This window comes from Neopusillimonas maritima, assembly GCF_003576595.1.
GTDB lineage: Bacteria > Pseudomonadota > Gammaproteobacteria > Burkholderiales > Burkholderiaceae_B > Neopusillimonas > Neopusillimonas maritima.
Map to the genome: position 1 here is coordinate 173,014 of NZ_NQOU01000003.1, position 57,671 is coordinate 230,684.

At 52.4% G+C, this 57,671-nt stretch carries 50 protein-coding genes and 1 pseudogene (2 of these 51 only partly in view); 18 read left to right on the forward strand and 33 right to left on the reverse strand.

Features of this window, described 5'->3' with window-relative positions:
- Together CJO09_RS09365 and CJO09_RS09370 are read left to right on the forward strand one after the other, a co-directional pair.
- Positions 1 to 338: the 3' portion of a peptidylprolyl isomerase gene (locus CJO09_RS09365; RefSeq protein WP_179950531.1), read on the forward strand. It extends 172 nt beyond the left edge of the window; the window shows 338 of its 510 coding nt (coding positions 173-510); the start codon falls outside the window, past its left edge; the stop codon is at positions 336 to 338.
- The gene (locus CJO09_RS09370) at positions 304 to 1,131 is read left to right on the forward strand and encodes a UDP-2,3-diacylglucosamine diphosphatase (RefSeq protein ID WP_119442126.1); all 828 of its coding nucleotides are present in this window, start codon (positions 304 to 306) and stop codon (positions 1,129 to 1,131) included. Before CJO09_RS09365 ends, CJO09_RS09370 begins: the two co-directional genes overlap by 35 nt.
- A gap of 27 nt (positions 1,132 to 1,158) precedes the next feature.
- Here CJO09_RS09370 and CJO09_RS09375 read toward each other — a convergent pair whose 3' ends face one another.
- Genes CJO09_RS09375 through CJO09_RS09385 form a run of 3 tightly spaced genes read right to left on the reverse strand, consistent with a single transcriptional unit; the run spans position 1,159 to position 4,464 of the window.
- Complete coding sequence (locus tag CJO09_RS09375; RefSeq protein ID WP_119442127.1) at positions 1,159 to 2,025, reverse strand: undecaprenyl-diphosphate phosphatase; 867 nt, start codon at positions 2,023 to 2,025, stop codon at positions 1,159 to 1,161.
- Between the two features lie 27 nt (positions 2,026 to 2,052).
- Positions 2,053 to 3,651, reverse strand: coding sequence for a TerC family protein (locus CJO09_RS09380; protein WP_119442128.1), 1,599 nt, complete (start codon positions 3,649 to 3,651; stop codon positions 2,053 to 2,055).
- 21 nt (positions 3,652 to 3,672) lie between these two features.
- Entirely contained in the window at positions 3,673 to 4,464 is a 792-nt protein-coding gene (locus tag CJO09_RS09385) for an inositol monophosphatase family protein (RefSeq protein ID WP_119442129.1), read from the reverse strand.
- Positions 4,465 to 4,550: 86 nt separating this feature from the next.
- Between CJO09_RS09385 and CJO09_RS09390 the strand changes: the two genes are divergently transcribed.
- Entirely contained in the window at positions 4,551 to 5,381 is an 831-nt protein-coding gene (locus CJO09_RS09390; RefSeq protein WP_114420999.1) for an RNA methyltransferase, read from the forward strand.
- 26 nt (positions 5,382 to 5,407) lie between these two features.
- Here the strand turns inward: CJO09_RS09390 and CJO09_RS09395 are convergent, their stop codons facing one another.
- From CJO09_RS09395 to CJO09_RS09435, 9 genes are all read right to left on the reverse strand, one after another.
- Positions 5,408 to 6,214 carry a mechanosensitive ion channel family protein gene (locus CJO09_RS09395; RefSeq protein ID WP_114421000.1) on the reverse strand — a complete coding sequence of 269 codons (807 nt, stop codon included), beginning with the start codon at positions 6,212 to 6,214 and terminating at the stop codon, positions 5,408 to 5,410.
- A 184-nt stretch (positions 6,215 to 6,398) separates the two neighbouring features.
- Positions 6,399 to 7,112: an ABC transporter ATP-binding protein gene (locus CJO09_RS09400; protein WP_114421001.1), complete on the reverse strand. Its 714-nt coding sequence runs from the start codon at positions 7,110 to 7,112 to the stop codon at positions 6,399 to 6,401.
- Positions 7,105 to 7,863 carry an ABC transporter ATP-binding protein gene (locus tag CJO09_RS09405; RefSeq protein ID WP_114421002.1) on the reverse strand — a complete coding sequence of 253 codons (759 nt, stop codon included), beginning with the start codon at positions 7,861 to 7,863 and terminating at the stop codon, positions 7,105 to 7,107. The genes CJO09_RS09400 and CJO09_RS09405 overlap by 8 nt, the downstream gene beginning before the upstream one ends.
- Positions 7,860 to 8,876: a branched-chain amino acid ABC transporter permease gene (locus CJO09_RS09410; protein WP_114421003.1), complete on the reverse strand. Its 1,017-nt coding sequence runs from the start codon at positions 8,874 to 8,876 to the stop codon at positions 7,860 to 7,862. Before CJO09_RS09410 ends, CJO09_RS09405 begins: the two co-directional genes overlap by 4 nt.
- Positions 8,873 to 9,739, reverse strand: a complete 867-nt coding sequence (locus tag CJO09_RS09415; RefSeq protein WP_119442130.1) for a branched-chain amino acid ABC transporter permease — start codon at positions 9,737 to 9,739, stop codon at positions 8,873 to 8,875. The genes CJO09_RS09410 and CJO09_RS09415 overlap by 4 nt, the downstream gene beginning before the upstream one ends.
- Before the next feature lie 180 nt (positions 9,740 to 9,919).
- A complete protein-coding gene (locus tag CJO09_RS09420) occupies positions 9,920 to 10,876 on the reverse strand; it encodes a PDR/VanB family oxidoreductase (RefSeq protein ID WP_114421005.1) in 957 nt (318 codons plus the stop codon).
- Between the two features lie 76 nt (positions 10,877 to 10,952).
- A complete protein-coding gene (locus CJO09_RS09425; protein WP_114421006.1) occupies positions 10,953 to 12,002 on the reverse strand; it encodes an aromatic ring-hydroxylating dioxygenase subunit alpha in 1,050 nt (349 codons plus the stop codon).
- Between the two features lie 112 nt (positions 12,003 to 12,114).
- Positions 12,115 to 12,642, reverse strand: coding sequence for a MarR family winged helix-turn-helix transcriptional regulator (locus CJO09_RS09430; protein ID WP_119442131.1), 528 nt, complete (start codon positions 12,640 to 12,642; stop codon positions 12,115 to 12,117).
- Between the two features lie 91 nt (positions 12,643 to 12,733).
- Complete coding sequence (locus CJO09_RS09435) at positions 12,734 to 13,636, reverse strand: LysR substrate-binding domain-containing protein (protein ID WP_119442132.1); 903 nt, start codon at positions 13,634 to 13,636, stop codon at positions 12,734 to 12,736.
- 235 nt (positions 13,637 to 13,871) lie between these two features.
- Here CJO09_RS09435 and CJO09_RS09440 point away from each other — a divergent pair, with 235 nt between their 5' ends.
- The 5 genes from CJO09_RS09440 (at position 13,872) to CJO09_RS09460 (ending at position 18,475) form a co-directional block, all read left to right on the forward strand.
- Positions 13,872 to 15,143: an amino acid ABC transporter substrate-binding protein gene (locus CJO09_RS09440; RefSeq protein WP_119442133.1), complete on the forward strand. Its 1,272-nt coding sequence runs from the start codon at positions 13,872 to 13,874 to the stop codon at positions 15,141 to 15,143.
- A 75-nt stretch (positions 15,144 to 15,218) separates the two neighbouring features.
- Complete coding sequence (locus CJO09_RS09445) at positions 15,219 to 16,100, forward strand: branched-chain amino acid ABC transporter permease (RefSeq protein ID WP_119442134.1); 882 nt, start codon at positions 15,219 to 15,221, stop codon at positions 16,098 to 16,100.
- Positions 16,097 to 17,047, forward strand: a complete 951-nt coding sequence (locus tag CJO09_RS09450; RefSeq protein ID WP_119442135.1) for a branched-chain amino acid ABC transporter permease — start codon at positions 16,097 to 16,099, stop codon at positions 17,045 to 17,047. Before CJO09_RS09445 ends, CJO09_RS09450 begins: the two co-directional genes overlap by 4 nt.
- Positions 17,044 to 17,766, forward strand: a complete 723-nt coding sequence (locus CJO09_RS09455) for an ABC transporter ATP-binding protein (RefSeq protein ID WP_119442136.1) — start codon at positions 17,044 to 17,046, stop codon at positions 17,764 to 17,766. The genes CJO09_RS09450 and CJO09_RS09455 overlap by 4 nt, the downstream gene beginning before the upstream one ends.
- Positions 17,747 to 18,475 (forward strand): ABC transporter ATP-binding protein, encoded by a 729-nt coding sequence (locus tag CJO09_RS09460; RefSeq protein ID WP_119442137.1) that lies wholly within the window; start codon positions 17,747 to 17,749, stop codon positions 18,473 to 18,475. Before CJO09_RS09455 ends, CJO09_RS09460 begins: the two co-directional genes overlap by 20 nt.
- On the opposite strand, the gene CJO09_RS09465 is transcribed toward CJO09_RS09460, so the two are convergent.
- The 3 genes from CJO09_RS09465 to CJO09_RS09475 form a co-directional block, all read right to left on the reverse strand.
- The gene (locus CJO09_RS09465) at positions 18,476 to 19,636 is read right to left on the reverse strand and encodes a CaiB/BaiF CoA transferase family protein (protein WP_119442138.1); all 1,161 of its coding nucleotides are present in this window, start codon (positions 19,634 to 19,636) and stop codon (positions 18,476 to 18,478) included.
- Between the two features lie 90 nt (positions 19,637 to 19,726).
- Positions 19,727 to 20,533, reverse strand: a complete 807-nt coding sequence (locus CJO09_RS09470) for a citryl-CoA lyase (RefSeq protein ID WP_119442139.1) — start codon at positions 20,531 to 20,533, stop codon at positions 19,727 to 19,729.
- 36 nt (positions 20,534 to 20,569) lie between these two features.
- The gene (locus tag CJO09_RS09475; protein ID WP_119442140.1) at positions 20,570 to 21,436 is read right to left on the reverse strand and encodes an intradiol ring-cleavage dioxygenase; all 867 of its coding nucleotides are present in this window, start codon (positions 21,434 to 21,436) and stop codon (positions 20,570 to 20,572) included.
- 216 nt (positions 21,437 to 21,652) lie between these two features.
- On the opposite strand from CJO09_RS09475, the gene mutS reads away from it, so the two are divergent.
- Positions 21,653 to 24,274 carry a DNA mismatch repair protein MutS gene (gene mutS, locus CJO09_RS09480; RefSeq protein WP_425454088.1) on the forward strand — a complete coding sequence of 874 codons (2,622 nt, stop codon included), beginning with the start codon at positions 21,653 to 21,655 and terminating at the stop codon, positions 24,272 to 24,274.
- Positions 24,275 to 24,284: 10 nt separating this feature from the next.
- Entirely contained in the window at positions 24,285 to 25,466 is a 1,182-nt protein-coding gene (locus CJO09_RS09485; RefSeq protein ID WP_391523658.1) for a JmjC domain-containing protein, read from the forward strand.
- 13 nt (positions 25,467 to 25,479) lie between these two features.
- Here CJO09_RS09485 and bamC read toward each other — a convergent pair whose 3' ends face one another.
- The 5 genes from bamC to CJO09_RS09510 all read right to left on the reverse strand — a co-directional run bounded on the left by bamC (position 25,480) and on the right by CJO09_RS09510 (position 30,525).
- Positions 25,480 to 26,607 carry an outer membrane protein assembly factor BamC gene (bamC, locus tag CJO09_RS09490; RefSeq protein ID WP_114421009.1) on the reverse strand — a complete coding sequence of 376 codons (1,128 nt, stop codon included), beginning with the start codon at positions 26,605 to 26,607 and terminating at the stop codon, positions 25,480 to 25,482.
- Entirely contained in the window at positions 26,608 to 27,510 is a 903-nt protein-coding gene (gene dapA, locus CJO09_RS09495; protein ID WP_114421010.1) for a 4-hydroxy-tetrahydrodipicolinate synthase, read from the reverse strand.
- Between the two features lie 112 nt (positions 27,511 to 27,622).
- Complete coding sequence (locus CJO09_RS09500; RefSeq protein ID WP_114421011.1) at positions 27,623 to 28,273, reverse strand: site-2 protease family protein; 651 nt, start codon at positions 28,271 to 28,273, stop codon at positions 27,623 to 27,625.
- Positions 28,274 to 28,309: 36 nt separating this feature from the next.
- Complete coding sequence (locus CJO09_RS09505) at positions 28,310 to 28,936, reverse strand: L-threonylcarbamoyladenylate synthase (RefSeq protein ID WP_119442141.1); 627 nt, start codon at positions 28,934 to 28,936, stop codon at positions 28,310 to 28,312.
- Between the two features lie 50 nt (positions 28,937 to 28,986).
- The gene (locus tag CJO09_RS09510; protein ID WP_245961280.1) at positions 28,987 to 30,525 is read right to left on the reverse strand and encodes a phospholipase D family protein; all 1,539 of its coding nucleotides are present in this window, start codon (positions 30,523 to 30,525) and stop codon (positions 28,987 to 28,989) included.
- 160 nt (positions 30,526 to 30,685) lie between these two features.
- On the opposite strand from CJO09_RS09510, the gene CJO09_RS09515 reads away from it, so the two are divergent.
- The 3 genes from CJO09_RS09515 to CJO09_RS09525 are packed head-to-tail and all read left to right on the forward strand — an operon-like array spanning position 30,686 to position 35,443.
- Positions 30,686 to 32,155 (forward strand): type IV secretion system DNA-binding domain-containing protein, encoded by a 1,470-nt coding sequence (locus tag CJO09_RS09515; protein WP_245961281.1) that lies wholly within the window; start codon positions 30,686 to 30,688, stop codon positions 32,153 to 32,155.
- A complete protein-coding gene (gene mobF / locus CJO09_RS09520; RefSeq protein ID WP_119442144.1) occupies positions 32,115 to 35,090 on the forward strand; it encodes a MobF family relaxase in 2,976 nt (991 codons plus the stop codon). The genes CJO09_RS09515 and mobF overlap by 41 nt, the downstream gene beginning before the upstream one ends.
- Positions 35,091 to 35,137: 47 nt before the next feature.
- Entirely contained in the window at positions 35,138 to 35,443 is a 306-nt protein-coding gene (locus CJO09_RS09525) for a hypothetical protein (protein WP_119442145.1), read from the forward strand.
- Here the strand turns inward: CJO09_RS09525 and CJO09_RS09530 are convergent, their stop codons facing one another.
- From CJO09_RS09530 to CJO09_RS09565, 8 genes are all read right to left on the reverse strand, one after another.
- On the reverse strand, positions 35,444 to 36,388 hold the full coding sequence (locus CJO09_RS09530; protein ID WP_119442146.1) for a bile acid:sodium symporter family protein: 945 nt from the start codon (positions 36,386 to 36,388) through the stop codon (positions 35,444 to 35,446).
- 87 nt (positions 36,389 to 36,475) lie between these two features.
- Complete coding sequence (locus CJO09_RS09535) at positions 36,476 to 39,673, reverse strand: efflux RND transporter permease subunit (RefSeq protein WP_119442147.1); 3,198 nt, start codon at positions 39,671 to 39,673, stop codon at positions 36,476 to 36,478.
- A gap of 15 nt (positions 39,674 to 39,688) precedes the next feature.
- Positions 39,689 to 41,011, reverse strand: coding sequence for an efflux RND transporter periplasmic adaptor subunit (locus CJO09_RS09540; protein WP_179950532.1), 1,323 nt, complete (start codon positions 41,009 to 41,011; stop codon positions 39,689 to 39,691).
- Between the two features lie 16 nt (positions 41,012 to 41,027).
- A complete protein-coding gene (locus CJO09_RS09545; protein WP_119442148.1) occupies positions 41,028 to 42,254 on the reverse strand; it encodes a TolC family protein in 1,227 nt (408 codons plus the stop codon).
- Positions 42,255 to 42,449: 195 nt separating this feature from the next.
- Positions 42,450 to 42,779, reverse strand: a complete 330-nt coding sequence (locus CJO09_RS09550) for a hypothetical protein (protein ID WP_119442272.1) — start codon at positions 42,777 to 42,779, stop codon at positions 42,450 to 42,452.
- 275 nt (positions 42,780 to 43,054) lie between these two features.
- The gene (locus tag CJO09_RS09555) at positions 43,055 to 46,162 is read right to left on the reverse strand and encodes an efflux RND transporter permease subunit (RefSeq protein WP_119442149.1); all 3,108 of its coding nucleotides are present in this window, start codon (positions 46,160 to 46,162) and stop codon (positions 43,055 to 43,057) included.
- A gap of 13 nt (positions 46,163 to 46,175) precedes the next feature.
- The gene (locus CJO09_RS09560) at positions 46,176 to 47,408 is read right to left on the reverse strand and encodes an efflux RND transporter periplasmic adaptor subunit (RefSeq protein WP_119442150.1); all 1,233 of its coding nucleotides are present in this window, start codon (positions 47,406 to 47,408) and stop codon (positions 46,176 to 46,178) included.
- A 40-nt stretch (positions 47,409 to 47,448) separates the two neighbouring features.
- On the reverse strand, positions 47,449 to 48,525 hold the full coding sequence (locus CJO09_RS09565) for a TolC family protein (RefSeq protein ID WP_425454089.1): 1,077 nt from the start codon (positions 48,523 to 48,525) through the stop codon (positions 47,449 to 47,451).
- Positions 48,526 to 49,337: 812 nt separating this feature from the next.
- On the opposite strand from CJO09_RS09565, the gene CJO09_RS15565 reads away from it, so the two are divergent.
- The 3 genes from CJO09_RS15565 to CJO09_RS09580 all read left to right on the forward strand — a co-directional run bounded on the left by CJO09_RS15565 (position 49,338) and on the right by CJO09_RS09580 (position 51,578).
- Positions 49,338 to 49,646 (forward strand): hypothetical protein, encoded by a 309-nt coding sequence (locus tag CJO09_RS15565; RefSeq protein WP_147404916.1) that lies wholly within the window; start codon positions 49,338 to 49,340, stop codon positions 49,644 to 49,646.
- A gap of 327 nt (positions 49,647 to 49,973) precedes the next feature.
- A complete protein-coding gene (locus CJO09_RS09575) occupies positions 49,974 to 50,963 on the forward strand; it encodes a glycosyltransferase family 2 protein (RefSeq protein ID WP_119442153.1) in 990 nt (329 codons plus the stop codon).
- Positions 50,964 to 51,578, forward strand: a complete 615-nt coding sequence (locus CJO09_RS09580) for a class I SAM-dependent methyltransferase (RefSeq protein WP_119442154.1) — start codon at positions 50,964 to 50,966, stop codon at positions 51,576 to 51,578.
- 503 nt (positions 51,579 to 52,081) lie between these two features.
- Here the strand turns inward: CJO09_RS09580 and CJO09_RS09590 are convergent.
- A complete protein-coding gene (locus CJO09_RS09590; RefSeq protein ID WP_119442155.1) occupies positions 52,082 to 52,711 on the reverse strand; it encodes a M23 family metallopeptidase in 630 nt (209 codons plus the stop codon).
- Between the two features lie 21 nt (positions 52,712 to 52,732).
- The gene (locus tag CJO09_RS09595; RefSeq protein ID WP_119442156.1) at positions 52,733 to 54,856 is read right to left on the reverse strand and encodes a heavy metal translocating P-type ATPase; all 2,124 of its coding nucleotides are present in this window, start codon (positions 54,854 to 54,856) and stop codon (positions 52,733 to 52,735) included.
- A 116-nt stretch (positions 54,857 to 54,972) separates the two neighbouring features.
- On the opposite strand from CJO09_RS09595, the gene cadR reads away from it, so the two are divergent.
- Positions 54,973 to 55,386 (forward strand): Cd(II)/Pb(II)-responsive transcriptional regulator, encoded by a 414-nt coding sequence (gene cadR / locus CJO09_RS09600; RefSeq protein ID WP_119442157.1) that lies wholly within the window; start codon positions 54,973 to 54,975, stop codon positions 55,384 to 55,386.
- Between the two features lie 66 nt (positions 55,387 to 55,452).
- Here cadR and CJO09_RS09605 read toward each other — a convergent pair whose 3' ends face one another.
- A complete protein-coding gene (locus tag CJO09_RS09605; RefSeq protein WP_119442158.1) occupies positions 55,453 to 55,848 on the reverse strand; it encodes a hypothetical protein in 396 nt (131 codons plus the stop codon).
- A 170-nt stretch (positions 55,849 to 56,018) separates the two neighbouring features.
- On the opposite strand from CJO09_RS09605, the pseudogene CJO09_RS09610 reads away from it, so the two are divergent.
- Positions 56,019 to 57,290 (forward strand): annotated as a pseudogene (locus tag CJO09_RS09610) (HAD-IC family P-type ATPase); the annotation flags it as partial.
- A gap of 41 nt (positions 57,291 to 57,331) precedes the next feature.
- Here CJO09_RS09610 and CJO09_RS09615 read toward each other — a convergent pair.
- The gene (locus CJO09_RS09615; protein WP_147404918.1) at positions 57,332 to 57,625 is read right to left on the reverse strand and encodes a hypothetical protein; all 294 of its coding nucleotides are present in this window, start codon (positions 57,623 to 57,625) and stop codon (positions 57,332 to 57,334) included.
- Positions 57,580 to 57,671: the end of an IS66 family transposase gene (tnpC, locus tag CJO09_RS09620; protein WP_119442160.1), read on the reverse strand. The gene runs 1,444 nt beyond the window's last position; the window shows 92 of its 1,536 coding nt (coding positions 1,445-1,536); its start codon lies off the right edge, out of view — the gene reads right to left on this strand; the stop codon is at positions 57,580 to 57,582. Before tnpC ends, CJO09_RS09615 begins: the two co-directional genes overlap by 46 nt.

Here is a 57,671-nt window from a genome sequence, read left to right on the forward strand (position 1 = left end):
GTGGGTTCGAAGCCGGAATGAAACAAAAAGACACTCACGCACCTATTGAAAACGAGGCTGATAATGGCCTGAAAAATAATCGCTACACGCTGGCAATGGCGCGTACCAGCGACCCACATTCAGCCACAGCGCAGTTTTTCATCAATGTTTCAGACAACGACTTCCTGAACTTTACCGCCCCTACCAGCAACGGCTGGGGCTACGCCGTGTTTGGCGAAGTCATCGAAGGTACGGAAGTCGTCGACAAGATTAAAAACGTCAGCACTGGGAACAAAGGCTTCCATCAAGACGTACCCGTCGAAGATGTCATCATTGAAAAAGCCGTTGTTGTCGAATAAGCTTGAACTAACCGGCACTGTCTGGTTGGCCTCAGATATTCATCTGGGGCCGGACACACCCAAAACCTGGGCGCAATTTTCCGCCTTTCTTCAGCGCGCCGGCAACGAGGCCGACGCCTTGATTATCGGCGGTGATTTATTCGATGCCTGGGTCGGTGACGATGTCGCCCTGAACACCCCTTCCGAGTGGCTAGCCAACGTATTGAATCAGTTGGCCGACACCGGCAGAAAAACGCAGTTGTATATTGCACGGGGTAACCGCGACTTCCTGATCGGCCGGCAATTGTGTAACCGCATTCACGCAACACTATTGCCTGAGCCGGCCTTTATTCAAACCGATTTTGGACCCATTCTTTTCACGCACGGCGATGAGCTTTGCACAGACGACAAGTCTTATCAACGCTTTCGAAGCGTCGTGCGCAACCACACCGTTCAGAAATTATTCTTTTCGTTGGGTATGCCGTTGCGTGAACGTATCGCGCGCATGGCACGTCAACGCAGCATGCAGGCCAATAAAACGAAACGCGCCGAAATTATGGACGTTAACGCGGTCGCAGTGAAAGATATGTTCATGAACTACGATATAAAAACATTGGTTCACGGCCACACACACCGCCCGGCTGTTCGCGTATTCGACCTGGGTCAAAGTGGTGTCCTGCGACATGTGGTTTTACCCGACTGGGACTACGACCACAGCGAAAGCCCCCGAGGAGGCTGGTTGCACATTACAGCCGATACATTGAAGCTGGTTAGTACAACCAATCACGACTTTCCGATATTCGAGCGCCCCTGATATTTATTGGGCGATCAGTTTTATTGATCAGCCACCCAGGCTTAACCAGATCAGAACCACAATGCCCAAGGCGATGCGATACCAGGCAAACGGGCGATAGGTGTGTTTGGCGATAAATAACAGCAGCGCTTTAACCAACACCAGCGCGCTAAAGAACGCGGCTACGAACCCAATTAAAATTGCACTGGTTTGTTCGCCCGACAACGCCGAACCGTGTCGGTATAAATCGTAAACTGTGGCGCCCAACATGGTTGGAACTGCCAGAAAGAACGAAAATTCGGTGGCTGTTTTACGCTCGATACCTGCCAGCATCCCACCGATAATGGTCGCCCCCGAACGCGATGTTCCCGGAACCATTGCAATACATTGGGCGCACCCCACCGCCAGCGCCTGCTTCCACGAAATCTCTTCCAGCGCCTGGGTTGAACGACGCTTGTCCGTGCCGCCGTCAGACCGCGACCCTGAATCAGCAAATTTTGCAAACTGCGGCTTGCGCTCAACCCACAACATAATCAGCCCACCCAGTATCAGGGTGACAACAAAAATACCGGGGTGATGAAACAGCATTTTGATGTATTGAATCGCCAGCGCCCCAATAATCGCCGCCGGCAAAAATGCAATGATCAGATTCCGGGCAAACGCTACTTCAGTACGTTCACGTCGGTAAGTACCCCAGATCAATTGCCAAATACGATGACGAAAAATCCACACGACCGCCAAAATCGAGCCAAACTGGATCACGACTTCGAACACTTTTGCATCACCTGAATCGAAACCGATCCATTCACCAATTAATAACAAATGCGCCGTGCTGGAAACCGGTATGAATTCGGTAAACCCTTCCACCACCCCCAGAATCAAAGCCTTCAGCAGATACCACGTGTGTTCCGTCATATGTACGACCTATCTTCCTTCACTACACTACGAAGCCTCGGATACGGCATCGCTATCGGGCATAACAGGAGATCGCTCGACCAGAACCGTCGCAATCCGCCGCCCCTCAAGACGCAATACTTTAAAAGTAAACCTGGCATGCGGTCGCTCAAGCTCGCACGCATCGCCCGGTGCCGGCAAATGGCCAAAGCGCCCCAATAAGTAACCGGCCAATGTTGAATAACCCTCTTCATCGTTAACCAAACCATCGGTTGCCAGTACTTGTTCCAGATGGTGAATATCGGCGGCACCATCAACCTTCCAGCGATTCTCATCTTCCTGAATAATATCGGGCGATTCGTCTTCGTCGGGAAATTCACCGGCAATTGCCTCAAATACATCGATAGGCGTCACCACCCCTTCAATCGTGCCGAACTCGTCGGTAACCAAAACCAATTGCCCCCGCGAACGTTTAAGCGTTTCCATGAGTCGCAATGCACCAATGGACTCATGCACAATCAGCGGATCACGCAGGCGCGACAACTTTACATTGCCCGACGTCAGAATATCGGTAAGCAATTCTTTCGCCCGCCCGATACCGATTACCTCATCGAGAGAACCCCGACACACAGGGAAAAAGCTATGCGGCGTTTTAATAATTTGCTGCCGGATATCGTCGGGGGAATCATCAAGATTGATCCACGACACATCGTTGCGCGGCGTCATGATGGAATGGATATTGCGATCAGCCAGTGTTAATACGCCACTGACCATGTTGCGCTCTTCCTCACCAAAAACCTGGGCGGCCGCCGGCGCAGCCTTGTCTGTTTGCGGTTGCTCGGGCCCGATTAACGGCTTACGCCCCAGCATGCGCATAATGCCCTCTGCTGTGCGCTCACGCATGGGCCGGTGCTGCTCTTCTTTTTTTCGATTGCGACGGGCAACCTGGTTCAAGGCTTCAATAAGAACCGAGAACCCGATGGCCGCATACAAATACCCTTTAGGAACATGAAAGCCGAACCCTTCAATAACCAGGGAGAAACCAATCATGAGCAAAAAGCCCAGGCATAACACCACGACCGTTGGATGCGCATTTACAAATTTGGTCAGCGGCTTGGAGGCAAACAACATAACCCCAATGGCAAACACCACTGCGACCATCATTACCGACAACTGCTCGACCATCCCCACTGCGGTAATGACAGCGTCGATTGAAAAGACGGCGTCCAGAATAATAATTTGAGTAACGATCAGGCCGAAGCTGGCATGCAAGCGTGCGCCGGATGCGTGTTGGGCACGGCCCTCAATACGCTCGTGCAGCTCCAGTGTGCCCTTGAACAGCAGAAAAAAGCCGCCCAGAATCAGAATGAGATCGCGGCCGGAAAAATCAACAGGCCCTAACGAAAACAACGGCTGGGTCAGCTTGATCATCCAGGACATGAGCGTCAGCAAAGCCAGGCGCATGATCAACGCCAAAGACAAACCCATGATCCGGGCACGATCTTGCTGATGAGGAGGCAGTTTATCGACCAGAATGGCGATAAAAATCAGGTTATCGATACCCAGAACCACTTCCAGGACGATCAAGGTCGCTAACCCGACCCAAGCCGCGGGGTCACCCAGCCAGTCGAAACCAAATGTTTCCATTAGTTGCGTCCCCGCATTAATTTACTTGGCATTCAAATGTGCCAGCATTTGCGTGAAAATTTTTGGGCTGCCGGCAATAACGCTGCCGGTTTCATACCAGTTTTGCTCACCGTCAAAATCGCCTATCAGACCGCCGGCCTCCAGAATCATCAGCCCGCCGGCGGCGAGGTCCCAGCGTTTGAGATTCTTGCCGCAAAACCCGTCGATGCGCCCACTGGCCACATAAGCAAGATCAAGCACCGATGCACCCATACGACGCACGCTGGCGCAGCCCGATAACAGGTTGGCCCAGCGGGAGTCGGGCGACACCCCACCGCCGGAGTCGGGAACATACGCGCTTAACATGGCATCGTGATAACGCGTTAAGCCCGATACCCGAATGCGACGGTCATTTAAAAATGCACCGCCGCCACGACTGGCGGTAAACAACTCATTTCGACTGGGGTCGTAAATAACCGCCTGAACGACTTGCCCCTGATGCGCCAAAGCAATTGAAACAGCATAGACCGGGTAACCATGAATAAAATTGCTCGTCCCGTCGAGGGGGTCGATAATCCATTGATATTCGGGGACTCCGTTAACGGTGTTTCCCGCTTCGTGCAGGCCCGACTCTTCGCACAAGAAACCATGTTCAGGGTAGGCAGTGCGCAGCAAGTCGATAACGGCCTCCTCAACGCTTTTGTCCACTTCCGTGACATAATCTTTAGGCCCCTTACGTGCCACGTGCAAACGCTCGAGGTCCAGGCTGGCGCGGTTGATAATTGCGCCGGCGCGGCGTGCCGCCTTAATGGCGGTGTTAAGCATGGGGTGCATAAAATTCCGTTTTTAATAACAAATCTGTGTTGGCTACAAGCGCATTTTAGCTGGCTATTTTAAATGACTTCGCTTCTATCACCGAAATGACCATCTTGTTTTCCCGTATACGCTTTATTATGGTACAGCCCAGCCACCCCGGAAATGTGGGTGCAGCCGCCCGCGCCATTAAAACCATGGGCTTTACCGACCTGTGTCTGGTTAACCCAGAGCACGACAACGTCACCCGCCACCCCGATGCCATTGCACTGGCCAGCGGCGCAGGTGATGTCCTTGAGCAAGCCTGCCTTGTTCCCAACCTGGAAGCCGCTCTTGCCCCCCTTACCATGGCATTTGCCATGACCGCCCGCGAGCGCGTACTGGGGCCACCCGTGTGTGATATTCGCGAAGCCGCTATCTTAAGCCAAAGCCATGTGTCCACCCATCCCGAAGGGCGAGTGGGCATTGTATTGGGTACCGAGAGATCAGGCCTGACTAATGAACACATCGCGCAATGTCAGCGCATTTGTCATATTCCCGCGAACCCGGCATACAGCTCATTGAATGTTGCCCAAGCGCTGCAATTGGCCGCATGGGAATTACGTTATGCACTCAGCAACATGCCGTGCGCAGCTGAAAAAATTGATTCGCCTGCGCGCATCAACTATGTTCAAAACGATCATGGCGAAACGCATCCAGCCGACCCTGAAGCAGGCGACGCATTGGCCTCACAAGCCAAAATCAACGCATTTCTAAAGCATTGGCAAGAGGCTTTGATTCAAATTCAGTTTCTGAACCCGGCTTATCCAAAAAAGCTGATCCCGCGCATGCATCACCTGTTTGGTCGGAACCAGATGACCAACGACGAAGTCGATATGATGCGCGGCGTTTGCACAGCAATGGTCAAAGCCGCCAACGGGCAACTGCGAAAAAACTAACTCATAGGCCGAAGCGGCATGTGCAATTACTTAACCGGGCGTGATGGCGGAAGCTCAACGCCCGCATCACGCAACACCTCTTGTGCACGTCTGTTCATATCGTTCTGCAGATCAAACCAATTACCAGCCTCCGCCCAGGCGCGAACTGTTACCACCATGGCATGGTCGCGATATTCCGTTACCATCACCATCGGGGCCGGATCCTCGAGCGACAACTCGTGTTGCTTGGCCATGTTAACCAACTCGGCCATCGCGCGGTTGACATCCTCGCCATAAGGAATGAATACCGATGCCTGTGCCCGCCGCGTTTGATGACGGCTAAGATTTAAAATAGCGCTGCCCCAAATATTGCTGTTGGGCACCATAATAAAAGTACCGTCGTACTGCTTGAAACGGGTCATAAACAGCCCGACCTCATCAACCATACCATCCACCGTTCCCACAACCGACACAAAGTCACCGGCCCGGAACGGACGCAAAGCCAACAACATGATACCCGCGGCGATATTTTGCAATGTCCCCTGCAACGACAAAGCAATGGCCAAACCCGCCGCACCGAGTACTGCAATAATACTTGCCGTTTGAACGCCTAACCGCGCCAGCACCGCAACCAATACCACAACGCGAATCGCCCAGATAGTCACGGTGTAGGCAATCGGCACAATGGTCGGGTCGATACGTACTGAACGGGTGGCCAGGCGCCGCACAACATTCCCGACCCAACTGGAAATCAGCCAGCCAACAACCAGAATAACCAAGGCGATTACCAAGTCGAACGCCATTGCCGTAAAGCCCGCGGCAACCCAATCAATTAGCGTCTGTAAATCGGTCATAACTTCCTTTACGATAAATTGTTAATCACACTGAAAACGTATCAGCCTATTCGGTCGAACTTATCCACTGAAACTGTGGACAACACGATGGAAAACTATTTAACTACATCAAATTATCATTACAGAACAATGATCTGCAAATAGCGCGCACAAATTATCCTATCGTGAAAACAGCAACGATGCCTTAGGCCACCGCCACCAAACGATTGAGCGTTTCAGGTTCATCGAGCAGCGACTGACTGGTTGACTGATACACAATTTGTCCGCGATCCAGAACAATCGCCTCTTGAGTAAGCCCTAATGCCAAACGGGCGTGCTGTTCCACCACGATCACCGTTAGCCCGGTTTCATGCACCAGCCGCCGAATCACGCCCAGCAGCTCCTGCACAATAATCGGTGCCAGCCCTTCCATCGGTTCATCGAGCAGCAGCAGGCGCGGATTCACCATCAGCGCGCGTGCGATGGCCAACATCTGCTGCTCACCTCCGGACAACTGGTTGCCCATATTGGCGCGGCGTTCCTCCAGCCGGGGAAATAATTTATATACCTTGGCCACATCCCATTCGCCCGGACGCGCAACAACCGTTAAATGCTCTTCTACGGTTAACGATGGGTACATATGACGCTCTTGCGGCACCCAACCCATACCGGCAGCGGCACGCTGATGCGTGGGAACACGAGATACATCACGCCCGTCCCAATGAATGAAACCGCTGTGCAATTGCGTTAACCCCAACAAGGTCAGCAACAAAGTGGATTTACCCACCCCGTTTCGCCCCAACAAAGCCAGGCTGCCACCCTCTTTCAATGAAAAGGAAATATCTTCCAGCACGACGGCTTCGCCATACCCGGCGCAAACGCGGTCAACTGTCAGGATGTCCTGCGATGTGTTACTCATGCTCGGCCTCCCCCAAATACACTTCCTTCACCCGATCGTCTGCGGCGATTTCATCCGGGCTGCCTTCGGTTAATACCTTGCCGCCTACCAACACAGTAATGCGTTCAGCGAATCGGAACACCAGGCTCATATCGTGCTCAATAAACACAATCGTGACATCGCGTGGGAGCTGGGAAATCACTTCAAAAAGCTCCTGACTTTCGGCTTGCGGGATGCCGGCCGCCGGTTCGTCCAGCAGCAAGACTTTGGGGCGCGTAGCCAAAGCTAACGCAATCTCGACCAGACGCTGCTTACCATAAGGTAAATTGCGCGTGCGAGTATTCATTTCCGGCGCAAGGCGCAGCGTCTCCAGCAACGCCACCGCCTCGTCAATTAACACCGTTTGCTTTTCAACCGTTTTGTACCATTGCTTATGCAAGCCCTCACGCTCACTGATCGCCAGCACAACCGACTCCAGCACGGTTAAACCGGCAAACAGCGTGTTAATTTGGAAGGTGCGCGTCATGCCCAGCTTAACCCGTTCGTGTTGGGGTAAATGGGTAATGTCGCGATCGCCCAGGAACACCTTGCCTCGCGTGGGCTGCAATGCCCCGGTGAGCATATTGATGTAGGTGGTTTTACCGGCACCGTTAGGGCCGATTAGCGCGTGACGCGCGCCCGGCTTGAACGACAAGGTCACATCGCTGTTGGCCTGAAACGTCCCCCAGATTTTGGTCAAGCCTTCGGTACGTAGCGTTGTATCCTGGCTCATGACGCCCCCTTTTCTGCAGCGCGGTTGCGCCAACGTTCAAGCACCCGGTCAACCGAACCCAGAATCCCGCCGCTGCCCATCATCACAATCACCACCAGCAGCAAGCCAATCCAGAATTGCCAATAAACCGGATTAATGTCGGAAATATAGTGATGGGCAAACATGAACACCACCGCCCCAATCATGGCACCATAAAGGCGGCCCGCGCCCCCCAAGACCAGAATAATCAACAGGTCGGCCGAACGAATAAACCCGAGTGAGTCGAGCCCCACAAACTGCGTGGTTTGCGCCAGCAACGCACCCGCCACGCCCGCCATCCCCGCACTGATGGTGTAAATGGCCACCAAGCGCTTGTCGACGTTAGCGCCAATGGCCGGCATGCGTTTGGCCCCTTCCCGAATGCCAATCAGGCTTAAACCAAAAGTCGAGCTAACCAGGCGACGCGCGAACAAAAACATAATGAACAACACCGCCAAACTATAGAAATAGCCCGTTTTACCGTATAGATCGATTTCAAAAATGCCAAACAGCGGCCAGGTGGCGATCCCCCACAAACCATCGGCCCCACCGGTGAAATCGGTTGCTTTATTGGCCACTTCGTACAACATTAAACCGATACCCAGCGTAACCATAAGCTGGGTCAGCTCATGCCCACGCACCACCAGGAAACTTGTGATGTAGCCCAAAATAGCGGCCAACACCGCGGCAATGAGCAACGCGCTAAACGGCTCGCCCCATCCGTGCGTGGACAACAAGCCCGATGTATAGGCGCCCAACCCGAAAAACGCCGCATGACCGAGCGACACAATACCGGCATAGCCCAGAATCAGGTCGAGCGACAAAGCAAACAGCGCCAGAATCATCATCTGACTGATCAGGACAAGATTGGTCGGAAACAGAAAATAAGCAACAAACGGCAGAATCCAGAACAGGTATTCAAGTTTGTGCCAACGGTCGTTCGGCACGCGCGGCGCGGGCAAACGATCGACAATGGATAGTGATTGCAAACTCATGCGCGCCTCGTGATTAAACCGTTAGGGAAAAACAGCAGCAGAATAACCATGAGGACATAGATCACAAATGCCCCGATCTCCGGTACGTAGTATTTGCCCGCCACGTCAAAAATACCCAGCACAATCGCGGCCACCAGCGGCCCGCGAATCGTGCCGGCACCGCCCACCGCCACCACAATCAGAAAATACACCATCCACTTCAGGGGGAAGGTGGGGTCCAGGCCCAGCACATCGATCCCCAGCACCCCACCCAGGCCGGCCAGACCCGAGCCCAGCGCGAAGGTTAGGCTGAAAACCCGGTTCACATTGATGCCCAAGCCTTTTGAAGCCTGTTGATTATCGACAGACGCCCGTATTTGTGCACCAAATCGCGTGCGCTCGATAATCAGGCCCAGGGCGATCGTAACCAGAACCACCACCCCGATCAGAAACAAACGATATACCCCGAAGCCAATATCGAACACCCGGAATTGCCCACGCAACCAGTCAGGCAGGTTCACCGGTTGAATCGTTGGCCCCCAGAAAAAGGTGAAGGTGGCAATCACCATGAACACCAAACCAATCGAGAACAAAACCTGGTCAAGCGGGTCGGCCTCATACAGCCGCTGATAGAGGGTGCGCTCCAGAATAAAACCGGCCAGCGCCGCAGCCAGAAACGCAAGGGGCAACGTAGCCAGAAAAGGCACGCCCAGGCGCGTCATCAGTTCAACGCTGACATAACCGCCCAGCATGGCGAACGCCCCGTGGGCCAGGTTCACAAAGTTCATCAGACCCATCGTGACCGACAGACCCACACTAATCAGAAACAGCAGCGCCCCGAAGGCCACGCCGTCGAACACCACACCGATTAAATTGCCCAGCATTTCGGCCTCCAGCGTGTTGCACACGACACAAAGCCGTAATTTGATAAATTCCAGGACATTGTTGTCTCCGATTTTTGTTTTAAAACACTTAAGTTCATTTCAAAAAATGACACCACCCCAACATTGTTCCAAAAAAACGCCGCATAAGCGGCGTTTTTCTGCAAAAGCTGGGGGAACCCCTTATAAATCCAATACCAATACGGAAGATTTCGACCGTGAGCAGCAAGGCGTCATTTGGTCATTAGCCGCATGTTCGGCATCGGTAAGGTATAAATCCCGATGTTCAGGCTCACCCTCGAGCACGCGAACCAAGCAAGTACCGCAAACCCCTTCCTCACACGAAACAGGAACGAAAACATCGTTCTCATCGAGTACCTGAGTAATCGACTTATCGGCCGGCACCGTAAATGTTTGCCCGGTACTGGCAATTTTCACTTCGAAAGACTCGTCGCCGCTTGTATCGACCTCGGCGGCACCAAAATACTCGAGATGAACCTGATCAGTCGCCCAGCCTTTTGCTTTGGCGGTATTAACAACATAGTCGATAAAACCGGTTGGGCCGCACACATAAATATGCGTTCCTGCTTGCGGCTGCGCAATGATTTCTTCAAGTTTAAGCTTCTGCGCATCATCACCGTTGTCGAAATGAAACTGCACCCGATCCGCAAAAGCCGACGACTCGATATCGCTTTTGAACGCCATACGTTCGGGGGATCGTGCGCAATAATGCATTTCAAAATCAGCATTAATGGCGCCTAACCGCCTGGCCATGCACAAAATGGGCGTGACACCAATACCGCCCGCAAACAACACGGAACGTTGGGATTTCACTAACGGAAAATGATTTTTCGGTTCACTGATTTGCAACACATCGCCCACATTCACTTTATCGTGAATTGCGGTGGAACCGCCGCGGGATTCGGGATCGCGCAGTACCCCGATGACGTACCGATGCTGCTCACCGGAATCATTCAGCAAGGAGTATTGACGGGTCAGGCCGCCGGGAACATTGACGTCGATGTGAGCGCCCGCACTGAACGAAGGCAAGGTTTTACCATCGGTGCTGGCCAGCTCAAGACTGACAATGTCTTCAGCTTCCTGGGTTTTATTGACGACTTTAACGGAAAGTTGACTCATTCAATCATCTACTAAGTTGGTTTGACCCACTGGGTGCGGGCGTGAAAAAACCTCCAGCCCGCACCAAGGGTGACCATCAGGCTGAAGCCGTAGCGTTTTCTTCCTGCTCTGCCTTGACCAAACGATCAATGACACGCCTAGATTGTACGCCACCTGCATCAATATTGAGCATCAGCAGACGACGCTCGGGATGATCATCGAGATTTCGCTGCTGCGCTTCAAGCACGCTCAGGTCTTGTGTGAAGATTTCACCCTGGCGTACTTTGGTGCGTTCCGTCAGTTCGGCGTCATCGGCCTTGAAGTTACGTGCCATACCCCAGAAATACCAATGACTGTTTTCAGTTTCGGGCGTAATAAAGCCAACCACAATGCCGCGCGCACGATCTTTGGGGTCTGCGTCCATGCCCCCTTTTCCGGTTAACGCCACACCAACGTCGATAAGGACATGACTGGGAGGTGAAAAACGGGAAATCTGCCACCGATCAACCACTGCGGATTCGTCGATACCATTGGCTCGCATGCCCGCTTTCCAGAAAGGAGGCGCCGTAATTTCATTCATATAGCGGCTGGTAACAACCTTGTCGCCATCAACGTTGGTATCCGGGGGGGACTCATCGATTTCTTCCTGACCGATGCTGTCGGCATGAACATACGCTTCATGTGTGAGATCCATGAGGTTGTCAATCATGAGGCGATAGTCACAATTCACATGGAACATATCACCACCATACGCCCACTCATCACTAACCGCCCAATCCAGGTGAGGAATAAGCGATTCATCTGCTTTCTCGGGGTTGCCCGGCCATACCCAAATGAATCCGTATTTTTCAACTACGGGGTAATTTTTAATACAGGGGAAACCACCGACGCGCTGCATTGGCATGGCAACCGTTTTACCGTCACACCCCATGACCAGACCATGGTAGCCACAGACCAGGTTACCGTTCTCAACAAACCCAAGGGACAGCGCAGCACCACGATGAGGACAAAAATCTTCCACCGCGGCAACTTTTCCTTCAACGCCCCGGTAAAAAGCAATCCGTTCGCCGCAAATCTGACGGCCCAGGGGCTTGCCATCGATTTCGTTGGGCATACAGGCAACATACCACGTGTTTTTGATAAACATACCGGCCTCGCTGAGTAATAAAGTAAGAGAGCGTCTAAGTTTTTTTGCCAGACGTTCAGTGCACTGAATCTGAAATTATTTTACGCTCTCGCCCCGTACATGCAACGCGGGTTTACCCTAGTTTTTCGACCCCTTTTTCAACTTCGCCCCTGGACGGCGCCGTTTTCGCAGGAACAAAGGGGGCGCGGCTCTGCATGTTATTAATGTGAACCAATTTTTGCAAAAGGGCCATGAACTGTGCCTCTTCCTGTTGGCTGAAACCATCGAAAAGACGATTATGCAAGCGGTCGATTCCACCCACGGTTTGCTGCAGCAAGGCTTCACCCTGTTCAGTCAGAAACAACTTACGTTGGCGACGATTGTTCGGATCCAGATCGCGGGTGAGTAGTTTCTTTTCAGCCAGACGTCCGGCCACGCTGGCAGCCGTTGACGTATCCATGGCAACCAATCCCGCCAATGAGACCTGGTCGATGCCGGGAAACGCTTTCAAAGTTCGCAAAATAGCGTACTGAACCGGCGTCACCATTTCGCCCAATTCATCATGAAAAATTGAGGCGGATATTTGATGGGCTCGCCGCAAAAGGTGGCCGGGTTGCGCATAAAGCTCGGCAAGATGTGGATCGGATGACACGTGGCTCATGACATTGAATAGTAAGTGACGAAAGTTAGTTGAGAATGGTACTTGATAAGCGGGTTGAATGCAGAAGTTTGGTACGACTGCCTACAACGGATTACTTCCCGCGCAGGCGGCGCAAATTCAACTCGCTTACTCTCTCGCGAATAATCCCGGCCAAAGTTCGCATGGCGGGCGTGCGCAAATGTCCACGCAGCCAAATCAGACCGGGGGTACGAACGGGTGTAGGACTTTGTAATGGAATAACGCGGGCGTCATCCAAGCCCACAGCATATTCAGACACAATCGCCGCCGCATTACTCATATTCACGAACTCGAGCATGGGTGCAATCGCATTCATTTCGGCAACAACAATCGGCTGCGCATTCGCCATCGAGAAACAATCTTCCAACAGCGCGCGGGTGGCATACGATGGCGGCACCAAAACAATTCGCTGACCATGCAATTCCGCCATGCGCACAAAGCGGCGGTTGGCAAACAGGTGAGATTTGCCGACAACCAGGCGCATCTCTTCGTTGTACAGGGGTTCGAATAACAAACCACTTATTTTTTCGGGCCGGTACGTAATCCCGAAGTCCAGGCGACCCGCCTGCAACTCGGCCGCTACCTGATCGCCGGAAAACTCCATGACTTTGACGCAAACCGAGGGATGACGCTCAAGGAACAATGCCAGGCTTTGCGGCAAAATACGCATATTGAACGTATGGGTGGCGCCCACACGAACCTCACCCCCCAATTCGCCCGATGTATCACGCAGGGTTTTAACGCCCTCCTCGACCTCCTGCAAAGCCCTCTGGGCATACTCCAGGAACGCCTCTCCACGCTCGGTCATGATTACGCGTTTTCCAACCCGCTCGAAAAGCTTGCATGACAACTCGTCTTCAAGCTGCTTGATTTGGTGCGACAGCGTCGACTGGGTCACATGGACTTTTTCCGCTGCTTGAGTAAAACTGAGTTGCTCTGCCAACGCAACGAAATAGCGTAAATGTCTTAACTCCATTGAACTCTCCCGGCATACATCGCACAACAAATCACACAAAGAACACTTCCATCGACAACATCGATAGTTATTGAATGGAAAACTTCATTTTTATTCATGCAAGGCCGAAAGTAAACTTGTTTGACGCACTATCCGTGCTGACGTTTTCAGAGATTCGAACAAAGGTCAAATGCAGTAATGAAAATGCCGGACAAAGGCATATCAATAAATTAAACGCATCCCGGAGGAGACACCTATGACCACACGACGTCAATTCAATAAACTGGCTGCCATGGGCACACTGGGCCTTGCTGCCCCCACTATTCTTTCCACCAAGGCATTCGCGGCCGACAAGCCAATCAAAATTGGTGCCAGCGTCTCGCTTACCGGTCCACTGGCCAGTACACGTGCCGGCGAAATCGGTTATCAACTTTGGCGCGACGACGTCAACGCCGCAGGTGGATTACTGGGACGCAAAGTCGAATTTGTTATTTACGACGACCAAAGCAGCGCGTCAAATGTACCCGCCATTTATTCGAAACTTGTCGATGTCGATAAAGTCGATGTACTGATCTCTCCATACGGTGCCAACCTTTCGGCGCCACTTATGCCATTTATAAAGCAACGCAACCTGTTCATGGTGGGGATGTTCGCACTGGCCGGCAACGATCGTGCTCGCTCCAACAAGTATTTTCATGCCTGCCCTTGGGGGCCTGACTCCATGCTGGGCTGGGCACGCGGCTTCTTTGATATTGCCAAGTCCATTAACGCCAAGCGTATCGCCATCATCAATTCCGACCTGGAGTTTTCCTCCAGCGCCGCGCAAGGTGGCGCACAGGTAGCCAAAGAATACGGCATGGAAGTGGTCATGAACCAAAGCTATCCGCCAAACACAAGCGACTTCTCGGCCATTTTGCGTAATATCAACAATGTTGCCCCCGATGCCGTCTTTGTGTGCTCCTACCCGGCTGACAGCGCCGCCATCATCCGGGGCGTCAAGGAAATTGGCATCAACGATAGCGTACAAATATTCGGCGGCTCAATGATTGGGCCGCAATACGGATCTTTGCTGGGTTCTCTGGGCGAAGATCTCAACGGTCTGGTCAATATCACCACATTCGTTCCAGAACCCACGTTGCAATCACCCGGCATTGAAAGCTTCTTCAAACGCTACACACCCATTGCAATTGAACAAAAACTGGATCCTCTCGGTTTCTATATCCCGCCCTTCTACTATGTTGCAGGACAAATTATTGAGGCCGGCGTTAAAGGGTCAGAATCCGTTGATATTGAAAAAATGGCGCAATATCTTCATGCCAACCCCATTGACACGATTGTCGGCAAAGTGGCATTCAACGACATCGGCGACTGGACAAAACGCCGCACACTCATGATCCAGATCCAGAATGTCAAAGGCAACGACATCAACCAGTTTCGAGAACCTGGCAAACAAGTCATTCTCGATCCCGCGGAACTGAAATCAGGCAATCTCATTACACCGTACAACGCGGCACGTAAAGCTTCATAATTTTTCTCGTTTCTTCAATCTAACCTTTCAGCCGGGCCATTCGCTTTTGCGATCGGCCCGGCCAGGTGGCGTAGTATGACCTCATCCCTGGATATCTTCCTGAATGCAATTTCCACCGGCGTTGTACTGGGTAGCATCTATGCCTCCATCGCCCTGGGGCTGGCCATCACCTTCGGCATTTTGCACATACCCAACGTCGCTCACCCGGCCCTGGTCATTGTGGGTGCTTATTTTGTTTATCTTGTAGGCCAATGGGGCATCAGCCCCATTCCCGCCGCCCTCATCGGTTTACCCGTTTTTTATGTGCTGGGCATGGCGCTTTACAGTTTTTATTCGCACACCTTCGAACGCAAGGGGCAAGCGAATGTGCTGCAAAGTCTTACGTTGTTTTTCGGCCTTTCACTGGTTATTGAAATTGCAATCGCCTTGTTTTTTGGTTCGGAATTGAAATCAGTTGATGCAGACTATGTTGGGTCAAGTCTGGTTCTGGGGCCGATCACTATGCCGTATCGACTCCTTGTGCCCGCATTGTTCGCGCCCATCATGATTAGCGCATTATGGTTGTATTTCAACCGCACTCATTCGGGTACGGCGATTCGTGCGGTCGCCCACGACGATCGCGCCTTATCGATATCGGGTATTAACCCCACCTGGATCAAACGCCATGCATTCGGTATTGCCACCGCCACAGCGGTTGTCGGCGGCGCCGCCCTCATTATTATGGGGCCGGTCGAGCCCTTTGCAGGCCGCTTTCAAATCGGGCGTGTATTTGCCATTGTGGTGCTGGCCGGCATGGGTTCCATACCCGGCACATTGGTTGTCGCGATCATGATCGGCATCGCCGAATCTTTCGTTTCCGCTTATTTAACCCCCTCATGGTCACCGGGGGTTGCTTTTGCCATTCTGCTTCTGGCGCTGGGTCTGCGTCCGCAGGGTCTTTTTGGAGCTGCCCGATGAAACGCAACAACCTCATTTTCGCCTTGGGCGCTATTCTGATTCTGCTTGCGGGCTTTTTCGCGCCTTCAATCGTCACGAATCCGTTCTACTTCTTTGCGGGTTATGTCATTGTCCAGTACATCGTTATCGCCACCGGATGGAATGTGCTTGGCGGTTACGCCGGTTATATCAATTTCGGTGCGGCCGCCTTTTTCGGCAGTGGCGTCTATTTATCGGCTTTTCTCTTCAACGCATTTGGTTTGCCGCTTTGGGTCGGCATTATTGGTGCTGCGGCTTTGGGGGCCATTCTGGGCCTTGCCATGGGTTACCTAACACTTCAAATTCAAGGCGTTTATTTCGCCATTGCCACGCTTGGACTGGTCATTGTGCTTGAAACCATTGTCCATAACTTACCCGGTTTGGGTGGCGCGCGCGGCATGGCTGTTTATGGGCCCGCCCCACCGGAATGGTCCGGCGGGCCGGTGCAGTATGTCTTTTTCGTCATATTGATCATCGCTGTTGCCTGCGTTGCTCTGGCTCGCTGGATTGAGCACTCCTGGATCGGTCGAGGCTTACGCGCGGTTCGGGCCAGCGAAGACGCCGCCGAATGTTCCGGCGTCCCCACGCTTAAACTAAAGCTGGTTGCATGCAGTATCAGCGGCGCCATGCTTGCGGCCGCCGGTGCACCCTATCCCTTCTACACCAACTTTGTCGAGCCGGTTACCGCGTTCAGCCTGCTTATCGGCCTGAACGCCATTGCCATGCCCCTGATCGGCGGCACGCGAAGCTGGGCGGGCCCCATCATCGGCGCAATCATTCTTGCCTCCGCACAACAAATCGCAACCGTCACCATTTCCTCGGAGCTGAACATTTTGTTCGTCGGCGTCGTACTCATTGCTTTTGTTGCGTTAGCGCCGAACGGGCTACTTGGGCTGGCCAAACGAAAATCTGCGGGAACTGCACAATGACAACGGCACTGTCACTTCGAAACATAGAAAAATCATTTGGCGTTTTCAAAGCGCTCGGACCGGTTGATCTCGACCTCAACCCTAACGAAAGGCTGGGCATCATCGGCCCAAACGGCGCCGGCAAAACAACGTTAATTAACTGCATAACAGGTGTATTGAAACCAGACAACGGTACCGTTCACTTTATGGGTAAGGACATCAGCCACCTTCTGCCCCACGAGCGCGCGCGGCTGGGAATCGCCCGAAGCTTTCAGATTCCCCGGCCCTTTATTGGTATGTCAGTGCTTGAAAACCTGCTGGTTCCACTCGACTACAAGCATAACGTGCACAACAAAGAACAGCGCGCGCTTGAACTGTTGCAATCAGTCGGTTTGCACAACCGCGCACAAGACCCATCGGGGTCTTTGTCGCAACTTGAACTCAGAAAGCTGGAACTGGCCCGCGCGCTGGCCAGTGACCCAAAGGTTCTAATTGCCGACGAAGCCATGGCCGGCCTGTCGGATACCGAAATTGATGAAGTACTGGACATTCTCATGAGGCTGAATGAGTCGGGTGTCGCTATTATTATGATTGAGCACATCATGCACGCCGTCATGCGATTCTCTCAACGCGTGGTGTGTTTTGATACCGGCCAATTAATTGCCGCGGGGACCGCCAACGAAATTGCAAATAACGAAATCGTTCAAAAGGTGTATTTCGGTGAACAGACTCATCATTGAAAACTTACATGCAGGCTATGGTGCCGTACCTGTTTTACACGATGTCTCTCTTGAGGTTAAGGAAGCCGAACTTGTGGCATTGCTGGGGACCAACGGTAACGGGAAAAGCACCCTGCTTAATTGCATTATGGGGTTTGTGAAGCCCACAAAAGGCCGCATTTTGCTTGAGTGGGACGGCAAAACAACCTCACTTACCGAATTGGAACCTTTCCAGATAGTCCGACAGGGTTTGTCGATTGTGCCTGAAGGGCGACGACTGGTCCCCAACCTTACAGTCGAAGACAACCTCAAACTGGCGGGAAGCAACCCAACAGTGCGCCGCCGTCTGGAAGAGAACCTGAGTTTCTGTTATTCAACCTTTCCCGTCTTGAAAGAGCGGCGTCGCCAGTTGGCGGGCAGTATGAGCGGTGGCCAGCAACAAATTCTTGCCATTGCCCGGTGCCTGATGACTTCGCCGAAAATCATTGTGATTGATGAACCGTCTGTTGGCTTGGCACCCATTATTGTTGGGCAGGTGATCGAAACCATTAAAACCCTGCAACAGAACACCAACTTAACTATCTTAATGGCTGAACAAAGCTTTTTTCAGGCCATTAGCGTTGCCTCACGGGCTTACGCTCTGGCGCATGGCCGAATCACGCGCCACTACGATGACGCAAGTGCGATTGACCATGATGATCTGCGGCGGGCGATGCTGGGGGCCACTTAACTATAAACCGCTTGGCTTTTGAGCCAAACGTTCGCGTAACGGTGCAACAATCTGTGCATTGTGCTCGCCCAGAATCGGGGGAGGGACAACGCTTTGCTCACGTTGACCGTTAAACGTCAAAGGCGTGCGTACCGTTTGAAATACTCCCATCTGCTCGTGACGCCCCTCCACAAGAATTCCCAGGTGCTTTGCCTGCGGGTCATTCAGCGCCTCACTGGTGTCATACATGGGTGCATGCGGCACATCTTCCGCCTCCAATCGGCGACACCACTCCGGACGATCTTGCGTCGCAAAGATATCCGATAACACCTGAATCAGCGCCTCCTGGTTTTCAATACGTGCGTTTCGATCGCAAAACCGCGGATCATCGAACAAGTTCTCCCGCTGAATAGCGCGTGCCAGCCCCTGCCAGAACTTCTCGGGCGACGACATGTGTAAGGCAATCCATTTTCCATCGCCACATTTCATTACGTAAGACTGCGAAACACTCGGGCGACTGTAAGGACCCATGACCTCGCCGGCAGAGTAATAATGCGTGAACGCATCCAAATTGAAATGGCACATGGCCTCAAGCATCGACACCTCGACTAACGCACCCTCACCCGTGCGACTGCGGTCGAACAACGCCCCCATGATACCCATGGCCGCGTAGAAACCAGTCACTGCATCGGCAATCGCCGGCCCCACAACACGGGGGTTCTCGGGGTTAATAAGCAAACCCAAAAACGCGCTTGCCGCCTGCGCAACAGAGTCGTAGGCAGGCCGGTTCGCAGCAGGCCCGGTTTGACCGAACCCACTTATTGCGCAGTACACCAGTTTTGGGTTTAGCGCACGCAACCGCGATTCGCCCACATTCAGGCGGTCTGCCGCACCGGGTCGAAAATTCTGGATATACACATCAGCACTAAGAACCAACTCATCAAGCACTGCCAAATCTTCCGGCTCTTTCGTGTTCAAAGTGATGCTTTTTTTATTGCGGTTATACGTTTGGAAATGAGGGCTGTACAACCCTCCCTTGAACGCCCTGAACGGATCGCCATTACCGGGCTGCTCAACTTTAATCACTTCCGCACCCATGTCAGCCAACAGCATTCCTGCGGCCGGCCCTGTGATGAACGTTCCTTGATCCAGGACACGAATTCCTTCCAAAACTTTCTTCATTTTGATAGCTCCAGATAAAAGAAGCCCCTGGCCATACAAATAAGGCCATGCGTTGTTAAATGCGATGCATCGGGAAAAGCTGCGTACTGATTACTCTGATGGAACGAAGCCGGGAGGCGCTTCCCCTTCGTACACCACTTCACGTGTTGCCTGATAAGAAAGCGCGAAACCAATGGGTTTTTCAGCCTCCTCGACCAAATGACCAATCAGGCCCGCCGTGCGCGCAAGAATGGGCACGCCTTTCAAGGCAACCAACGGAAAGCCAATTCCAAGCAATACAGCGGGAATGGCTGCCGATACGTTTAGCATCAGGTGTTTGCCGACGATATCGGGGATCACTTTTTCAGCGGCCTCGGCTATCGCAATGTACGTTGTGTCAGCTCCGGCCTGAGCGGCTACGTTGAAAAGCGCGCTCACACGTGGATCGCGTTTCTTATGCAAAGGGTGCCCATAACCTGGCAACGGACGACGCGCCTGGCGATATTCCCCAACAACTTGCCTGGCGGCTTCGGTATAGTCGGTGCTACCGGCAGCACGTTGACGAATTTCTTCCAGAAAATAGCCACAACTTTCCGACGCCCCCAAAATCACGGAGCCACACCCCAGGATTCCGGCCGCAACCGCACCTTGCAACGCATCTGGCGCCGCAGCATATGTCATGCGACTGGCCTGCACACTGGGCACCAAACCATGCTCGGCAATGGCCACCAGAGTTGCGTTCAACACCGCCGACTGCGTGGCGTCCGGCATTTTTCCCGTGACGAGCAAATGGAAATAATCGCCGAACGTCACCTGGCCAACCAACTCTTCTGTAAGATTTTTACCGCGAACCACGATGGTGTCTGGGTTCGACGCACAAATGGCAGTGCGCGGCGTGGTTTCCTTACCAATTTTCATAAGAGACCCTGATGTGAGTATTCCAAGGGATAAAACCTACGCGTTGACAACGTCAAGCGGGGCGAGCTGGAAGTGGTACTCACAGGTATAGAAAGGAACGTCAACCTTTTCACCCGTAGGCGCAACACCCGGCTCATGCCGCACGAAATCGACAATCAAGCCCTCTTTAACGCCGAAAACCGTATCGGAATCAAGATAAGGCGAGTCTGATGGGAACAGATGCGTAACAATGGTTTTATGCCCCGGCGCCCGCACAATGAAATGCGTATGCCCAGGGCGGTTAGGGTGGCGCCCCATGGCACGCAACATGTCGCCAACAGGGCCGTCGTCGGGGACGGGATAATAAAACGGTTTGATGGAACGGAACCAGTACTTACCATCGTTCCCGGTGGTGAACGTGGCACGGCACAGCATTTCATCACTGCCAAGCTGCATGTCGTAATTGCCTTCCCCATCACCCGACCAGACATCAAGCTCAACGCCTTCTATCGGCGAGCCATCTAACGATGTGACCTGGCCGGAGAAAAAACAAGGCTCTCCTTTAATCCCTTTTGCAATGTCGCTCCCCATGGGCAAGCGCGGTGCACCCTCCCAGTAATACGGCCCCAACACGGTTTGTTCGGTTGCACCCTCGGGCAGGCGATGGTTGATTGCGTCAACCAGAATAGAAACACCCAAAGTATCCGACAGCAGAATAAACTCTTGCCGTTTGTCGGTAGTAATTTGCCCGGTTTTAGTAAGAAACTGAATCGCGGCCATCCATTCTTCTTCAGTTAGTTGAACGTCGCGGATAAAATCATGCAAATGGCGAATCAACGAAACCATTACTGTGCCAAACCGCTCGTTTTCCGGATGCATTCTGTCGAGAACGTCTTGCGTAATGCTAAATTCCCGTGACGCCATCACTGTCTCCCTGAATGAATAATGCGTTTTTCGCTAAAGCCACTTAGCTGCAGCTATTGTGAAAACAGTTTACCGTTCGCACCTCATGAATAAAAATGAAGTTTTCGATTAAAAATCAATCGACACCATCGATAAATGACTGGGTAGCTTAGAATGGCCTCTTGCGCGAAACGCAATTCAGCCAACCCTATTGAACACAACACATAGCGATATTGAATGAGCAATATTGAGCACGCTTCGCACACCCCCATGATGCAGCAATACCTGCGTCTTAAAGAAGAAGCCGGACAACATCTTCTGTTCTATCGCATGGGCGATTTTTATGAAATGTTCTATGAAGATGCCGAGCGCGCGGCGCGGCTGCTGAATCTCACCCTGACCAAACGCGGCACCTCGAATGGTGCACCCATTCCCATGGCGGGAGTTCCTTTCCACTCAATGGAAGGCTATCTGGCACGTTTGGTCGCCTTGGGCGAATCGGTGGCCATTTGCGAGCAAATCGGCGACCCCGCCGCAAGCAAAGGACCTGTCGAACGCAAGATTGTGCGTATTGTGACGCCCGGAACCCTTACTGATGAAGCCCTGCTGCCCGCCAAAAGCGACCGGCTCATCGCCGCCGCCTGGATATTGCGACAGCGACGCACCGAAACCGCGGGTATCGCCTGGATGAACCTGGCCAACGGAAATTTTTGCGTGACCCAGTGCGAGCCCGACATGCTGGACACCGAATTGCATCGGATTGCCCCGGCCGAACTGGTTTGCCCCGAAAGCCAACGGATTAACCTGCTGGAAGGCGTTGCGATCAGCACCTTGCCCGACTGGCATTTCGACAGCGACAATGCACGCAATACCCTGCAAAATCACTTCAGCATCGACTCTTTGAGCAGCTTCGACCTGTCGGACTGGCCGGCCGGAACCTGCGCGGCCGGTGCCCTGCTTTACTACGTTCAACGCACGCAAAGTCAGGCATTGCCACACATTCAAACCTTGCGCACCGACCGGTCAAGTCAATACGTTGTGCTGGATCCGGTGACCCGTAAAAACCTGGAAATTACGCAAACGCTGGCCGGTGAGGCATCGCCCACCCTGTTCTCGATTCTTGACCATTGCCAAACTCCCATGGGTAGCCGCCTGTTGCGACATTGGCTCCACCATCCGTTGCGCGACAACGAAGAGGTCGCTCAGCGCCAGCGCCTCGTACAGTGTTTTTTATTACCGAATGAAAATGAAGATCCATGGAATGCATCGCCGGCGCTGGACGCATTGCGCCAACAACTGAACGCACTGCCCGACATAGAACGCATTGCGACACGCATTGCACTGCGCTCGGTACGGCCACGCGAACTGGCCAGCCTGCGAGACGCGCTTGATACCTTGCCCGGGCTCATTGAAATGCTCACTACGCGATTCAACCCGGACCCTGCCATTGAAATGCATGCACAGGCCCTCACGCTGCCCGGCGCCCTGCCCAACCTGCTGCACAACGCCATCGCGCAGGAACCGGCGCTGCTGGTGAGGGATGGTGGTGTCTTGGCCAATGGCTACGATGAAGAGCTGGACACGCTGCGCACCCTGGCCACGGACAGCGGCGACTATTTAATGCAGCTTGAAGCGCGCGAACGAGAGCGCACCGGCATTGCCAATTTGAAAGTGGAATACAACCGCGTACACGGCTTTTTTATTGAAGTCAGCAAGGGGCAAACGGATAAGGTACCAGCCGATTACCGGCGGCGCCAAACACTGAAGAATGCCGAACGCTATATCACGCCCGAATTGAAGAGCTGGGAAGAGAAAGTGTTGTCGGCCAAAGACCGCAGCCTGGCGCGTGAAAAACAATTATTCGAAGCACTTCTAGACGAGTTGTCCAGTAGCACGAAGGCCCTGTCTTTGTGCGCTTCCACCCTGGCGCAAATCGACGCGTTAGCGGCGTTGGCCGAACACGCCCGCAACAATGATTGGGTTGCCCCGATACTCACCGACGATCACGAAATCGTAATTGAACAAGGCCGCCACCCTGTGGTGGAACGCAGCATCGAGCAATTCACACCCAACGATTGCACGTTGAACAGCGACCAAAGCATGCTGATGATTACGGGCCCCAACATGGGGGGCAAGTCAACCTACATGCGTCAGATCGCGCTGATTGCCCTACTGGCACGAACAGGCAGTTTCGTGCCGGCCGAGTCAGCCCGTATCGGACAAATCGACAGGATATTCACGCGCATCGGTGCCGCAGACGACCTGGCTGGCGGGCGCTCCACCTTCATGATGGAAATGACTGAGGCGGCCGCCATTCTGGCGGCAAGTACGCCGGCCAGCCTGGTGCTGATGGACGAAATCGGCAGGGGTACCTCAACGTACGACGGGCTGGCCCTGGCCTGGGCGATTGCCCACCGCTTGTTAACCCACAACCACGCGCTTACGCTATTTGCCACACACTACTTCGAAATGACGCGGCTGGCCGATACGTTGCCTGCAGCGCATAATGTCCACTTGGCTGCCGCAGAATCCGGCACGGGCATCGTCTTCCTGCACGAGGTACGACCCGGGCCGGCAAGCCGCAGTTACGGTATTCAGGTTGCGCAACGCGCCGGCATTCCGCCCGCCGTGATTCGTCACGCCGGGAAAACACTGGCCCAGTTGGAAAAGAACAGCGGCCATACGCCTCAACTGGATTTGTTCAGCGCCCCGGCCGGCAACACCGAACCCGACCCCACCGACCCATCGATTGATGCCGCCTTAACGCTGTATGAGAACCTCAGCGGCATCGACCCCGACAACCTGACGCCCAAAGAGGCGTTGGAAACGCTTTATCGGCTCAGACAAGACATTTCCTGAAAAACACATGATTGATATCCATACTCCCTGCGCGCTGCTGGGCGGCCTGACGCCACACGAATTCATGCGCGACTACTGGCAACGAAAGCCGCTGCTCATCCGTCAGGCTTTGCCGAATTTCCGCCCAACGCTCACCATCAACGACATTCGCCAACTCGTGCGCCGCGAAGAGGTGGAGTCGCGGCTGATCTGGAAAGACCAGAACGGCTGGCAGATGAAACAAGGGCCGCTGCATCGCCTGCCCTCGCAAAAGCGACCTGACTGGACCGTTCTGGCCCAGAACGTGGATGCCCACGACGACGCGGTGGCCGCTTTAATGCATCAGTTCCGCTTCATTCCCGACGCACGGCTGGATGACGTCATGATCAGCATTGCGGGCGACGGCGGTGGTGTTGGGCCGCATTTCGACAGCTACGACGTTTTTCTCCTGCAAGGCGTAGGCAAACGACGCTGGCAAATCAGTCAGCAAAAGAATTTAAGTCTTGAGCCTGATTTACCATTGAAAATACTGTCACACTTCGAGCCGGAACAAACGTGGGTGCTGGAACCGGGCGACATGCTTTATTTGCCCCCGCATGTTGCCCACGATGGTGTCGCTGAAGGAAATTGCATGACACTGTCCATTGGCTTCAGGGCGCCCACCCAGGCAGCACTGGCTTGTGGGCTATTGGAAGCGGCAAGTGACCAGATTATGGCGCGGCTGGGGAACACCAGTGGCCTGTATGGAGACCCTCCTTTACCGGGTCCCAAACTGAATGGAACCTACAAGGACAAAGGCGCGGCGGCTACGTCGGCTCCAGCCCAAATACCCGATGCCCTTATTAAAGAAACGCTGGCCGTTGCCGAGAAAATTCAATTTAATGAAGCGCTGGCAGGACGTTTCCTGGGACAATGGCTCAGCGAACCCTCAAGAGCCGCCGCTTTTGAAACCAATCTGGACGGCGATATCGATTTATTCGATGAACCACCGGCAACCGGCACCCTGGTTTTGGATCGGTGCACCCGCCTTCTGTACAGGGGCTCATATGCGTTCATTAACGGTGAAGTCGCTGCGATAAAAGCAAGCACCCCAATCAAGATGCTAGCCGATCAACGCCGGTTAGACTGTAGTGCACTAAAAAAAATGAGCCCCGACGTACGGGACTCATTACAAGCCTGGCTGGAAGACGGTTGGCTTCATTACCAACCGTAAACCGGCATTGTTTTTAGCGCATTTCTTCAGCCAGCACGGTAATAATCCGCTTGGCGGTATCGGAATTATCGGGCTGGCCGTCGGCAGTTAACACACGAACAACCGAGTCGGAACCTTCGCCCCTTACATTAATGCGATACTGCGCTGCCTCGGCAGTGCCTTTGCTTCCAAACAAACGACCGAAGAAACCAGGCTGCTCAATTTTCTCGCCCGTGTCGGTATCAAGGTAACGAATATAGTATTCACCGGCGGAACGGTCACGGTCGTCGACATAGAAACCAGCCGAATCAATTGCCACACCGACACGACGCCACGCACGGTCGAACGACTCGTTAATAGTAAGTTGAGCAGTTCCCGGTGCGGCCTGATCAACCACCGGCGTTAAACTCACCTCTTCGGCCTGCTGCAACTTGCGACGGGCCTCTTCCATATCGGTGCCCAGGAACACCATAAGACGCGCCAGCATTGCCGCATTCAGACTGGGGTCTTCCTTGCCTTCAATCCATTTCCAACCGGTATTGTCAATCGTACCGGTTTCCACCATTTTCTGATGGCTGATATAAACCTCGGTTTTTCCATTCACCCGCTCCAGGCGCGTGCGGAATCGTTCGCGTTCACCGCTGTCGGCAACTTGCTCGAAAATGAAGCTGAATGCGCCTTGAATCAAACCTTGAGGCAATTTGGCGCGATTCTCGGCCCAATCGGTTTCAATGAGCCCGGCTTGAGGATCTTGAATGTGGATCGTGAACCCCTCGTTGCCCCAGAACTCGACCACCTCGGGATACACCTGCTCTGCCGGACGGTCGACCACCAGCCAACGCAAATCGCCGTCACGACGAATTTCAACATCATCGACACTGGGTAGTACGACATCGCGACCGCCTGCAGCGGCTTGTTGCTGTTGCGACTGGGCATACTGGCTAAACGTTGCCGAACCCTCGGGAGCACGATAGCGCGCATCGCGGTTTGCCTGGGTTAGGTCGGGAGGAATGCTGAGCGGATCGCCCGCAACAGAGCTTTTGTAATCAACGGCGTCTTCGGCACCCAAATACTGATTGATTTGCGAGCAGCCGGATAAAACCACGAGGCCTAGCCCTATGGCCAGACCGGAATAACGTTTGGAGAGGCGAATATTTGACATTTAAATAAGACCTGCTTCTTTCAAAGAGAGGCGCACCACGTTGTGATACTGCTCGTTCAAGGGAGTTAAGGGCAAGCGATAACCCGCCTGGCAGAACCCCATTTCAGCCAGGGCCCACTTCACGGGTATCGGGTTCGCTTCGATAAACAGAATTTTGTTCAATTGAGCCAACTGGCCATTCAAACGGCGTACCGCAGGAACATCGCCGTTAAGTGCCGCTGCGCACAGCTGATGCATGAGCTTGGGAGCAACATTGGCCGTAACCGATACATTACCCTTCCCCCCCATGAGAATCAGCGCCGCCGCCGTTGCATCGTCGCCGCTGAAAACTTGAAAATTATCAGGTTTGTAGTGTAATAACCAGGCACCGCGACCAATGTCACCGGTGGCATCCTTCAAACCGATAATCCCCGGAATGTGTGCCAGACGCAACACGGTGTCGTTCGACATGTCGGCCACCGTTCTGCCGGGCACGTTGTAAAGAATGGTGGGGAGCTCAACTTTTTCGGCAATCGTACGGAAATGCTGGTACATCCCTTCTTGCGACGGCTTGTTGTAATAAGGCGCAACCGACAGCCCTGCTTTGGCTCCCGCTTTAAACGCATACTCAGACAACTCGATCGCCTCACTGGTGGAGTTGCCTCCCACCCCGGCAATGATTGGAATGCGTCCGGCAGCGTGTTCGACGGCTACGCGAATCAGTTCGGCATGCTCATCCATGCTGACTGTCGGTGATTCACCGGATGTGCCCACCACTACAAGCGCATCCGTGCCTTCCTGAACATGCCAGTCGATAAGTTTGCGATAGGCGTCGAAATCGAGTGCGCCATCGGGGAGCATTGGCGTAACCAACGCCACCATACTTCCCTGAAATTCAGGCATCACAGAATCGGTACTTATCATGATGGGGTAATTCTCCGAGAACTCACCAAAGGGGGTGAGAAGGCCCTAAATAACATTAACTCGCAAGTTTAACGGATATAGGCCAAAACCGTTAATCGTTAAGGTAGTTTTACTACAGAAACCACCTGACAATACCCTGGCCCACCATAAGCAGTGGCCGCAAAAGCGTCCAAAGAACGCCCGTTAACATTAAAACGATAATAATCATCAAGCCATAGGGCTCAATACGCGCATATTGGTACGCTGCCTTTCCAGGCAACAAACTGAACACAATCCGCCCACCGTCCAACGGTGGCAGGGGCAACAGATTCAGCGCCATAAGAATGAGGTTCACCTGAATACCCGCTATGGCCATCCGCACCCAAAAATCGGTTGGGGTTGCCCCAAACTCCATGAGAAAGCGCAGCGATAAGGCCCACAAGATCGCCATGACCATATTGGAGCCCGGCCCGGCCAGCGCTACCCACAACATGTCTCTTTTGGGGTTACGTAAACGCGACCAGTCGACCGGTACCGGCTTGGCCCAGCCGAATAGCAACCCCGCCCCACCCATTAGTTTGGTGCTAAACAACAAAACCAACGGCACAACAATGGTACCTATAGGGTCGATGTGACGCACCGGGTTCAAACTGATGCGCCCCATTTGATAGGCCGTTGGATCGCCGAACATGCGAGCCACATAGCCGTGCGCCGCCTCGTGCAACGTAATACCGAAGAGCACCGGCAAGGCGTAAACCGTAATGGTTTGAATAATGGATTCCATACTTGACCTACTTCTAAGAAAACGATTCCGTGGGGCTCAATCCAGACCCAGCGCGGCCAGATCCCCCTGTCCGCGACGGACAATTTCGGGTTCGCTTCCAGTCAGGTCAATTACTGTGGTGGGTTCAAAGGGACAAGCGCCGCCATCGATGACGGCTGCCAGTTGATGCCCATAGCGTTGGGCAATTTCGTCGGCATCATTAAGAGGGTGTTCTTCTCCCTCGGGGATCAGGGTTGTGGAAATCAATGGCGAGCCCATGGTTTCCAGAAGGTCGAGCGCAACCTGATTATTGGGAATACGGATACCAATGGTTTTGCGTGAAGGGTGGGAAACCCGACGCGGTACCTCACGTGTTGCCTCGAGAATGAAGGTCCATGGGCCCGGCGTGGCCATTTTCAGAAAACGATATTGGCGGTTATCAACACGCGCAAAATGCCCGATCTCAGCCAGGTCGCGACATAAAACGGTTAAATGATGACGGGCATCAAGACCACGAATGCGGCGCAGTGAATCGGCAGCGGCTTTGTCATCCAGATGCGCAACAACGGCATAACTGGAGTCTGTTGGAATTGCCACCAACCCACCCTGGTCAATAAGTTGACATGCCTGTTTTAACAGACGCGGCTGCGGATTCTGCGGATGAACGGTAAATAATTGGGTCATTCAATCTACTTTTGTTAACGATTACCTTACGGTTACTAGTTATTTAACAGTTAGAGCAGCCAATCGAGCGGAAGTTTCGACATCAGCCAAACCGCCGACCGGGAAAATACATTTGTTCCCGGTTCTGATTTGTACGCTATCGGTGGGTCGTTGCTATGATCGAGCCAAATCAAGTTGCCGGCGGGATCAAGCGCCACCTGATAACTGGACTGCGCCAACGCATTTTGTACATTGTCCCACACCTGACTCACCATTTCCGGACTCTCGATGACCAAGCCCATTTCGGTGTTCAGACGAGCCGAACGAGGGTCAAAGTTAAAAGAACCTACAAAAAGGTGAGAAGAGTCGACGGCAAATGTTTTGGCGTGCAGGCTGGAGGCCGAAGAACTGCCGGAAAACGCCGGCCGGCTTACTTGTCCCACCGAATAAGCGGGTTTCATTTCGAAAAGGGTCACCCCCGCTTTTAACAATGCTTTGCGCCATTTTGCGTAACCCGAGTGAACAACGGCAACATCGGTTGCAGCCAGGGAGTTGGTAAGAATGCGAACCTCTACCCCCCGATCAGCCAACTGCGTAAAAAACTGCGTACCGTTCGACGTGGGCACTAAATACGGCGACACCACCATCAGGCGCTCGTGTGGAGTACCTAACAACTGCGGCAAGGCATCAATTACCAGTTTCCCTGGCTGCGCCAAACCTAACGCTTTTTTGGGGTCATCACTAACCAAATGAACCGGCGCCCAGTGAAACACTAAAGAACCGCTTTGAATCGCATCAATCAACGACTGCTCAGAAACCGAGTCATGATAGGCGCGTCCCACTTTCAGGCGGCGTACTTCATTGGCACGCTCGGTAATCGAAACCTTTTCCGCAGGCGCCGACATAACCTGCCACACCGGATAAGAAGATTCGCTGGACCAGTATCTATCGAAATCGTCGGTAACTTCATTTGCCACGGGCCCCACGGCCAGGACATCGAGATCAACAAATAATGTTTCCTGCCCAAGCTCAAAATAGGCATCACCAATATTACGCCCGCCCAAAACAGACGCCGCGTTATCGACGGTTAAAGACTTATTATGCATGCGCCGGTTCAAGCGTTTGAAGTCGGTTAGATACGACCAGAAACGAAAATGTCGGTGCACGAAAGGGTTAAATAAACGAACCTGAATATTTTCATGCTGATCGACCTCCCATAACAGCGCATCCATACCCTTTGTGTTGTTGTCGTCCAGCAGCAAGCGTACCGTCACGCCTCTATCCGCCGCCCGTTTTAGGGCATCGAACATCAGCAAACCCGCTACATCGTCATTCCAAATGTAATACTGAACATCGATTGAGCGCTGCGCCGCATCAATGAGCCCCAGCCGCGCCGCCAGCGCCTCACGCCCGCCCGGTAACAAAGCAACACCCGACTGCCCCGCGTTGGCTTGCTGCAGCGGTGCCAAAGCACGGGCAAGCGCACTGACGCTACTCGCGTTGGGTTTAACCGTCTCGGCGGATTCATGCACCGGTGGGGGCAAGCGGCTGCATGCCGCCAGGCCCATACACATGAAAACCAGTAACAGATATCTAAAAAATGGTGCCACGGCGCTCGCGTTGCAAAAAAGAATGCAAACAGAATACCGCAAGCCGTGACAATGAAGAACCATTTAACCTAAGTTGCCACGTAAACAGGGCTCAATTAACTGGATACTGCTTTCTCACTGGGTGCGATCCACCCCCTCTCACACTGCGCTACTTGTCGCGTTGGCGATCGGACTGGTGTTGAGTTTTATCCTGGCGCTTTCACTCAAGAAAATCTCCAAAAGCGAAGGTTTTGATGGAGCCGGCTACAAGCGTCACATTCGTGGCACGGAAGTTGTGTCCTTCAAACGTCTGGTGCGCTTGTGCACTGAAAAAAACACTCAGCAAGTGAGGATTGCTGGCGTGCCCATGCCCGCTTCGGTTGAAAACCTGCATCTGCTCATCAATGGGGCAACAGGGTCGGGCAAATCAGTCTTACTGCGCGAGCTGATGCTCTCGGCGTTAAAACGCGGCGATCGGATGGTGGTCGTTGACCCTAATGGCGATCTTTATAGCAAATTCGGCCGCCCGACTGATGTCATCTTGAACCCCTATGACGAGCGAACCCAAGCGTGGATGTATTTCAATGAAATACGGGCGGAATATAACTGGAAACGCTTGTCATACTCTGTTGTCCCCCTTGGCGCAGACGCAAACGCCGAAGAGTGGAACAGCTTTGGCCGTCTCCTACTTCGAGCCGTTTCGCGCAAGCTGTTTGAACTCAATATTCACGATATCAACCAAGTGAACTACTGGTGTTGCGAGGCTCCTTTCAAAGAATTACAGGTGTTTCTCAAGAACACTGAAGCGGCTTCGCTCTTTTCCGGTGCCTCCGAATCCACGCGTGCATTCGATTCGGCACGATTCGTGCTGTCAAACAAGCTTTCTGAACATCGTTCGATGCCCACCGGGGACTTCAGTATCCGGGACTGGATGGAAAACGGCACTGGCTGTTTGTACATTACCTGGCGCGAAGACATGAAAACTGCCATGAAGCCACTGCTTTCGGCTTGGGTAGACGTGTTTTGCTCTTCGATTTTATCTATGCCTGAAAATGCCCGCCGTCGCTGGTGGCTGCTGATCGACGAACTCGCCTCGCTGGAGAAACTGGCCTCTCTGGAGGATGTGCTCACCAAAGGTCGTAAACACGGCGTCAGGGTTGTGGCCGGGTTGCAGACTGTTTCGCAACTGGACGCAATCTACGGCAAACACATGTCCCAAACCCTTCGGGCCAGTTTTAGAAACCTGGTTGTCCTGGGCGGCTCCAAAACCGATGCTGAAACGGCTAAAGAGATGTCCACCGCGCTAGGAGAGCATGAAGTAGCCCGTCCCGAGTACACGGACTCCCGCAATCCAGGTGGCACACGCGGAACAAGTGAGCGCCTGGTCCGGCAAACGGAAGCCGTGGTTACCGCCGCACAAATTCAAGCGTTGCCCGAGTTAACCGGCTATGTTGCGTTTGCCGAAGACCGACCGATTGCCAAGTTTGTACTCAAACCACTCTCTTTCATTACCCGTAACCCCTCATTTGTTGAGCAAAAAACGCTATCAACGCTCCCGGCTGCGACCACCTGGGACGAAGATGGCGTTGTGACGACACATTGGAGTAGCAATGATCTCCCTCAAGACCCTACACAGGAGCAACGCAGCTAAGGCCGGCCATTACTACGCCGACCAAAAAGACGACTACTACAGTCGAGATGGAAGCTCCGCCCAATGGCAGGGTCAAGGTGCACAGTTGTTGGGATTAAGTGGCGAAGTAAATCAGAAGCAATTTACGGCGGCACTGAAAGGCGATTTCGGGCCAGGCGTGAAACTGGCAAAATCGGTCCGTAAAGATGCAAAGTCACGGGCCGGTGAGGATCTGACATTCTCAGCGCCCGAGTCTGTCAGTATTCAAGCCCTTGTTGGGAAAGACAGTTCAGTGCTTGAAGCCCACGATTATGCCGTACGCAAAACGCTTGAATATCTGGAAAATGAACTGGTACGAGCTCGTCAAAAAGTCGATGGAATGACCAGATCAGAACAAACGGCCAACATCGTGGCTGCCAAATTCAGGCACGAAACGGCTCGCCCATCCAGATCTGACCCTGCCGATCCCCAGTTGCATACCCACGCGATCATTATGAATGTCACGCAACGGGCAGACGGTACCTGGGTGGCCTTAGCCAACGAACAGATCTACAAGAACAAGAAGCTACTCGATACGATCTACAAAAGCGAAATGGCGGCTCAACTTGAAAAGGCCAGCTATGCATTGCGGTACGAAAAGGACGGCTTTGAAATGGCACACATCAGCCGCGAGCAAATTGAACTTTTCTCCAAACGGGGTATGACCGTAGAAGCCGAACTGGCCATCATGGGGAAAACACGTCAAACGGCGTCACATGACCTCAAACAGACCATTACCCTGGCTACCCGAAGTGCAAAACGTCCTGAAATTAGTCGGGAAGCACTACAGCAACAATGGGAAAAGGAAGCGCAAAAGACGGGAATCGACTTCATGGCGGCAAAACGCCCCATTGAGTTATCCAAGCACGATCATGACAAGTCACCTCCGGGAACACAGCGTACACCGGTAAACGGGGAAGACTTAAATCCGGATCACCCCACTACCACTTACAAACCTGAACCGCACGCAGTCAGTGCTCAGCTTCAGCAGAATATCGCCGATCACTGCGTCACCTGGGCTATTCGTCACCATGGCGAACGCGAGTCGGTGATCCGAGCCTCAGTGCTGGAAGTGTTGGCCCTTAATCACAGTATGGGTACGGGCATATCCCATACGCACATCAAACAAGCTATTGAACAAGCTGTCACAAAAGGACACCTGATCAAAGGCGCACCAGTCTATCGCTCCAACGACGTTGCGGACACTGGCACTGCTCTTTCACAGGAACAGTGGATTAAACGCCTGGTCCGAGAAGACACGCCGCTATCACAAGCGCGTCAAAACGTGCGCCGGGCCATAGCGACGGGTAGCCTCATTTTGGATGAGGTGCGATATACATCACAAGCCGCCCGGGAACGCGAAAAGCGCATTATTCAAATCGAGCGCGAAGGACGAGGCAAAGTAGCGCCAATTTTGTCACCGCAGGCCATCAAGGAACAGATGGCCGGCAAGGGGCTACGGCCAGGGCAATTATCCGCAGCCGACCTGGTGCTGAGCACGAACAACAGCATTGTTGGCGTCCAAGGCCTTGCTGGAGTGGGGAAATCATTCATGCTCAAGCAAGTCAAGGCAGCGATAGAATCCGCTGATTACAAGGTGAAGTCAGTTGCGCCCTACGGCGCCCAGGTCAAAGAACTACGTAGCTTGGGCGTAGAAACAGTGACGGTTGCCTCTATGCTCGAAGCCAAACAAGGACGGTTTCGCTTGGACTCTAAAACCGTCTTGGTTGTCGATGAGTCTGGCGTTGTTCCTGCTCGTCAAATGGAAAAAATCCTAAAAAAGGCAGAAAACGCTGGTGCCCGCGTTGTCATGATGGGGGATAAAGACCAAACCAAAGCCATTGAAGCGGGCAGGCCAATGCATCAGCTGCAGGATGAAGGCATGAGCACAGCATTAATGGGCGATATCGTTCGTCAAACCAATCCTCTACTTCGTGACGCCGTAGTCTTAGCTGCCAAAGGTCAAGCCTCTGAGGCGCTGCACATACTGCAAAGCAAACTCGAGGCAGTGAATGAAATTCAGGACGACACAGAACGCTACGCGGCAATGGCGGATCAATATGTGACGCTTGATGCCCAAGATCAGCAGGAAACGCTCATCATTACCGGAACCAACAAATCTCGCAACGAATTAAACGACCTGGTACATGCCAGATTGGGATTTGAAGGAAAGGGATTCAAATATGACCTGCTAACGCGTGTTGACACCACTCAGGCTCAGCGTCGTTCGGCCAGATATTTTAAGAAGGATTCGATTATTCAGCCCGAACGGGACTATGGCAATGGTTTGAAAGCAGGTAACCAGTACAAAGTTAGCTTAGTTGATACGAGCCTGAATCGTGTCGAAGTGACACATCTACAGACTGGCGAGGTGATCAAATTTAATCCATCCCGTACTACAAAACTATCGATTTATGAGTTGCGTCAATCAGAGCTGAGCGCCGGGGATAAGGTACGTATTACGCGTAATAACGCCGCGCTTGATCTGGTAAATGGAGAACGATACTCCGTAATTGCCGTCACGCCCCTGACAATTAGCCTGGGCAAAGTGGCTAATGACGGTTCGATCACAAAACGCATCACGCTGGACGCGGATCAAAAGAACCCTTTACATCTAGACTATGCCTATGCCAGCACGGTCCACAGCGCTCAAGGTTTGACCGCAACAAGGGTGATATTGAATCAAGAAACTTACAGTCGGACCGCCAAATCGGACGTATTTTATGTCGCTATATCTAGAGCAAAAGAAAAAGTCAGCATTTATACCGAAAACATGACAAAGCTGCCTTTCGCTGTTAATCGACGAGAAGAAAAAGGTGCCGCACTGGACATTGGCATGACAAGATCGTCACGGCAGACTGAAATCACTCACGAACACAGCGTCACTCAATCAACTCCAGATGAATTATCTCTTTAATCCCTGAACGATGTGGCCGCGCCACACCCAATCGGAGAACCAGAACAATGAATATTAACTATGACCAATTCGTAAAAGCCCTGGAATACCTGGTCGCCATTGAACCAGAACCTACTTCATACGACGGCGACATGGATAAGTACGACCAGATCATGGAACCGCATGAAAACGATATTAAACAAGCACACGCAACAATCAAAGCCTATGGCGAGCAAATCGCTCCGCAAGGCCTAGACTTCATGCGAAGTGTTCTACAGCAAACACTACTCCAACAGACCGACCCGAAATCTGAGTCAATCATTCGCTCCAAGGTCAATTGGCAATGGGACGGAATTGGTAGGTGGCTCGGCTAATTAATTGCCCTGGTCAATCATATTTTCGTTGCGTGCAAGAATCTTAGCTGCGATCGGTGAAGTAATCATCTGAATCACGGCAAAGAATGCGGCCGGAATTGCTATCTCTGAAGGTAAGCCGGATGCAACTACAAAAGCGGCTGCAATGCTAAATTCTTTTTTACTGACTGTGAAAAGATAGGTAATTATCTCCTTGCGATCTTTAGTAATGAGCCAAGCAGTCATACCCACCAAATAGCCCATAAAGTTTAAACATAAGGCCGCTGCAGCAATTACAACCGCATACCAACCATAACCAATAATAGTTTGCGCATTCGGGCCTACCACAGCAAGCAATATCAAAAGATAGAGCATTGATCCCATCCCCGCATACGTTGAATCATACTGGGTAAAAAAAGCCGAGAACTTCGTGCGTAAACTGACCCCAATGATGGTCGGAACCAAAACAATCAAAGCCAATTCAAGAATGATCGAGCCAAGCGGCACATCTAGATTGATACCTGTTAACCACAAAAACAAAAATGGCACAACAAATGGTGACAGAGCTGTGTTAACGGCGTTAAAAACGGCTGCCAGCGCAACATTGCCCCGAGCCATCAAAACCAAAAGTGGCGAGGACACATCGGTCGGTAAAGTACCGACTAATGTTAAACCCGTTGCCAACGGGCTATTTCCAAAAAACAAACGGCCCGTTACCCAGCCGGCAACTGACATTGGCCCATAAACTAAAACCAGTGCCAAAAACTGTCGTGATGGCTTACGAAAGGCTATTCGCACAGCATGCACATCAAAGGTCAAACTGATGACAAGCATCAACAGCGCAAGCAATAACCCGACCGAAGGCTTAAGAAACTGGCCGAATTCGGGAAACGCCAATCCAGTGCCCGCTACAAAAATCACAAACCAAACAAGATGGGACTCAACAAAATAAACGAGTTTGCGCATATTGATGAGTCCCTCTTTATTGATTGTAGTTATGCCTTCGTCGTAGTCGACGTACTGCCTAATTTTTGGCCACGGTCAACGCACGAACTACGCCATTTCCTTTAACTTTTCTTTTGAAAACCAGGCAAACAGAACAGGCAATACAAACAGTGTCAAAAACGTAGCAGTGACTAAGCCTCCGACAATCACTGTGGCTAGCGGCTTTTGAATTTCCGCACCCACACCGTTAGACATCAACATGGGAATCAAACCGAGCGCAGACGTAATCGCCGTCATCAAAACAGGTCTTAACCTCGATGTTGCACCATCAAACACTGCCTCGGCCACTGTCAGTCCATCCTTAATGCGCTGATTAATACTTTCCACCATCACCACACCATTAAGTACGGCCACTCCAAACAGAGTAATGAAGCCCACTGAACTAGGTACAGACAAATACTGACCTGATACCCAAAGTGAAAAAACACCGCCAATAACGGCCAGCGGCACATTGACAAGAATCAACATTGCCTGACCCACCGAAGCAAAAGCAAAATAAAGCAACAAAGCAATCAGTCCCAGCGAAATAGGAACCACTACTGACAGGCGCTGTTGCGCCCGCTGCTGGTTTTCAAACTGGCCGCCAATTTCAATAGAATACCCTGTCGGCAAGTCGACTTTCTGTGCAACCGCTTGACGAATATCGGCAACCACACTGCCCATATCACGCCCCTGAACATTCGCTTGAATGACAACGCGGCGTTGCACGTCATCACGACGCACCTGTGGCGGCCCTGATGCAATAGTCACTTCTGACACATCACCCAGACGCACCCAAGCACCCGACGGAGCCTGAAGTCGCAAATCGGCAATGGCTTCCCGATCTTTGCGAAAACGTTCGTCAAGACGAACATAAATATCGTAGCGTTCATTACCATTAATAATCTGACCTGCGCTGGCGCCACCAAGCCCTTCTCGCACCAACTCCATCACATCGCCCACATCCAGGCCATAACGCGACAAAGCACGACGATCCGGTTTCACAACAAGTTGCGACTCACCTGCAATTTGTTCCATAGCGACATCTCGCGTACCTTCTATTTCCTTTGTCACTGTTTCTATTTCCTGACCTTTTTCGGCTAATGTATCCAGATCCGGGCCAAACAGTTTGATTGCAAGTTGCGCTTTTACACCGGACAATAGCTCATCTACACGCGTCGCAATAGGTTGCGAAAAGTTAAATAACAAACCCGGATGCTGTTCCAACTTCTTTTCCATCAGCGCCTGTAGTTCATAACGATTATCAGCACTTGTCCACTCGGGAACAGGTTTCAAACCAATATAGATCTCGATGTTATTGACAGGCTCAGGATCCCCGCCAATTTCGGCCCTACCGATGCGCGAAAGCGCGTAAGTCACCTCCGGAAACGTCATGAGAATAGCCTCCAACTTAGGGGCAACCTCAAGTGCTGTATCCAAGCTGGAAGACGGTGCAAGAGTAACGCGAATATTGATCGTACCCTCTTCCAGTTCCGGCACAAACTCCGTACCCAACCGCGGCACCACTAGGGCGGCGGCGGCCACCAGCACTAACGCAACGCCAACCACCGCTTTACTATGCCTCATTGCGCTGCGTAAGCCTTTACGATAAAAGGCATCCAGTGGTTTCAGGACAAAACTCTCGCGTTGGCGAACCCCTTTTCTGAATAAATAGGCTGCCAGCGCCGGGACAATAACGAGTGCCACCAACATTGCAGAAAGCATCGCCAGCATGATGCTAATTGCCATTGGTTGGAACAGCTTGGCCTCAACGCCCTGAAAGCTGAAAAGCGGCATGAACACCACCAAAATAATTGCGGTAGCAAAGAAGATGGGGCGGGCCACTTCCTTACCCGCCTCTTGCAACCGCAACGCAATCCCTTGGCGATCATGCGCTGCATCAGTTGGATCTGGATCATCATGACCTACACGCGCTTGCCGTTGAGCATCGTGCTCGGCATCGGGATGAGTCAGGTGCTTGAACATGTTCTCCACCATTACCACGGAACCGTCAACCAACATACCAATCGCAACGGCAATCCCCCCAAGCGACATCAAGTTGGCTGACAACCCAAGCCAAGCCATGATCATCAATGCAATACCAATTGAAATCGGAATGGAGATCAAAACCAGGACGGTGGCACGCAAGTTCATCAAGAACAAGGCCAGAATCACAACAATGAAAATGAAAGCCAATAACAGCGCATTCACTACGGTTTGCACCGCTTGCGTAATCAAATCCGCCTGATCGTAAAATGCCTCAAAACGCACACCATCGGGCAAAGCCTGGTTAATACGCTCGATTCGTGCGTTCACGCCGTCGATAGTGGCCTTAGTGTTGGCTCCCATGCGCTTAAGCACAATACCCGAAACGACCTCTCCAAGATTCTCGACATCACCGTCAGCTGTCTTACGCATCATAGATACGGCACCTTGGCGAATTTCACTGCCCAGCCCCACGCGGGCAACATTGCCTACGGTAACGGTGGTGCCATCTATCGTTTTCAACGGTACCTGACGGATCTGCTCAAGTCCTTGCTTGCCGTGATCCAGCCAGCCCGAACCTCTAATCACCAACTGCTCCTGCCCCCGATTCATATACCAACCACCAACGTTGGTATTATTGCGCTCAAGTGCCGCCATCACATCGTCTTGAGTCAGATCGTAAGCCAGCAATTTGGAAGGGTTCAAATTAACCTGATACTGGCGCACTTCGCCACCGAAAGAAAGCACATCGGTGACCCCCTCAACCGGCATCAGTAACATCTTCACCACCCAATCATTAAGACTGCGCAATGCCATTGCGTCCAAGCCTGAATCAGGCTCTGCGACCAATAAATACTGATAGACCTGGCCCAACCCAGAAGTATTAGGCCCCATTTCCGGCGTACCCACCCCTTCAGGAATCAATTCTTTTGCAGCTTGAAGGCGCTCAAAAACCAGTTGTCTTGCAAAGTAAATGTCGGTGCCCTCTTTGAACACCACAGTGACACCAGATAAACCTGTTTTGGAAATAGAGCGCACTTCTTCCACATCTGGTAGTGCGTACATCACCGCTTCAATGGGGTACGTAATAAGCTGCTCTACTTCTTCAGCTGCCAGCCCCGGTGCTTCAGTATTCACTGATACCTGAACGTTGGTGACATCTGGAAAGGCATCCAGATTCAACTTGGGAATAACAAACGTAGCAGTAGCAAGCAACGAGATAAGTGCAATCACCACCAGTAAACGGTTGGCGACCGCCCAATCGATAATTCGATTAAACATGGGGATTCCTTCTGCTTAATGGTTATGTGGGTCGAAACCGCCCTTGGCAATTTGCGAGGCAACAAAAAATGCACCTTTGGTCACAACCCGTGAAGCCGGCCTCACCCCTTTGATCTCACGCAATGGCCCAAGTGCGCGCCCCAAGTCAACCTCCTTGGGCAAGAACTCTCCCGGATGGTCCTCAACATAGACAGTCCAGTCACCATCAGCGCCTCGCATCAATGCGGTCTCAGGAACCGCCAGAACAGGCTCTTTTGTGCGAAAACGGAAAAATACTTCAGCAAACTGCCCCGGGTGCAGGCGATGTGCCGTGTTGTCGACCAAAAGACGCACGACGCGAGTGCGCGTCACAGGATCGATCGTATGAGCCTCCTGAGACACCGTGGCGTCAATACGCACACCGCCGGCAACAACCTCGGCAGTTGTGCCGGCGCCCAGTGTCAAGGACAAGTCCGCGGGCAAGTGGGCTTGTACCCATAATTTTCCCTCATCCGCTAACGTAATTAACGGTGCACCTGCCTCAATCCGTTGCCCCTGTTCGAAATCATCAGACAACACCGCACCATCAATTTCAGCGCGTAACGTGTACTCACCCAAAGCCTTTGGCTGTTGCGACGCCAATGACTCCAAATCCGAGTTAGATAAGCCGTAAGCCAGTAAGGTCGCACGAGTAGCTTCAAAATTTGCCTTTGCGCTAATGTAGCGCTGTTCCCCAACGGTTTTTCGACCCAGTTGCTGTACCCTTCGCCATTCTGGTAAGGCCGTACGGTACTCCGCTTGCGCTTGCGCGACGCTTTCGCTAAAAAGCGTGACCAACGGTTGATTCTTCTTGACGTGGTCGCCCAACGCAACATGACGTCGCATCACAACGGACGCCACCCGGGGCGATACCCTGTAAGTGGTGTAACCGTTTGACAGAATCTCACCGGGCGCGTAAATCTGATAATCGACAGGCTCTGCTGTTAAGGTTGTAACCTCAACACCCGCAAGCGTCATTTGTTCTGGACTCAAGACGGCACTTGCGGACTCACTATGTCCTCCCTCACTCTCTTCGTTACCATGATCGGCATGTCCCTCATCCTCGGCGTGCTCGGTGCCCACTTTGTCATCTTCCGCTTTATGCGGTTCGTGAGAGCCCTGCTCATCATGCCCTTCTTCGTCATGTTCGTCTTTATCATGACCGGCCGAGGAGCCATGCTGCTCGCTACCCGTTATTGCGGATTTCGATTCTTCATGCGCATGCGCTGACTCATTGTGCGTCTGGCCATATACGCCGGAAACGCCCATCAGCCCTCCAGCTAAAACAGCAATCAGTAATTGGTTCAATCTTAAATTCATCTTCATCATCCGGTTCTTATTGAGTCAGCGTTATCTCATTCATCAAACGCCCCGATTCTTGCAACACATCGATCAGCGCCTGTTTGGTTTGCTTTTCAAGCTCAATGCCTGCCAACATACTCTGGGCGCGTTGATTCAAAGCCAATAAATAATCAGTAGTCGAAAGGTCGCCGCTACGCCATTGCCGCTTAAGCAAGTCGGCACTGTTTTCTATTCGATTTTGGGTCACTGACTGCCAACGTCGGTACTGTTGATCAAAACGCTGCCAAGCTTTCTGAGCTGCTTGCCAATCAAAACGCTTCTTTCGATAAACTGCCTGAAACTGCGCATACGCCCGCGATGCCTCCCGTTCCGCAGCGCGACTCTCGGCACTGAAGTTATTGCGTACATTCAACGGAATCGATAACGTTAAGCCCACCACACTTTGACCCCCATCACGTCCTGCATTAAGTCCTACAGTGGGCTCGGCCTTGTTAGAACGGCGCGTTACCTCCGCTTCATCCTTCAAAGACTGCCAACGAGCACGCACAGTCGCAACGGCAGGGTGCTGCAATAACGTTTTCTCTGAAATCGTTTCAGATTGAGCAGGCCAAAACTCGTCGGGAACCCCACCCCGTTCGGGCGTCCAATCTGGCAACAACTCCGCCACACGGGATTCAGCTTTTTGCAAGGCAACCTCAATCTCAGTTAGCTGAGTCTGTTGTTGCGATAAAGATAGAAACGTAAGCTCGGCATCGCTGCCACCCAAGTCCCCAGCCTGAACACGCCTTTGCACCAAATCAAACAACGTGTCTAGCTGACTCTGTTGAGCCTGTGCAATGTCGGCTGCGCGATCAGCCGCACGCCACTCAACAAGCGCGGAAAGCGCTTCGGCGGTTTTATCCAACGATTTCTGACGAAATAGTGCCTCAGCGGCAATCCGTTCCGAACGCGCCTGCTCTTGTCTTGCCCCTCGCTGGTCCCACCAGTCTATTGTTTGCTCCACACCAACCCGGAAGTTTCGTTCCTGCCCCTTACGCTCCACTTCGGACGACAAGCTTGGGTTGTAGAGCGGTTGCTCTAATGCGTCCGCCGTTGCGTTAGAACCGAGCCATTGCTCGCGGGCTGCAAGCACATCGGGATGCTGTAGTATCTGTGTGGCCAACCAGTCATCCCAGTCAGACGTTTGTGCATACGCTACTAAAGGCGAAAATAACACGCACACACTCAGTAAGCCCCGTTGGAGCCAATGAATACTTATCATAATGGTTGATTCCCAAAGCCAGCGTGTACACGTTCGGTTACACGCCCTATTCCTAATTAGCCAAGACTCCCCAAAAGCTCAGAAAGGCCCGTATCCTTTCAGATATCGTCGTCTTCTAGAGCAATAGGGAATCACCGCGATTAATGAACGCCTTTATCTGCCGTCACTAAGGAGTAACAGCTTCCAAAAACATACTTATGCGTGTAATCGACCGATAGGAGGGCGAAAAGGAGGGATGAGCGTAATAGATGTCAGACTGGCTTGATAATCAATCAAGCCCGCTCCCAGCCTGAGAGTTAAACTCAGCGGCGCGCTAATCAACGCCATATAACTGTGACCATGGCAAGAACGATGACAATCGTAAGCCGCCTGGTCTGATTTTTCAGGTGTTTGCTTGAAGAGGCTGTTATCGTTGCTCGCATCTGTAAGCTGATGCGTTCGCAAGTGCTGGATGCTATCGTGAGAAAGCTGGTGCATATCCGCCACTGCCACCATCGATTGGGTGGCAATTAGTAGTGTCATCATGACAATAAACCAGCGCTTAAACACTAAAATCTTCCTCATAGCCTTGAGGATGTTACCACAAGCACCTCTCACACGAGCAACCGGCATGATTCCGAACGGACCTATGTTGTTTTAGGCCAAATCTTATCTAACGTTCGATGCCTCCGACACTCAACGCCCAAAATAATGCGGATTGTTACTCGTTGTAGTTCCCGTTGAATACCTCAGGCAGTATAACAACGAAAAATGTGGGTTGCAACCGGTTCAAATTGATTACAACCCTACTTTTCTTTAAATTATACTGACGCCTTCCTGCCATGTACCATTGAATATAGAACCGGCAGCACGAATAACGTCAATAGAGTAGACGAAATAATCCCACCAATGACGACCGTAGCCAGCGGTCGCTGCACTTCGGCGCCGGTGCCGGTATTGAGGGCCATGGGTACGAAGCCGAGACTGGCCACCAGTGCCGTCATTAATACCGGGCGCAGACGAACCAGGGAGCCCTCGACAATGGCGGTCATCAGGTCACCCTTCTCGTGCCACAGATCACGGATAAAGGCGATCATCACCAGTCCGTTGAGCACCGCCACGCCGGACAGGGCGATAAAGCCCACCCCCGCCGAGATAGATAGCGGCATGTCCCGCAGCCACAGCGACAGCACCCCGCCGGTCAGAGCCAAAGGCACTCCCGTGAAGATGATCAGCGCGTCTTTGAAGGTACCGAAGGCCATCACCAGCAGCGCCAGAATGAGCGCCAGGGTCACCGGTACCACGATGGCCAGCCGCTGGCTGGCGGATTGCAGTTGTTCGAAGGTGCCGCCGTAATCCAGCCAATAACCGTCAGGCAAATCCACCTCGCTGGCGATGCGTTGGCGGGCCTCATCCACAAAACCGCCAAGGTCGCGGTCGCGCACGTTGGCGGTGACCACCACCCGGCGCTTTCCGTTTTCCCGGCTGATCTGGTTGGGAGCGGGCGCCAGCTCCAGCTCAGCCACTTCCGATAACGGCACATAGCCACCGCTCGGCAGGGGCACCGGCAAATCCGCCAGGCTGTCCACATCCCGGCGGATAATCTCGGGCAGACGCACCACCAACCGGAAGCGACGATCACCTTCGTAGATCAGGCCGGCGTTTTGCCCGCCCACGCCTGCGGCTACCAGGCTCTGCAGATTGTCCACGGTCAACCCGTAGCGGGATAAGGCCATGCGCTTGGGGTGCACCGACAGCATGGGTAGCCCGGTGACCTGCTCAACCCGGGCGTCCGCCGCACCATCGATGGATTCAACGACCTCAAGAACCTCGTTGGCCGATGTCAGCAACTGATCCAGATCATCGCCAAACACCTTGATGCCCAGGTCGGCCCGCACACCGGAGATCAGTTCATTGAAGCGCATCTCAATAGGCTGGGTAAATTCATACTTGTTGCCGGGAAGCATTTCCACTGCTTGTGCCATTTCCGCCACCAGTTCATCCTTGGTTTTGTCGGGATTCGGCCACTGATCTCGGGGTTTGAGCATGACGAAATTGTCCGCCACGCTGGGGGGCATGGGGTCAGTGGCCACCTCCGGCGTGCCGATCTTGGCGAAGACCTTATCGACTTCGGCAAATGCCTTCAGGCGATCCTCCAGCTGTTCCTGCATCGCAACGGACTGCTCCAGCCCGGTACCCGGAATGCGCAGGGCGTGAAGCGCGACATCCCCTTCATCCAGTTGCGGAATAAACTCGGACCCGAGCGTGGTTGCCAGCCAGATGCAGATGGCCAGCAACGCGGTCGCGCCGCCCAGCACCAGCCAGCGAAACCGCATGGCGAGCCGCAGCGCGGGCCTGTAGAGGGATTTGGCACAGCCAATGATCGGACTTTCTTTCTCGCTGACTTTACCGCCCATGAAGACGGCCACGGCAGCGGGCACTACGGTCAGGGACAGCACCATCGCCGACAACAGGGCCATCACCACGGTGGCGGCCATGGGGTGGAACATTTTGCCCTCGACGCCGGTCAGAGAAAAAATCGGTAGGTAGACGACGGTAATGATGGCGACACCGAACAGACTGGGACGAATCACTTCATTGGTAGCCTCATACACCAGTTGCAGCCGCTCCCTGAGCGCCAGTTGACCTGCCCTTTGGGCATGAGAGAGCCGCCGCACGCAATTCTCCACAATAATTACGGCGCCGTCTACGATCAGGCCGAAGTCCAGCGCCCCCAGGCTCATCAGATTGGCGGACACCCCCGACTGCACCATACCGGTGATGGTAGCCAGCATAGACAGAGGAATCACCGCTGCCGTGATCAGGGCGGCGCGCAGGTTACCCAGTAACAGGAACAGCACCACGATCACCAGCAGCGCGCCTTCAAGCAGATTTTTTTCCACTGTGGCGATGGCCTTGTCCACCAGGCTGGTGCGATCGTACACGGTCTCTACCTTCACGCCCTCCGGCAATGAAGGCTGAATGGCCTCGAGCTTGTCCGCTATCGCCTGGGCGACGGCACGAGAGTTCTCACCCACCAGCATCATGGCGGTGCCGAGCACCGTCTCCGCACCGTCGCGGGTAGCGGCCCCGGTGCGCAGCTCCTTGCCAATTGCCACCTCGGCTACGTCGCTGACTGTCACCGGTGCGCCGCCGCGATTGACGATCACCACTTGCTCGATCTCGGCAATAGTAGCCAGTTGGCCCTGCGAGCGCACCAACAATTGCTGGCCGTTGCGCTCGATATAGCCGGCGCCGCGATTGGCATTATTTGCTTCCAGGGCATTGGTCAACGCCTCCAGGCTTACCCCGAACTGCAGCAATTTTTGCGGCGAAGGAGTGACATGGTATTGCTTATCGTAACCACCGATGGTATTAATCTCGATAACCCCAGGAACCTGAGCCAACTGTGGTTTGATGATCCAGTCCTGGATCTCCCGCAGGCCGGTTGCATCGAGGGGATTACCATCAGGAGTGGTAGCTCCGGGCAGGGCCTCCACCGTATACATGAAAATTTCGCCAAGGCCGGTGGCAATGGGACCCATCTCCGGCTCCAGCCCCGGTGGAAGCACACTTTTGATAGCGCCCAGGCGTTCGTCGATCAGGTTGCGGGCGAAGTAGATGTCGGTGCCTTCTTCGAACACCACGGTGACCTGAGACAGGCCGTAGCGGGAGATAGAGCGGGTGTACGACAGATCGGGCAGGCCGTACAACGCAGTTTCCACCGGGAAGGTGATGCGCTGCTCCGCCTCCAGGGGAGAGTAACCTGGTGCCTCCGTATTGATCTGCACCTGGACGTTGGTGATATCCGGTACTGCGTCGATGGGCAGGCGCTGGAAGCTCCATACTCCGACTCCGATCAGTACGAGGATCAGGGATAACATTAGATAACGCCGCTCCACCGAGAGGCGCAAGATTGCATTAATCATAGCGGGGCTCCTGTCAGTGGTCGTGGGTTGCGCCGGATTTTTCGATATCGGCCTTGATCAGATAACTGTTTTCCACCACATAGCGGTCACCGGGCTGAAGCCCGGACAGTACCTCTGTTATCTCACCGTCGCTGCGGCCCAACTCAAGTGGGCGAATTTCATAGGTATCTCCCACCTGGATGAAAACCACTGTCCAGTCACGAAAAGACTGTAGGGCCCGGTTATCCACCGCTAGAGGTACTTCAACAGTGTCCACCACCAGATCCCCGGCCACCAACAATCCCGGTGTCAACAGGCCGTCACTGTTGTCTACCCCGACTCGGGCTAAGATATAGGGTGTATCGTCGCCTGCAGGAAGCAGGTGGCGGACAGTACCCTGCCGATCGATACCATCGGCAGTCACTCTGACTGTTTGGCCTACGGCAACTTCACGGCGCTGCCCAGGGAATACCCGCAGCTCGGCCCACAATGTGCTCAGATCCGTGATGGCGAACAAGGCTGTCTCCCCTGTCACCTCCCCGCCGTTGATATGGCGCTCCGTGATTACGCCATCAATGGGTGCCCGCACCACATAGGTTTGTAGGCTCTCATTGGATTCCACCTCGGCCACGGCATCGCCTTGGCTGACCAGGTCCCCCAGGTTCGCCGTCACGCGAATCACCACACCAGGGAAACGGGCTCGTACCTGTGAAACCCTATCAAGGGCGGTCGTAAGCAAACCATAGGTCTTTACGGTTTGCTCAATTACACCCGGACCTGCTTTGGCAGTTTGAATTCCCGCTTTTTCCGCTGTATCAGTCGCAATTTGGGTACGGCCCTCGTAAGATTCCCACTGCCAATGATAGTTCCGACCTTTATAATTAAGCATTACTGAAACATCGAAGGAATGAGGCTCTGCAACGACGCCCTGACCGAGCCAGTAATCTCCATCAAAAGTAAAGTCGAAAATATCCTTCTGCCCGCCTAATCTGGTTAACTCAACCTTAAGGTTAGCGTTCTCAATAACTTGCTGACTATTTTTCATGATCCACGCGCGGTACTCCGGTGGGACCCCTTGCTCAAAGATCAGTAACTCAACAGACACGTCATCTTGCTGTAATAACAGCCCCCCATGCGGCCCCCTGGTCTCTAGAAGACCATTTTGAATCTCTTGATGCGCATTTTTCGTGCCCTGAGCAGCCAACACGCTCCCACTTAATAGATAAATCGCCGTTAAAACCGCACAAAGCGTTCTTATCATCCGCATAATTCATAATCCTGTTCAATATTCTCGTTACGGCAATATCCTATGGCTGCATCAAAGGCTGTGCAGTAAGCTCTTCGATCAACACTTGATTAAGCAATGCCTTAGCAGCAGCTTCCACCATAGCCTCACGGGCACCAAGCAAATCGCGCTGTGCAGAAACCCATTCCAAATAGCTATAACGACCACTCTCGTAGGCTTTTTGAGTAAGTGTGAGCGCCTCAGTGAGTGTGGGAATCACTAAAGACTGAAACTGTTCAACCGCACTGATACTGTGCTGGCGAGTTTGATAAGCATCGAACAGCAATGTATGTAACTCTAAAAGAGCTGCTTGCCGGCGGTAGGCCACCTCATCTCTCGCTGCCAAGGCCGCCTGTACCTCACCCCTGTTTCGTCGCTCAGTAAAAAGCGGCACCGATAGCCCTACAACTAATGCAGTATCACCGGTCGCTTCATGACGACGGGCGCCTAACTGCCATCGAATGTCAGTCTCAGATTCACTTTGCGCTAACTTAACCTGTGCATCACGCATGCGCTTCTCGCTGGCGTAAACACGAATCATAGGGCTGCGACTAACGCGTTGGTATAGCAAATCAAACGACTTGCCAGGCTCAACCCGAAAGAGGTTTCCCTCCAATCTTTTGAAATTTGCTTGTGTGTCACCCCAAAAAGACGCCAGCTCCGTCTTTTGAATATCAAACTCTGTGATCAAAGCCGCTTGAGATATCCTACTTTGCGCCAGAGCCGCCCTTGCGCGCAAGACCTCGGAATTGGGCGAGGCTCCTTGTTTAACACGACGCTCGGCAATGTTCAGAGTTGCCTCATTCAACGCCACAGCCTGTTCAGCCAAACCAAGCTTTTCTTGCAACGCTAACGCAACAACGTAACGCTGGGTCACCTTGCCTAACAAGTCCAGGGTTTCGGCTTCACGCTGGGCATCAACTAAGGCGTAGCGCGAGCTCACTGCGTTTACTCGTGCCCGACGTTTATCCCCAAGTTCAATGACAGACGACAACGACAAAGTATATTCGGCCTGCTCAAGACCGTGAAAAGCTCCGCTACCGAATGCATTCTCGACCTGCAGACCAGCCTCGTAAGCGGGGCTTTGATCAGCCGTCACACGGAGTCCCTTTATCCCCTTTAAACGAAAATTAAATACCTTCAAACTAGGGTTTCGCTCTATTACTCTGGAAAGCGCACTGGGGAGCGTTAACCTTTCTTCTTTAGACTGCGCACCTACAACATTAGGAATGACAATAAAGAAACACAACAAACAGCCACAAGCGCAACGCAACTGTGAACGCCAAGCAGCCATAACGAGCTTGCAAAAAAACATTTTGCCTCTCCTGCGAAGTTATATACGAGAAAAATTCTCAGAATAAAGTGTTCGTAAGACTAGGCAATTGGAGGGCGAAACAAGGATGGATGTACTACAGAGGAAGGGTAGCTTTGTTCGTTAGACAAGGATTGCCTCCCGACCGGGACGACAATACTGATTAAGCTTTCTACCAAAACAACATGCAAGTGAATATGATTTTGATGCCCATGATCAGACAGATAACTCAAAACCGCATCGAAAGGTGAATTGGCGCGCTCTGTATCCGAAGCAGCGGCATGGACCATAACATTGTCATGCGCAACCGAACCAACGTGGGCGTAATGATGAGTCGCTGCGTTGTGAGGCAAATTGGTATCACCAATAGCGAAAGCCGACTGCATCGCAAGCACTAACGCCAACAAAATTGGTATCCAACGACTCTGTATCAAAATCATCAACTTGCAAAGAAAGAGATGGAATTTTACCAATAAATTGGCTGAGTAAATTAAGAAATTTTTCTTTGCTGTGCGAAATGGTATTATGTACGCACTAATTTCAAACCGCTTATCGCATTCGTGAACAATAAAGTCCGTGCTCTCCTTTTAACGCTTTTAATGAGTTTGCAAGCGCTTTCGTGGGCTAGCCCATACCAGATTAGCGAACAGGCCGAACAAATAACGCACACCATCGTTCATACTCAAGAAATTAGTCATCACCATCATACCGATGAGTCTTTGCACTTTGACGACGACTCTAATTCGCCTGCTCATCACCACCCCAACTCCAGCTCACAACTTCCTGCGCTTGAGCCCTCAGCTCTCTTGACCTTTGCCGACCCGCAAAGTGCCGCCCCAATCTTTTTCCTTTATAAAGACTACACCTCTGTTACGCTGGAAGGGCCACTACGCCCTCCTCGAAGCTAACGGCCCCACCTCTTTCCTTATCTGCGCACATCTACAGGTGTGAGGTTAACTGCACAACGTTCATGCGACTTCGCAAACAGTAGCAGTTTCAGTACTAGGGGTTTTGGGCGCAATCTAAAAAATTGAATTAGCTGATTTGACGCCTCCGTGGACGTCAAATCAGCAAAGACTATCTGTGTTCAACGATTGCGCACAAATAAACACCGCTTGTAACAGACTCAAATCTCATCGCAGCAAACCACACCGGCAAGTAAACCAAAAAGTGGTTTCAAACAAACTTGCGCGTACGCTTCACCGATGACGACTCTTCGAAAAGGTATTTCGACTATGAGCAATCATAAAATCACACTCAAAGAAGAAGACTTGAGGGCAGCCCCTCTTTTTTTAAGTATTGTGGTGCCTGTATTTAACGAAGCAACTGGCATTGACGCGTTTCACTCCCGCCTACAACAAACACTGAGCCAAATGAACGGAATAGCCAGTGAAATTTTATATATCGATGATGGCAGCACTGACACAACGCCACGTAAGTTAGAAAAAATACATGATCAGGACGCTAACGTTAGCATTGCCCGACTGAGCCGGAATTTTGGCAAAGAAAGTGCCCTGAGCGCAGGTCTGGATCTTGCCAAGGGACAAGCCGTTATCGTCATCGATGCTGACCTACAGGATCCTCCCGAACTAATACCCGCTATGGTGCATGCGTGGCGACAAGGTGCAGATGTGGTCAACATGCGCCGTATAACCCGAGAAGGAGAATCAGCACTCAAGAAATTCACATCTCACCTGTTCTATCGCGTGATGAACCGGCTGAGCGATGTATCAATCATGCAGGATGTGGGTGATTTTCGTTTACTGAGCCGTCGTGCCGTTGACGCATTGACTGCCATGCCAGAGCGTTGCCGCTTCATGAAAGGCCTGTATGCCTGGATCGGATTTCATCAGGTGATACTGGACTATCACCGAGAACCCCGGCACTCCGGAACCACCAAATGGCAGTACTGGGGGTTATGGAATTACGCGCTGGACGGCATCACGTCTTTTTCTACCGGCCCATTGAAGGTAGCTATGTACCTTGGGCTTATCAGTGCTCTCACCGCGTTCTTCAGCGGAGCCTACTTCTTGCTCAAGGCGTTAATTCTTGGCGATTCGGTTCCCGGATTCCCCACCTTGATCACTGCGATCTTGTTCCTGGGAGGCCTGCAATTGGTGGCCATCGGCATTGTCGGAGAATACGTCGGACGCCTATACCATGAGGTAAAGGAACGGCCCAAATACATTCTCGATGACGTACGACACGAGAAAGGAGCAAGCTAGATGGCAGAGAAAAACAAAGCAAGATGCGCCGTAAAACGCCTGCTCTTTAGCACATCGCCATGGCTGGCAGCCCGTCTGGGCATTAAGTTTGAAATGTCCACTGCAGACCGCCATTTTCTTGAGGATCAACTGTTCTCCTACATCAATGAACAGTGCGGACATGAAGGAAACATTCTTTTTATTGGTATTGACCGCTACAACTGGCACTATCCCAGACTGATACAGGGAAAATTTCATTCAATTGATTTAAACCCCCGAAACAAGCGTTACGGCAACGGAAAGACACACACTACAGGCTCCGCTACCGAGCTGACCCGTTACTATCCTAACAACCGCTTCGATGTCGTGATTGCCAACGGGCTGATTGGGTTTGGAATCGACACGCTTGAAGACTTCGGCGCGCTTCTTTATGGATGCCATGCCATACTAAAAACCCAGGGTCTGTTGATTATCGGTTACAACGACACCCCGGAACGGCTGTCTTTTGATCCCAAGTCCGCCCGGCACATGCAGTTATTTAGCAAAACGATACCGACAATTCCTAGTGTCGAGCACGCTTGCTATCGTGTCGAAACAGAAAGCAACCACACCTTCCTCTTCCTGGAAAAGCGCTAAATAATCTGAGTCCACCACCTCCGGACTGATTATCCGGATTTACGCCAGCAGATCAATGTCAAAGAACACAAGAACTCGGGCAAACAGTACAAAACACACCACAGTCAACACCACCGACGCAACGATGGCGCCCCAGAACCCAAACCTGCCCAGCAGCCAGGGAAAGGCAATAAACATGGGCAAGGTGGGTATAACGTACCAGAACGTGTAGTAAGCATGGTTGGCAATTTTTTCGCTACCCTGGTCCTCGATAGTACAACCAGAACAAGGTCAGCAACGTCACCAAGGGCAACGAAGCCACCAGGCTACCCAACCGGTCGCTTCGTTTCGCGACTTCGGAAACTAGCACAACCAGACCAGCCGTCACAAGATACTTTGTTACGATCCACAGCATTAGCTGTCCCTGCAAGTATGACGCTCGATCACAATCGCATGTGCCGGTGGACACCAATCTACCACCCCGATACCTTCGCAAATTTTGAACCGTGAAAAATAGAAACGAATCATGATTTGTCTACCATTAATGGATCAACCGGTTTGTTGTTTACGCGCACTTCGTAGTGCAGATTGTTACCCGTTGTCGTACCTGTTGATCCAACATACCCGATTGTCTCGCCTCTCATGACAAAACTCCCCCGTTTGAGACCAGGCTTAAAACGACTTTGATGCGCGTAAACTGTGGTAAAGCCGCCGATATGAGAAATTTTGATCACTTTACCGTAACCTTTTTGACGTCCCGCGAATTGAATTTTGCCATTTGCAGTGGATTTAATAGGCGTGCCCCTAGGTACTGCATAATCGATGCCCATATGGGCTTTTCGGGTTTTCATAACCGGGTGTCGACGTGGGCCAAACTTTGAGCTTATCGCCAGATTAGACCCATCCAATGGTGCCCGAAAAAGCAACTTACGACGTTGTTGGGTACTTGTTCTGCTGCAGATAAGGCCTGTTCCATTAAGTTGATAATGCTCCTTAACGGTGGCAAAACTTCGAACCTCCGCCGCCGTTGCAGAACGAATAACTAAGTTTGAAACAGTAAATGTAGTAACAAGGAACAAAATTCTGATTAAATTCAAATACATTACAGTTGCAAAAAATAAAACGAGCACTCTTTTATTCTGATTCAAGTCCATCTGTACGAATATGCGTAATCCTCAATGACGCAACAAGCGCAGCCCGTTCGCCACCACCAGCAGGCTTGCTCCCATATCAGCAAATACTGCCATCCACATCGTCGCCCCGTAAAAGATTGCGAGAAAAAGAAATACAGCTTTAATCCCGAGTGCAAACAAAATGTTTTGCCATAGCACCCTATGGGTTTTTCGCGACAACTTCACCGAAGACGCAATTTGGTGTAGATCATCATTCATAATGACCACATCGGCCGCTTCCATGGCAATATCGGTACCGGCAGCCCCCATCGCAAAGCCAATATCTGCCTGAGCAAGCGCCGGCGCGTCGTTAATGCCATCACCCGCCATGCCCGCCAAACCATATTGGGCTTGCATTTCCTGAACAGCATCCAGCTTCTCTTGTGGCAGCATGCCACCGCGCACATCGTCAATACCCGCCTCGCGACCAATACTTTGAGCTGTTGCTTGATTATCACCCGTTAGCATGACCGGGGAAACACCCAGCTGTTTAAGACTCAACATAGCCGACTGGGAAGAAGGCTTGATGGTATCTGCAACCACGAAAAGCGCCAGCACCGAATCGTTAGTTGCAAGTAAAGTCACAGTTCGGCCTTCTCTTTCGTAGACGCCAAGACGATCCTCTAATTCGGGGCCAGACAGACCCCGTTCCGCCATTAACCGATGGTTTCCCAGCACATAATCTATTCCAGCCACAACCCCCGCAACACCACAACCTGGAATCGCTGCGAAATCATTAATCTCAGTTGAAGTTACGCTCAACCCATTGGCAATCGCCTTCGAGACGGGATGATCTGACCGGCCGGCCAAGCTTACGGCAATACCTGCTGCCACTTCTTTAGTCATAGTTGGCGAAAGCAACTCCCAAGTAACCAGTTTTGGTTTACCTTGCGTAATGGTTCCAGTTTTGTCGAATGCCACCGCCTTAAGCTTGCGTGCCTCTTCAAGGTATGTTCCACCCTTGATCAGAATGCCCCGACGCGCCGCAGCGGCTAAACCACTCACAACCGTAACCGGCGTTGAAATAACCAATGCGCATGGGCAGGCTATGACCAACAGAACCAGCGCCTTGTAAACCGACTCCAGCCATGTCCAGTCAAACACTAACGGGCCACCCAACGCCACGATGAGCGCAATGATGAATACTGTTGGTGTATAAATTGCGGCAAACTTGTCTACGAAACGTTGGGTGGGCGCACGACTGCTCTGAGCCTGTTCCACTGCATGAATGATTCGTGACAAAGTGGACTCGCTAGCGATTGCAGTCACCTCAAACTCCAGGGAGCCTGACTCATTAATTGTTCCCGCATACACCTGGTCGCCAACCGTTTTATCAACGGGAATGCTCTCACCGGTTACCGAAGCCTGGTTAATCGTGCTGGAACCCGCCGTTACAACGCCATCCAATGCGACACGCTGACCAGGGCTGAGGCGAACAATTTGTCCGATAGCAACATCCTTAGCCGGTATGACGCTCCAGTTGCCGTCCGCCTGAAGCACCTCGGCAGTTTCAGGCGCAAGATTCAACAGACCTTTGATCGCATTTCTGGCGCGATCCACTGCGCGAGCCTCAATGAGTTCAGCCAGCGCATACAACGCCATGACCATGGCGGCCTCGGCCCACTGACCTATCAGAAAAGCCCCGGTCACCGCGACACTCATTAAGGCGTTGATATTCAACTTTGCCTGGCGTAGAGCCAGGAAGCCTTTTGTGTAAGTATCAAACCCCGCTAGCCCGATACCAATCAGAGCAATCATCATCCCGCTGATTTGCCAAACTTGTGTTTCGGGGGCAAAAAAAGACAGACTTTCAGCTACAACGGCAAAAGCGAGCGCCAGAATCAACCGGACAATACCTCTAGAAAAACGATGACCCGCCTGCCGCCCACCGGGCAGTTCATGGTTATCCTCAGACGATACTTCCTTAGGGTTAAAACCTGCGTTACTAATCGCGGTCAATGCCTGTGGCAGCACATCATCGGGGGCATCAATTACCAATAGCCGCGTACTTAACTGAAAATTCAAGCCTCGTATGCCTTCGATCTGCTCCAAAGCACGACGGATGTCGGATTCTTCCGCAGCACAATCCATGGTAGCGATGTAGTACGTTGTTCCTGTGTTTGACATAGTAATTTTCCTTTAACCATGCCATTGGAAACCCTATAGTCACTATAGAGTCAAGCATTTGCTCATGCCACATCGAACCTTATACAAACTATAGAGTTTGAGCCTATAATAATGTGATGAACATCAAAATTGGCGAGCTCGCTAAACGCACCGACTGCTCAATACAAACCATTCGCTTTTATGAAAAAGAGGGGGTTCTACCAGCACCAACGCGTAGCGATGGCAACTATCGGTTATACAACGAAGGACACATCGAAAGGCTGAGGTTTATTCGGCACTGCCGCATGCTTGACATGACCTTAAGCGATGTAAGCACACTGCTTAAGTACCGAGACACACCCAATACAGGTTGTGAGGAAGTAAATGTGTTTTTAGATCAGCATATTGACGCAGTTCAGACCCGGCTGGAAGAGCTAGCGCAGCTGAAACTGCACCTGCTCACTTTGCGTCGGCAATGCAACCAGCCGGTTTCAGTTGCTTCTTGCGGTATTTTACGAGCGCTGTCCGACTGCTCGTGCCATACTAATTAAAGAATCTGATATCGCAAAGCAGCAATTTAGCGCCCAATATGTCGTCCCGCACTCTTCGCCGATCAATTAGTAATTAGTGCCAGACTCAATCTGAGCTGCGTATTTTTCCATAATTTTACCCATCGCCTGCATCATCTCAGCCTGCATCTGCAACTGTTGCTGCGGACTGAGTACCGCCGCCGCAGGACCCATCATCGGACAGCCCGACATCATGCCCCCCATTGCTCCCATACCAGCCATGGGGTGCATGCCGCCCATACCTGACTGATCTCCCATCATCATTCCTTTCATACCAGCCATCATGCCAGACTGACCCATCATTGGGCCTTGCGCTCCTTCACCTTGCATTCCATGCGGTGCGTCGGATTTTTGCATCACGCCGTGATCGGCAGCGAAGCTGATACCGCCAACCGACACTAACGCGGCAAAAACGGATGCCTGTATAACACGTTTAACTTTCATTTCGCGCTCCATTCAAAAAGAAACCATCTTCATAGGCTAAACGAAAAACAATGTACCGAACACACGATTAATCAAACATGACACAAATGTAATTTCACAAGCATAGAAACAGAACAGGTATTTTGCTAATCTGACTGTCTAGGTTCCACATAGTACTAACCGGAACGACCATGACCGATCACAAACATCACAGTGAACATCAGTCACAGCATCAAATGTCGACACTTTCGCCTAATAGCCAGGAATCGGCGGCGCAAGTTAAAGAAACAGCACAATCGACCGGCGATATTATCTACACCTGTCCGATGCACCCTGAAATTCGTCGCTCTCAGCCCGGCGATTGCCCAATCTGCGGCATGAGTCTGGAGCCGTTACTTCCAACACTAGAGGACGAAAACCCCGAACTTAAAGATTTTTCACGTCGTTTTTGGATCACGCTACCATTGACGATTGTGGTCACGGTTCTTGCCATGTTCGGGCATCAACTGAACTGGCTCGATATGAGCTTACAAACCTGGGTCGAACTGGTGCTATCAACCCCTGTCGTTTTATGGGCGGGGCTACCGTTTTTCATACGGGGTTGGCATTCCGTGCGAAACCGCAGCCCAAACATGTGGACGCTTATCGGGTTAGGCACCGGTGCAGCCTTCGTTTACAGCGTTATTGCCACCGTCTTTCCGCACGTATTTCCGGAGGCGTTTCTTAGCATGGGCCGCGTCTCGGTGTACTTCGAAGCGGCCGTGGTGATCATCTCCCTGACGCTTTTCGGACAAATACTCGAACTGCGGGCACGTTCTCAAACCTCTGCAGCCATTAAAGCGCTGCTTGGGCTGGCGCCAAAAACAGCCAGACGTGTCGCAGAAGACGGCTCTGAAGAAGACATCCCTCTTAACCATGTGCATGAAGGCGACAGACTTCGCGTCCGACCCGGGGAAAAAGTGCCGGTGGATGGTGTAGTACAGGATGGAACCAGTCTCGTCGATGAATCCATGCTGACAGGCGAACCTCTGCCTGTCAGAAAGAAAACAGGAGACAAGGTCATCGGCGCCACCATGAATACCTCGGGCGCACTTGTCATTCAAGCCGAAAAAGTTGGCTCAGCAACAGTGCTATCACAAATTGTGCAGATGGTGGCCGAAGCACAGCGCTCTCGCGCCCCAATGCAACGTATGGCCGACCTTGTCGCCGGGTATTTCGTGCTCGCGGTTATCGGCATTGCGATCATAACGTTTTTTGTCTGGGGCTTATGGGGCCCTGAACCGGGGTGGGTGTACGGTCTCATCAATGCTGTTGCCGTCCTTATTATTGCCTGCCCTTGCGCCCTGGGGCTCGCTACGCCGATGTCGATCATGGTGGCCACAGGACGCGGCGCCACAAAAGGGGTTTTATTTCGAGACGCTGCCGCCATTGAAAACATGCGTAAAGTGGACACACTTATTATCGTAAGCGTCATTTCAGGACCGTCTTGACGGCCTAAATTAGTTTAGGTCCACTTGGCGTCGGGCTGATTCCACTCATCGACCCGCTCGCCGCTGGCTTGAGCAGTGGCGATAGCGGTATCAAGGCGTTTTAGGATCGAAGTTATAGACTCATCGGGCCGGTAACGTAACATCGCCACAGCTTGTTTGCCATCATAAGCGACCGCTGCATTGCGCACCGGCTCGATTGCGCCAATCATGATATGGCCCGCGCCTTTGACCAGCGCATCAATATGCCGATGATCAGAAGCACTTATGCCGCCTTGGGTAGGTTTTCGTTTTGCAGGTCCAGACGCCACGGCAACAGTTTTTCGATTTGATTGATTGGATGATCAGCGATGCGCT

Coding starts and splice junctions, on each gene's coding strand:
- CJO09_RS09545 (WP_119442148.1), bottom strand. CDS start 42,254: ATGATAAGTATTCATTGGCTCCAACGGGGCTTACTGAGTGTGTGCGTG.
- dapA (WP_114421010.1), bottom strand. CDS start 27,510: ATGATAAGTACCGATTCTGTGATGCCTGAATTTCAGGGAAGTATGGTG.
- CJO09_RS09430 (WP_119442131.1), bottom strand. CDS start 12,642: ATGAGCCACGTGTCATCCGATCCACATCTTGCCGAGCTTTATGCGCAA.
- CJO09_RS09405 (WP_114421002.1), bottom strand. CDS start 7,863: ATGAGCCAGGATACAACGCTACGTACCGAAGGCTTGACCAAAATCTGG.
- CJO09_RS09550 (WP_119442272.1), bottom strand. CDS start 42,779: ATGATGACACTACTAATTGCCACCCAATCGATGGTGGCAGTGGCGGAT.
- CJO09_RS09375 (WP_119442127.1), bottom strand. CDS start 2,025: ATGACGGAACACACGTGGTATCTGCTGAAGGCTTTGATTCTGGGGGTG.
- CJO09_RS09390 (WP_114420999.1), top strand. CDS start 4,551: ATGACCATCTTGTTTTCCCGTATACGCTTTATTATGGTACAGCCCAGC.
- CJO09_RS09580 (WP_119442154.1), top strand. CDS start 50,964: ATGGCAGAGAAAAACAAAGCAAGATGCGCCGTAAAACGCCTGCTCTTT.
- CJO09_RS09415 (WP_119442130.1), bottom strand. CDS start 9,739: ATGCTGGGCAATTTAATCGGTGTGGTGTTCGACGGCGTGGCCTTCGGG.
- CJO09_RS09525 (WP_119442145.1), top strand. CDS start 35,138: ATGAATATTAACTATGACCAATTCGTAAAAGCCCTGGAATACCTGGTC.
- CJO09_RS09590 (WP_119442155.1), bottom strand. CDS start 52,711: ATGGACTTGAATCAGAATAAAAGAGTGCTCGTTTTATTTTTTGCAACT.
- CJO09_RS09400 (WP_114421001.1), bottom strand. CDS start 7,112: ATGAGTAACACATCGCAGGACATCCTGACAGTTGACCGCGTTTGCGCC.
- CJO09_RS09555 (WP_119442149.1), bottom strand. CDS start 46,162: ATGATTAATGCAATCTTGCGCCTCTCGGTGGAGCGGCGTTATCTAATG.
- CJO09_RS09470 (WP_119442139.1), bottom strand. CDS start 20,533: ATGAAAATTGGTAAGGAAACCACGCCGCGCACTGCCATTTGTGCGTCG.
- CJO09_RS15565 (WP_147404916.1), top strand. CDS start 49,338: ATGAGTTTGCAAGCGCTTTCGTGGGCTAGCCCATACCAGATTAGCGAA.
- CJO09_RS09450 (WP_119442135.1), top strand. CDS start 16,097: ATGAAACGCAACAACCTCATTTTCGCCTTGGGCGCTATTCTGATTCTG.
- CJO09_RS09575 (WP_119442153.1), top strand. CDS start 49,974: ATGAGCAATCATAAAATCACACTCAAAGAAGAAGACTTGAGGGCAGCC.
- CJO09_RS09505 (WP_119442141.1), bottom strand. CDS start 28,936: ATGACCCAATTATTTACCGTTCATCCGCAGAATCCGCAGCCGCGTCTG.
- CJO09_RS09410 (WP_114421003.1), bottom strand. CDS start 8,876: ATGAGTTTGCAATCACTATCCATTGTCGATCGTTTGCCCGCGCCGCGC.
- mobF (WP_119442144.1), top strand. CDS start 32,115: ATGATCTCCCTCAAGACCCTACACAGGAGCAACGCAGCTAAGGCCGGC.
- CJO09_RS09560 (WP_119442150.1), bottom strand. CDS start 47,408: ATGCGGATGATAAGAACGCTTTGTGCGGTTTTAACGGCGATTTATCTA.
- CJO09_RS09475 (WP_119442140.1), bottom strand. CDS start 21,436: ATGGCGTCACGGGAATTTAGCATTACGCAAGACGTTCTCGACAGAATG.
- CJO09_RS09420 (WP_114421005.1), bottom strand. CDS start 10,876: ATGAGTCAACTTTCCGTTAAAGTCGTCAATAAAACCCAGGAAGCTGAA.
- CJO09_RS09605 (WP_119442158.1), bottom strand. CDS start 55,848: ATGAAAGTTAAACGTGTTATACAGGCATCCGTTTTTGCCGCGTTAGTG.
- CJO09_RS09395 (WP_114421000.1), bottom strand. CDS start 6,214: ATGACCGATTTACAGACGCTAATTGATTGGGTTGCCGCGGGCTTTACG.
- CJO09_RS09370 (WP_119442126.1), top strand. CDS start 304: ATGTCATCATTGAAAAAGCCGTTGTTGTCGAATAAGCTTGAACTAACC.
- CJO09_RS09385 (WP_119442129.1), bottom strand. CDS start 4,464: ATGCACCCCATGCTTAACACCGCCATTAAGGCGGCACGCCGCGCCGGC.
- mutS (WP_425454088.1), top strand. CDS start 21,653: ATGAGCAATATTGAGCACGCTTCGCACACCCCCATGATGCAGCAATAC.
- cadR (WP_119442157.1), top strand. CDS start 54,973: ATGAACATCAAAATTGGCGAGCTCGCTAAACGCACCGACTGCTCAATA.
- CJO09_RS09425 (WP_114421006.1), bottom strand. CDS start 12,002: ATGTTTATCAAAAACACGTGGTATGTTGCCTGTATGCCCAACGAAATC.
- CJO09_RS09595 (WP_119442156.1), bottom strand. CDS start 54,856: ATGTCAAACACAGGAACAACGTACTACATCGCTACCATGGATTGTGCT.
- bamC (WP_114421009.1), bottom strand. CDS start 26,607: ATGTCAAATATTCGCCTCTCCAAACGTTATTCCGGTCTGGCCATAGGG.
- CJO09_RS09500 (WP_114421011.1), bottom strand. CDS start 28,273: ATGGAATCCATTATTCAAACCATTACGGTTTACGCCTTGCCGGTGCTC.
- CJO09_RS09380 (WP_119442128.1), bottom strand. CDS start 3,651: ATGGAAACATTTGGTTTCGACTGGCTGGGTGACCCCGCGGCTTGGGTC.
- CJO09_RS09465 (WP_119442138.1), bottom strand. CDS start 19,636: ATGAAGAAAGTTTTGGAAGGAATTCGTGTCCTGGATCAAGGAACGTTC.
- CJO09_RS09530 (WP_119442146.1), bottom strand. CDS start 36,388: ATGCGCAAACTCGTTTATTTTGTTGAGTCCCATCTTGTTTGGTTTGTG.
- CJO09_RS09440 (WP_119442133.1), top strand. CDS start 13,872: ATGACCACACGACGTCAATTCAATAAACTGGCTGCCATGGGCACACTG.
- CJO09_RS09445 (WP_119442134.1), top strand. CDS start 15,219: ATGACCTCATCCCTGGATATCTTCCTGAATGCAATTTCCACCGGCGTT.
- CJO09_RS09540 (WP_179950532.1), bottom strand. CDS start 41,011: ATGAATTTAAGATTGAACCAATTACTGATTGCTGTTTTAGCTGGAGGG.
- CJO09_RS09535 (WP_119442147.1), bottom strand. CDS start 39,673: ATGTTTAATCGAATTATCGATTGGGCGGTCGCCAACCGTTTACTGGTG.
- CJO09_RS09435 (WP_119442132.1), bottom strand. CDS start 13,636: ATGGAGTTAAGACATTTACGCTATTTCGTTGCGTTGGCAGAGCAACTC.
- CJO09_RS09455 (WP_119442136.1), top strand. CDS start 17,044: ATGACAACGGCACTGTCACTTCGAAACATAGAAAAATCATTTGGCGTT.